This window comes from Bacteroides difficilis, from assembly GCF_048319815.1.
Lineage (GTDB): Bacteria > Bacteroidota > Bacteroidia > Bacteroidales > Bacteroidaceae > Bacteroides > Bacteroides zhangwenhongii.
Genome location: NZ_CP182814.1, coordinates 749,730 through 807,400, shown reverse-complemented (window position 1 = coordinate 807,400; position 57,671 = coordinate 749,730). Strand labels below are relative to the sequence as shown.

51 protein-coding genes and 1 pseudogene (2 of these 52 cut by a window edge) are annotated in these 57,671 nt (G+C 40.7%); 43 read left to right on the top strand and 9 right to left on the bottom strand.

The window, feature by feature from the left end; all coding sequences use genetic code 11:
• The 12 genes and pseudogenes from ACNOGP_RS03155 to ACNOGP_RS03100 form a co-directional block, all read left to right on the top strand.
• Window positions 1-69 carry the final stretch of an NAD(P)/FAD-dependent oxidoreductase gene (locus ACNOGP_RS03155; RefSeq protein WP_186966350.1) on the top strand. It extends 1,500 nt beyond the left edge of the window, so the window shows 69 of its 1,569 coding nt (coding positions 1,501-1,569); its start codon lies off the left edge, out of view; it ends in the stop codon at window positions 67-69.
• The gene (locus ACNOGP_RS03150; protein WP_195474691.1) at window positions 53-1,309 is read left to right on the top strand and encodes a hypothetical protein; all 1,257 of its coding nucleotides are present in this window, start codon (window positions 53-55) and stop codon (window positions 1,307-1,309) included. The genes ACNOGP_RS03155 and ACNOGP_RS03150 overlap by 17 nt, the downstream gene beginning before the upstream one ends.
• Window positions 1,303-1,737 carry a GtrA family protein gene (locus ACNOGP_RS03145; protein WP_186966352.1) on the top strand — a complete coding sequence of 145 codons (435 nt, stop codon included), beginning with the start codon at window positions 1,303-1,305 and terminating at the stop codon, window positions 1,735-1,737. Before ACNOGP_RS03150 ends, ACNOGP_RS03145 begins: the two co-directional genes overlap by 7 nt.
• Window positions 1,734-3,155, top strand: coding sequence for a hypothetical protein (locus tag ACNOGP_RS03140; protein ID WP_186966353.1), 1,422 nt, complete (start codon window positions 1,734-1,736; stop codon window positions 3,153-3,155). Before ACNOGP_RS03145 ends, ACNOGP_RS03140 begins: the two co-directional genes overlap by 4 nt.
• The gene (locus ACNOGP_RS03135) at window positions 3,155-3,556 is read left to right on the top strand and encodes a GtrA family protein (protein WP_418214044.1); all 402 of its coding nucleotides are present in this window, start codon (window positions 3,155-3,157) and stop codon (window positions 3,554-3,556) included. Before ACNOGP_RS03140 ends, ACNOGP_RS03135 begins: the two co-directional genes overlap by 1 nt.
• Window positions 3,557-3,670: 114 nt before the next feature.
• Window positions 3,671-4,657: a glycosyltransferase family 2 protein gene (locus ACNOGP_RS03130; protein WP_222619144.1), complete on the top strand. Its 987-nt coding sequence runs from the start codon at window positions 3,671-3,673 to the stop codon at window positions 4,655-4,657.
• 402 nt (window positions 4,658-5,059) lie between these two features.
• Window positions 5,060-6,862, top strand: a complete 1,803-nt coding sequence (locus ACNOGP_RS03125) for a thiamine pyrophosphate-binding protein (RefSeq protein WP_418214043.1) — start codon at window positions 5,060-5,062, stop codon at window positions 6,860-6,862.
• Window positions 6,863-6,881: 19 nt separating this feature from the next.
• Window positions 6,882-7,844 (top strand): glycosyltransferase family 2 protein, encoded by a 963-nt coding sequence (locus ACNOGP_RS03120; RefSeq protein ID WP_418214042.1) that lies wholly within the window; start codon window positions 6,882-6,884, stop codon window positions 7,842-7,844.
• Between the two features lie 23 nt (window positions 7,845-7,867).
• A complete protein-coding gene (locus tag ACNOGP_RS03115; protein ID WP_186966356.1) occupies window positions 7,868-8,572 on the top strand; it encodes a glycosyltransferase family 32 protein in 705 nt (234 codons plus the stop codon).
• 121 nt (window positions 8,573-8,693) lie between these two features.
• Window positions 8,694-10,529 (top strand): ABC transporter ATP-binding protein, encoded by a 1,836-nt coding sequence (locus ACNOGP_RS03110; protein ID WP_195474693.1) that lies wholly within the window; start codon window positions 8,694-8,696, stop codon window positions 10,527-10,529.
• Window positions 10,530-10,713: 184 nt separating this feature from the next.
• Window positions 10,714-12,072: a transposase gene (locus ACNOGP_RS03105; RefSeq protein ID WP_418214041.1), complete on the top strand. Its 1,359-nt coding sequence runs from the start codon at window positions 10,714-10,716 to the stop codon at window positions 12,070-12,072.
• A gap of 637 nt (window positions 12,073-12,709) precedes the next feature.
• Window positions 12,710-13,881, top strand: a pseudogene (locus ACNOGP_RS03100) (ATP-binding protein).
• A 71-nt stretch (window positions 13,882-13,952) separates the two neighbouring features.
• Here the strand turns inward: ACNOGP_RS03100 and ACNOGP_RS03095 are convergent.
• Together ACNOGP_RS03095 and ACNOGP_RS03090 are read right to left on the bottom strand one after the other, a co-directional pair.
• Window positions 13,953-14,939, bottom strand: coding sequence for an IS30 family transposase (locus ACNOGP_RS03095; protein ID WP_418214039.1), 987 nt, complete (start codon window positions 14,937-14,939; stop codon window positions 13,953-13,955).
• A 184-nt stretch (window positions 14,940-15,123) separates the two neighbouring features.
• On the bottom strand, window positions 15,124-15,735 hold the full coding sequence (locus tag ACNOGP_RS03090; protein WP_418214040.1) for an HU family DNA-binding protein: 612 nt from the start codon (window positions 15,733-15,735) through the stop codon (window positions 15,124-15,126).
• A gap of 623 nt (window positions 15,736-16,358) precedes the next feature.
• Here ACNOGP_RS03090 and ACNOGP_RS03085 point away from each other — a divergent pair.
• The 5 genes from ACNOGP_RS03085 to ACNOGP_RS03065 all read left to right on the top strand — a co-directional run bounded on the left by ACNOGP_RS03085 (window position 16,359) and on the right by ACNOGP_RS03065 (window position 21,170).
• On the top strand, window positions 16,359-17,345 hold the full coding sequence (locus tag ACNOGP_RS03085; protein ID WP_418214039.1) for an IS30 family transposase: 987 nt from the start codon (window positions 16,359-16,361) through the stop codon (window positions 17,343-17,345).
• Window positions 17,346-17,477: 132 nt separating this feature from the next.
• Entirely contained in the window at window positions 17,478-17,831 is a 354-nt protein-coding gene (locus ACNOGP_RS03080) for a helix-turn-helix domain-containing protein (protein ID WP_195474695.1), read from the top strand.
• A complete protein-coding gene (locus ACNOGP_RS03075) occupies window positions 17,818-18,552 on the top strand; it encodes an ImmA/IrrE family metallo-endopeptidase (protein ID WP_195533845.1) in 735 nt (244 codons plus the stop codon). Before ACNOGP_RS03080 ends, ACNOGP_RS03075 begins: the two co-directional genes overlap by 14 nt.
• Entirely contained in the window at window positions 18,515-19,039 is a 525-nt protein-coding gene (locus tag ACNOGP_RS03070) for a hypothetical protein (protein WP_195533846.1), read from the top strand. Before ACNOGP_RS03075 ends, ACNOGP_RS03070 begins: the two co-directional genes overlap by 38 nt.
• Window positions 19,040-19,088: 49 nt before the next feature.
• Window positions 19,089-21,170, top strand: coding sequence for a BT4734/BF3469 family protein (locus ACNOGP_RS03065; RefSeq protein ID WP_270540844.1), 2,082 nt, complete (start codon window positions 19,089-19,091; stop codon window positions 21,168-21,170).
• Window positions 21,171-21,347: 177 nt separating this feature from the next.
• Here the strand turns inward: ACNOGP_RS03065 and ACNOGP_RS03060 are convergent, their stop codons facing one another.
• Window positions 21,348-22,967 (bottom strand): toll/interleukin-1 receptor domain-containing protein, encoded by a 1,620-nt coding sequence (locus ACNOGP_RS03060; protein WP_418214038.1) that lies wholly within the window; start codon window positions 22,965-22,967, stop codon window positions 21,348-21,350.
• 12 nt (window positions 22,968-22,979) lie between these two features.
• Entirely contained in the window at window positions 22,980-23,492 is a 513-nt protein-coding gene (locus ACNOGP_RS03055) for an acyltransferase (protein ID WP_195533849.1), read from the bottom strand.
• A 164-nt stretch (window positions 23,493-23,656) separates the two neighbouring features.
• Between ACNOGP_RS03055 and ACNOGP_RS03050 the strand changes: the two genes are divergently transcribed.
• The 8 genes from ACNOGP_RS03050 to ACNOGP_RS03015 all read left to right on the top strand — a co-directional run bounded on the left by ACNOGP_RS03050 (window position 23,657) and on the right by ACNOGP_RS03015 (window position 32,284).
• Window positions 23,657-23,944, top strand: coding sequence for a RyR domain-containing protein (locus tag ACNOGP_RS03050; RefSeq protein ID WP_195533850.1), 288 nt, complete (start codon window positions 23,657-23,659; stop codon window positions 23,942-23,944).
• A 21-nt stretch (window positions 23,945-23,965) separates the two neighbouring features.
• Window positions 23,966-26,281: a hypothetical protein gene (locus ACNOGP_RS03045; protein WP_418214037.1), complete on the top strand. Its 2,316-nt coding sequence runs from the start codon at window positions 23,966-23,968 to the stop codon at window positions 26,279-26,281.
• Window positions 26,282-26,402: 121 nt separating this feature from the next.
• Entirely contained in the window at window positions 26,403-27,482 is a 1,080-nt protein-coding gene (locus tag ACNOGP_RS03040) for an AAA family ATPase (RefSeq protein WP_143865184.1), read from the top strand.
• Window positions 27,479-28,087, top strand: coding sequence for a DUF3226 domain-containing protein (locus ACNOGP_RS03035; RefSeq protein WP_418214036.1), 609 nt, complete (start codon window positions 27,479-27,481; stop codon window positions 28,085-28,087). Before ACNOGP_RS03040 ends, ACNOGP_RS03035 begins: the two co-directional genes overlap by 4 nt.
• 18 nt (window positions 28,088-28,105) lie before the next feature.
• Complete coding sequence (locus ACNOGP_RS03030) at window positions 28,106-28,897, top strand: polysaccharide deacetylase family protein (protein ID WP_418214035.1); 792 nt, start codon at window positions 28,106-28,108, stop codon at window positions 28,895-28,897.
• Window positions 28,898-28,905: 8 nt separating this feature from the next.
• Window positions 28,906-29,868, top strand: coding sequence for a glycosyltransferase family 2 protein (locus ACNOGP_RS03025; RefSeq protein ID WP_418214034.1), 963 nt, complete (start codon window positions 28,906-28,908; stop codon window positions 29,866-29,868).
• Window positions 29,846-30,268: a GtrA family protein gene (locus tag ACNOGP_RS03020; protein ID WP_418214033.1), complete on the top strand. Its 423-nt coding sequence runs from the start codon at window positions 29,846-29,848 to the stop codon at window positions 30,266-30,268. Before ACNOGP_RS03025 ends, ACNOGP_RS03020 begins: the two co-directional genes overlap by 23 nt.
• Before the next feature lie 42 nt (window positions 30,269-30,310).
• The gene (locus ACNOGP_RS03015) at window positions 30,311-32,284 is read left to right on the top strand and encodes an LTA synthase family protein (protein ID WP_418214032.1); all 1,974 of its coding nucleotides are present in this window, start codon (window positions 30,311-30,313) and stop codon (window positions 32,282-32,284) included.
• Here ACNOGP_RS03015 and ACNOGP_RS03010 read toward each other — a convergent pair.
• The gene (locus tag ACNOGP_RS03010) at window positions 32,274-34,004 is read right to left on the bottom strand and encodes an ArnT family glycosyltransferase (protein WP_418214031.1); all 1,731 of its coding nucleotides are present in this window, start codon (window positions 34,002-34,004) and stop codon (window positions 32,274-32,276) included. The genes ACNOGP_RS03015 and ACNOGP_RS03010 overlap by 11 nt on opposite strands.
• A 29-nt stretch (window positions 34,005-34,033) precedes the next feature.
• Window positions 34,034-34,663 (bottom strand): viroplasmin family protein, encoded by a 630-nt coding sequence (locus ACNOGP_RS03005; protein WP_186966369.1) that lies wholly within the window; start codon window positions 34,661-34,663, stop codon window positions 34,034-34,036.
• 124 nt (window positions 34,664-34,787) lie between these two features.
• Between ACNOGP_RS03005 and ACNOGP_RS03000 the strand changes: the two genes are divergently transcribed.
• From ACNOGP_RS03000 to ACNOGP_RS02970, 7 genes are all read left to right on the top strand, one after another.
• Complete coding sequence (locus ACNOGP_RS03000; protein ID WP_418214030.1) at window positions 34,788-35,390, top strand: nitroreductase family protein; 603 nt, start codon at window positions 34,788-34,790, stop codon at window positions 35,388-35,390.
• A 40-nt stretch (window positions 35,391-35,430) separates the two neighbouring features.
• Entirely contained in the window at window positions 35,431-35,958 is a 528-nt protein-coding gene (locus tag ACNOGP_RS02995) for a shikimate kinase (RefSeq protein ID WP_007756430.1), read from the top strand.
• 99 nt (window positions 35,959-36,057) lie between these two features.
• A complete protein-coding gene (speA, locus tag ACNOGP_RS02990; RefSeq protein WP_418214029.1) occupies window positions 36,058-37,950 on the top strand; it encodes a biosynthetic arginine decarboxylase in 1,893 nt (630 codons plus the stop codon).
• A 2-nt stretch (window positions 37,951-37,952) separates the two neighbouring features.
• Window positions 37,953-38,726 (top strand): acetylglutamate kinase, encoded by a 774-nt coding sequence (argB, locus tag ACNOGP_RS02985; protein ID WP_017142741.1) that lies wholly within the window; start codon window positions 37,953-37,955, stop codon window positions 38,724-38,726.
• A 61-nt stretch (window positions 38,727-38,787) separates the two neighbouring features.
• Window positions 38,788-39,297, top strand: a complete 510-nt coding sequence (locus tag ACNOGP_RS02980) for an RNA polymerase sigma factor (RefSeq protein ID WP_143865175.1) — start codon at window positions 38,788-38,790, stop codon at window positions 39,295-39,297.
• A complete protein-coding gene (locus ACNOGP_RS02975) occupies window positions 39,287-39,766 on the top strand; it encodes a hypothetical protein (protein WP_143865174.1) in 480 nt (159 codons plus the stop codon). Before ACNOGP_RS02980 ends, ACNOGP_RS02975 begins: the two co-directional genes overlap by 11 nt.
• 191 nt (window positions 39,767-39,957) lie before the next feature.
• A complete protein-coding gene (locus tag ACNOGP_RS02970) occupies window positions 39,958-40,662 on the top strand; it encodes a SprT family zinc-dependent metalloprotease (RefSeq protein WP_195474710.1) in 705 nt (234 codons plus the stop codon).
• A 9-nt stretch (window positions 40,663-40,671) separates the two neighbouring features.
• On the opposite strand, the gene ACNOGP_RS02965 is transcribed toward ACNOGP_RS02970, so the two are convergent.
• Window positions 40,672-41,067, bottom strand: a complete 396-nt coding sequence (locus ACNOGP_RS02965; RefSeq protein ID WP_186966373.1) for a hypothetical protein — start codon at window positions 41,065-41,067, stop codon at window positions 40,672-40,674.
• Window positions 41,068-41,239: 172 nt separating this feature from the next.
• Here ACNOGP_RS02965 and rimP point away from each other — a divergent pair, with 172 nt between their 5' ends.
• The 8 genes from rimP to ACNOGP_RS02925 all read left to right on the top strand — a co-directional run bounded on the left by rimP (window position 41,240) and on the right by ACNOGP_RS02925 (window position 51,577).
• Entirely contained in the window at window positions 41,240-41,707 is a 468-nt protein-coding gene (gene rimP, locus ACNOGP_RS02960) for a ribosome assembly cofactor RimP (RefSeq protein ID WP_007763224.1), read from the top strand.
• A 2-nt stretch (window positions 41,708-41,709) separates the two neighbouring features.
• The gene (gene nusA, locus ACNOGP_RS02955; RefSeq protein ID WP_007756462.1) at window positions 41,710-42,975 is read left to right on the top strand and encodes a transcription termination factor NusA; all 1,266 of its coding nucleotides are present in this window, start codon (window positions 41,710-41,712) and stop codon (window positions 42,973-42,975) included.
• A gap of 94 nt (window positions 42,976-43,069) precedes the next feature.
• A complete protein-coding gene (gene infB, locus ACNOGP_RS02950) occupies window positions 43,070-46,198 on the top strand; it encodes a translation initiation factor IF-2 (RefSeq protein WP_418214028.1) in 3,129 nt (1,042 codons plus the stop codon).
• Window positions 46,199-46,276: 78 nt separating this feature from the next.
• A complete protein-coding gene (locus ACNOGP_RS02945) occupies window positions 46,277-46,807 on the top strand; it encodes a CvpA family protein (protein ID WP_007763228.1) in 531 nt (176 codons plus the stop codon).
• Complete coding sequence (gene sufB / locus ACNOGP_RS02940) at window positions 46,785-48,239, top strand: Fe-S cluster assembly protein SufB (protein ID WP_007763231.1); 1,455 nt, start codon at window positions 46,785-46,787, stop codon at window positions 48,237-48,239. The genes ACNOGP_RS02945 and sufB overlap by 23 nt, the downstream gene beginning before the upstream one ends.
• A gap of 19 nt (window positions 48,240-48,258) precedes the next feature.
• Window positions 48,259-49,011: a Fe-S cluster assembly ATPase SufC gene (gene sufC / locus ACNOGP_RS02935; RefSeq protein ID WP_007756466.1), complete on the top strand. Its 753-nt coding sequence runs from the start codon at window positions 48,259-48,261 to the stop codon at window positions 49,009-49,011.
• 2 nt (window positions 49,012-49,013) lie between these two features.
• Window positions 49,014-50,357, top strand: coding sequence for a Fe-S cluster assembly protein SufD (gene sufD, locus ACNOGP_RS02930; RefSeq protein ID WP_418214729.1), 1,344 nt, complete (start codon window positions 49,014-49,016; stop codon window positions 50,355-50,357).
• A gap of 8 nt (window positions 50,358-50,365) precedes the next feature.
• The gene (locus ACNOGP_RS02925) at window positions 50,366-51,577 is read left to right on the top strand and encodes a cysteine desulfurase (RefSeq protein ID WP_007763236.1); all 1,212 of its coding nucleotides are present in this window, start codon (window positions 50,366-50,368) and stop codon (window positions 51,575-51,577) included.
• Between the two features lie 161 nt (window positions 51,578-51,738).
• Here the strand turns inward: ACNOGP_RS02925 and ACNOGP_RS02920 are convergent, their stop codons facing one another.
• Complete coding sequence (locus tag ACNOGP_RS02920) at window positions 51,739-51,885, bottom strand: hypothetical protein (RefSeq protein ID WP_255508020.1); 147 nt, start codon at window positions 51,883-51,885, stop codon at window positions 51,739-51,741.
• A 39-nt stretch (window positions 51,886-51,924) separates the two neighbouring features.
• Here ACNOGP_RS02920 and ACNOGP_RS02915 point away from each other — a divergent pair, with 39 nt between their 5' ends.
• From ACNOGP_RS02915 to ACNOGP_RS02905, 3 genes are all read left to right on the top strand, one after another.
• Complete coding sequence (locus ACNOGP_RS02915; RefSeq protein ID WP_418214027.1) at window positions 51,925-54,129, top strand: sodium-translocating pyrophosphatase; 2,205 nt, start codon at window positions 51,925-51,927, stop codon at window positions 54,127-54,129.
• Between the two features lie 88 nt (window positions 54,130-54,217).
• The gene (locus tag ACNOGP_RS02910; RefSeq protein ID WP_418214026.1) at window positions 54,218-54,820 is read left to right on the top strand and encodes a ribonuclease HII; all 603 of its coding nucleotides are present in this window, start codon (window positions 54,218-54,220) and stop codon (window positions 54,818-54,820) included.
• 182 nt (window positions 54,821-55,002) lie between these two features.
• The gene (locus ACNOGP_RS02905) at window positions 55,003-56,556 is read left to right on the top strand and encodes a DUF5723 family protein (RefSeq protein WP_418214025.1); all 1,554 of its coding nucleotides are present in this window, start codon (window positions 55,003-55,005) and stop codon (window positions 56,554-56,556) included.
• 187 nt (window positions 56,557-56,743) lie between these two features.
• On the opposite strand, the gene ACNOGP_RS02900 is transcribed toward ACNOGP_RS02905, so the two are convergent.
• Window positions 56,744-57,671 carry the 3' portion of a magnesium transporter CorA family protein gene (locus ACNOGP_RS02900; RefSeq protein WP_007763262.1) on the bottom strand. It continues 2 nt past the right edge of the window, so 928 of the gene's 930 nt are visible here — the last part of the coding sequence; its start codon straddles the right edge of the window (only 1 of its three bases is visible, at window position 57,671); its stop codon occupies window positions 56,744-56,746.

The window sequence follows — 57,671 nt, the reverse complement described above, 5'->3', positions numbered from 1 at the left end:
AATAAAACATCTAAAGAGAACGTGTGGGCTGTAAATACGGAAGAAGAGTATCATGAAACTAAAAAATAGGATTAAACCCATATTTCTATTATATGCTTTGATTGCAGCATTATTGGGGTTGCTTGCAGGACCACCCAATTGGATTCAATGGGATACGGAAAGTTATGTTAAAGCTGGTCATGTATTGCTTAATGGAACATTAGATGTGTTTAGAACACCAGTGTATCCCTTTCTGATTTCTTTCTTTAGAATATTTTTAGGAGAGTGGTTTAGCACAGGCATCATTACATTACAAGTTTTGATGTTTATACTAAGTGTTTATTGCTTTTCTTTATTGTGCTCTTATTTCCTAAAAAATCATTTAGTATATAACATTACAGTTGCTCTATATGCATTTCATCCAACGATGCTGATGTGGCAGAAACTAATACTAACAGAGTCATTATCTATTTCTGTTATGGTGATTTTTATTTATCTGTTAGTTAAATACATTCATGATAATAATTATTCTTCTATAATATTATCTCAGTTGTTTCTGATATTTTTATTATTCCTTCGTCCGGCTTTTGTCTATCTTATACCATTAAATTTAATTTTTTGGGGATATTGGATGGCGAAAAAAAACTTTATTCGTTCGTTGGTAGGAATGTTAGGAGCATTAGTTGTTGCTGCCTTTTTCGGGTATTATTGTTATTCGTTTGAGAAGCAATATGGTATATGGGGAACTAGTAACGTTAGTGATGTTAATCAATATTGGATTCTAAGTGAAGCTGGTTTGATTGACTTGAATGCGATTCCTAATGAACAAATGAAAATAGATGTGGAGCGATTTCAAAAAGTGATATTATATCGCTCTGATCATATTATACTATTTAATATTCTACAACGGCGCTATGGATTATCAGCATGTCATGATATGGTTGTAAATTCTATTAAAAATAATTTAGGCGCATATATAAAATCTCGAATTAAAAGTTTTTGGACGGAAGGTACTGCTTCTGTGGGATGTTGGGAAGAACATAGGGATCTGCTGACGCGATTGGGCCTTTTTACTTCTTTGAATTTTTTCCAATATATCACATTCCTAATTATTTATATAGTTATGTTTTTTTGTTATTTGCGGAAAAATAGAATGTGGTTTATTTCAGTGTATTTATTATTAATTGCAGGTGGTGGTATGTTTGTTGCAATAGCTGGTGCCCCTAATTTTTGGGGACGTTTGGCAGTAACATGTATACCTGTCTCATTTTTGCTTTTTGGGCAGGAATTGGATTTTATATATACAAAATTAAAAAACAAAGAATGTTAAGTAACTTTTTCAATAAACTATTGATTGCACCGACTAATAATATTTTTTATCAGTTTGTGCGTTATACCTTTGTTGGTGGATTGGCCTTTATCGTTGATTTTGGACTGTTATATGTATTAACAGAATATCTAAACCTTTATTATGTTGTTTCAGCTACCTTGTCGTTTATTGCAGGTCTTCTAGTTAATTATTTTATAAGTATAACGTGGGTATTTGCGAAAGCTGGGGCAAGTAAGCATATAGTTGAGTTTATTTATTTTGCTTCGATTGGAATTATTGGATTATTATTGAATGCATTGATTTTATGGTTCATAACAGAATCGTTTGATATCTATTATATGTATTCTAAATTAATCGCTGCGGTTATAGTTTATTTGTGGAATTTCTTGGCACGAAAATATTTTTTATTCTCGAAAAATAGAATATGATACATTTTGATACTAAATATATAAAAATACTAGGTTTAATTTATCTCTGCTTGCCTGTTTTGATTTTCTTTATAGGTTGGCTACATTGGTATATTTCTATTCCTGCTATACTTTTATTAAGTTTCTGTTTGTTCACAGCAACTAGACAGAATGAAAGTTTTATTTTGAGTGTATCCTTAAATAAACTTCTTTTTATTCTTACTATAATATTTTGTTGGGTATTTTTGTCTGGAATAGGAAGATATGTTTGGCAAAATGATGATCATTTATGGCGGAACGCTATTTTTAATGATTTATTATATCGTGAGTGGCCAGTATATAACGGTGAATATGGATTGTGCTATTATATTGGCTTTTGGTTACCTTCAGCATTAATCGGTAAATTATTTCATTCAATGTTGTTGGGGAATATGCTCCAATTATTTTGGACATGGATAGGAATGAGTGTCTTTTATTTATTAGTTAGTGAGTATTTGGGGAAGATTAGGATAGGGGTACTTTTTATTATGATATTTTTTAGTGGAATAGATATCATAGGATATGGCGTTGAATATTTGAAGGGACATTCATGGAGTGATTTTGGAGAGTTTCTTACTTTGTTTCCACATATAGAGTGGTCTCATGGTAGTGCATTTCAAGCTTCTTCAGTAACTACCTTATTATTTTGGGTATTTAATCAAGCAGTTCCTTTTTTTGTTGGAATGATGTTGGTTTTGCAGAATAAAAATAGCAGATATACTTTGTTTATTTATTCATTATTGCTACTATTTTCTCCTTTTCCTTTTGTCGGTTTTGCTCCAATAATAGGATATTATTATATAAAGGAGATTTATGATATTGGCATTAAATCTTTCTTTAAACAGCATTTGTGTATAGAGAATTTGACAGCACTATTTATTATATTAGTGGTTGGCTTGTATTATGTTTCCAACATTGCTACGGGAGAATCTGGTTTTAGAACACCAACAAGCAGATATTTATTTTTTTTGTTAACCCAATATGGAATCTATCTAATATTTGTCTTTAAGGATAATAAGAAAGATCCGATATTAATAATAATGTGTATAACAGCAGCAATCTTCCCCTTAATACGTTTAGGAGAAGCTTCTGATTTTTGTATGCGTACGAATATTCCTTTTATTATGTATATGATGATCCTTTTTGCTAGATTTTTATATGATTCAAGTGTATGTAGGCAGTTTAAAATTATGGCTTTGCTTGTTTTTCTATTGGGAGCTATTACTCCATTTTTTGAGATTGCACGTACTGTTCGTGGCACATATGAAGAATATAAATATGGGATAGATGGTGAACAAAAAGTGACAGACAGGGATTCTATTTTTGATGATGGACTTATTGGTACCAATTTTGTGGGAAATAAAGAAAGTTTTTTTTATCGCTATTTAGTTAGAGACTGATGCAGATATGGAATAGTTTTAAAGGTTATTTTTTGAGCAGAATGTTCATTCGCTTTTTATTAGTAGGAGCATTGAATACTGCTTTTGGGTTGGGGCTTTATTGTTTTTTTGTCTATATTGGACTCTCTTACAAGATAGCAGTGTTGTTAAGTACAGTCTTAGGTGTTCTATTTAATTTTAAAACAATAGGTTCTTTAGTTTTCAAGAATAAAAATAATCATTTGATTTTACGTTTCATAGTATCCTATATAATTGTATATACTATTAACATCGGGATTATAAAAGTGTTTCTGTATATTAATTGGATTAATGAGTATTGGGCTGGGATATTAGCTACCCCAATTATGGGATTAATATCTTTTGTCTTACAGAAAAAGTTTGTGTTTATTTGCAGACGTTAAACTTAACTGATGACATAATGGGAAGCTTGATAAAAAAGATGTGAGCTGTAACAGGTTTATTTGAAACATTTTGGATAATTCGTTAATTCTCTCTACTTTTGTTGGTTTCAATCTATGTTGAAAGAACTTGAACTCAATAAATGTAACCTAACCTATTTGATTATGGAGGTAAAGAAAAAAATAAGTATTGTAACTCCTTGTTATAATGAAGAAGATAATGTCCGGGAGTTATACAATCAAGTTAAACACCAATTTGATGTTTTGACTAATTATACGTATGAACACATCTTTATAGATAATGCGTCTACAGATCGTACAATTGCTATTTTGCGAGAGTTAGCACGAGAAGATAAGAACGTAAAATTGATATTAAATATTAAAAATTTCGGACATATACGCTCTCCCTATTATGGGTTATTGCAAGCTACCGGAGATGCAGCAATATTAATGGTTGCTGATCTACAGGATCCTCCTTCTTTAATTCCGGTTTTTATAAAGAAGTGGGAAGAAGGGAATAAGATTGTGTTGGGAGTGAAGAATAAAAGTAAGGAGAATCCAGTAATGTTTGGATTAAGAAAGGTATATTATCGTTTAATGGCAAAATCTTCCTCAACAGGCCATATTAGTAATTTTACGGGTTTTGGTTTGTATGATAATTCTTTTCTGGATACTTTAAGGAGCATAGATGATCCATATCCTTATTTCAGGGGGATGGTTGCTGAATTGGGGACGGACTATTGTATAGTTAATTATACTCAGCCGCTTCGTTATAAGGGAAGAACCAAAAATAATTTTTATACTCTATATGATATGGCTATGTTGGGCTTTGTGAATCATTCAAAGCTACCTCTTCGTATGGCTAGTTTTGTTGGATTTATAGTGGCCTTACTTAGTTTATTAGCTGGGATTGTTTACTTGATATATAAATTAGTCTATTGGGATAGTTTTAGTCTAGGGATGGCCCCCTTGATTATTGGACTTTTCTTTTTTTCTTCAATACAATTATTATTTGTAGGAATAATAGGAGAATATATTGGTGCTATTTATACTCAGGTGCGAAAACGTCCTTTGGTGATAGAACGTGAAAGAGTAAACTTTTGATTCCTCACTGGATGGATTCTTCGAGAGTAATGAATTGAAACATTGAATTATCTTATGGAGTAGAAATAGAAAAGTCATCAGGCATATAAAAAAACTTAGTAGAATTTCTTTTTCTTAATTTTATGATTAATTTTGTAGAAATATAAGGTTGCTCTTGTTGAAAAATAATAGGAGATGTTTTATTGTAAAGCTATTGGAGCTATTTTATATCTATATATTAAATGTGGTAGGTTAAATAGGTCGTAAATATAGGTGCTTTGGTGTATCTGATACGGATTGCCATAAGGTCGGTTTTGCAGGTGATAGGATTGTTTTTTAATACATTAATATATGTAGGTCGGAAACAGTTTTTGTAAAATGATATGAAATTCGATTTTAGTAGCTAATTTAAAATGATGAGCTGTGGTAAAAGTTAGTGATTTTATTTTTGAACATCTGTACAAACGGTATGGGATAGATCAAGTGTTTTTGGTAACAGGTGGTGGTGCTATGCATCTTAATGACTCAATAGGACGCAATAAGCATATTAAATATGTTTGTAATCACCATGAACAGGCTTCAGCGATTGCGGCTGAAGGATATTATCGTTCGGGTGGAAAACTTTGTGTGACAAATGTGACTACTGGTCCTGGAGGGACAAATGCTTTAACAGGTGTTTTGGGGCAATGGTGTGACTCTATCCCGGGATTGTATATTTCAGGACAAGTAAAGCAAAGTACAACAATAAGTGCATGCCCGGATTTAAATCTTCGTCAGTTAGGTGATCAAGAGGTGAATATTGTGGATATAGTGAAACCTATTACGAAAATGGCTGTAATGGTGACTAATCCGTTAGATATAAAATATTATCTTGATAAATCCATTTATTTAGCACTGAATGGTCGTCCTGGTCCCGTGTGGTTGGATATTCCTCTTGATGTTCAAGGGGCTGTTATTGATGAAAGTCAGCTACGTGAATTCTCTCCTGAAGAGTTGGAAGAGAAAAAAACTCAAATAAAAAGAGAAGAGGTAGAGTTGTTAACCACGAAATTGCAGGAGGCGAAAAGTCCTGTTATTTATGTTGGTAATGGAGTACGTTTAGCCGGAAGAGTGGAACAATTCTTGTCTATTGCAGAGTCTTTGGGAGTGCCTGTTGTTACGGCTATTAGTGGTTCGGACATTATTTGGCACGATCATCCTTTATGTTTTGGAAAGCCGGGAATATGTGGTGATCGTATTGGGAATATTATGGTTCAGAATTCAGACCTATTAGTTGTCGTCGGAACTCGATTAAGTATTAGGCAGATTAGCTACGCCTATGATTTACTCGCTCCTAAGGCTTATAAAGTGATGGTTGATATTGATGCCAATGAGCTGAAAAAACCGACACTTTCTATTGATTTGCCGATTCATGCTGATATACGTGATTTTTTAGATGTTCTTCAACAAGAGGTGAAAGGAAGAAAAATTCCGTCTTTTGGCGATTGGATACAGTGGGGGCGTACTATTGAGAAGGAGTTGCCTACTTTGTTGGATGACAATCCCTCTATTCCAGGGTATATTAGTTCATACGTATTTGCTGGTGAGCTATTCAAACAGTTATCCAAAGGAGATGTAGTAGTGACAGGAAATGGAACAGCTTATACTTCTACCTATCAGGCAATGAAAGTAAATCAAGGTGTGCGTGTTTTTGCAAATCAAGGATGTGCTGCTATGGGGTATGATTTGCCTGCTGCTATTGGTGCTGCAATGGCTAATGATAAAGGTCGTACGATCTTGGTTACAGGAGACGGTAGCATTCAGATGAATATTCAAGAATTACAGACATTGTTGACCTATCGTATACCATTAAAGATATTTGTACTTGAAAATCAAGGCTATTTGGCGATAAAGACTACCCAACAATCTTTCTTCCAAGGACATTATACGGGGAGTGACCCCGCTAGTGGTGTTATATGTCCGGATATGGAAAAAATAGCTAAGGCTTACGGTATTCCTTTTATTAGGCTAAGTCAAGAAGGGGATTCTTTGAAAACATCAATAGAGACTGTTCTTCAGTATGAAGGAGCATATATTTGTGAGATAAAGATGTATCCTCTTCAGACCCTTTATCCTAAGTCTGCTTCTTTTATGGATGAAAATGGAAAAATGTCTTCTGCGCCTTTAGAGAAAATGGCTCCTTTTATGCCAGAAGACTTGCAGAAGAAATGTATATATCGCCATTAATGATAATATGGATAATAGCATGATATTACTTTCTCTTTGTATCCCTACTTATAATCGGGTGGAAACTTTGATGGTAATGTTGGATCATGTTATATGTGATCCAGATTTTGATGAAGAAGTAGAAATTGTTATATCAGATAATTGTTCTACTGATGATACGGAAATGGAGGTAAGGAAAATTACCTCTAAACACCATAATGTAAAATATTATCGTAATTCGGAGAATCTAAAAGATCAAAATTTCTATTTGGCTCTTTCTAGAGGTGAAGGAGCCTATTTGAAATTATTGAATGATTATATTACATTCAGAATAGGTGCATTAAAGATGATGAAGGATTATGTTCGCAGATACCTGAATTCGGATATCAACTTGTTTTTCTATTCTAATCTTCGTAGTCCTTATCGTAGCTTTAAGGAGGTTCAATTTGAGAATGTAGACTCTTTCGCACATGATATCAATAATAAAATTACTTGGATTGCTAATTTTGGGGTATGGAAAAAAAATTTTAGGGAGCTTGGCAATTCTGATAAACTGTGGAGAACGCAATTGGCGCAAATGGATTGGACTTTGCATGAGGTTTCATTGCGGAAAACCATTGTTGTGAACTATCATGGATATAGAGCTCTTACTGTACCCAATAAGAAGATGTCTTATGCTTTTTTTGTTCCTCATGTGATTAATTATTACGATATTTATAAAACATATATGGACCGAGGATTGATATCTCAGGGAACGGTTGATTATGACAAATATCGGGTTCTATCACATTTTGTAGGTAGTAGAATTATTCAATATCTTTACTTGGAAAAAGAGGTCTCTTTTGACTTGGTTACAGTGAAAAAAATATTGGATGAATATTTTGGCAATATTCCATATTATCGATATCTGAAATTGAAGGGTTGTTTTTTAAAAACGATGCAGAAGCTCGGTGTATTGACCGCTGTGAAGTTTATCCGTCGACTTTTCTCTCGGAAATCATAGAACATATTTTATTTAGATATTTTATGATACCTAAGATTATTCATTTGTGTTGGTTTAGTAATGATCCATTCCCGATAGAAATTAAGATCTGTCAAGAGAGTTGGAAGCGTATACTCCCTGATTATGAAATCAGGCATTGGACGTATGCGGATGCTCAGGCTATTAATTGTCAATATATTAATGAAGCTTTAGCAGTGAAGAAGTGGGCTTTTGCTGCAGATGCGGTTCGTTTTTATGCTCTATATATGGAAGGTGGAGTTTATATGGATAGTGATATATTGATAAAGAAACGTTTTGATCAATTTATTCCAGAATCCGGTTTTACTACTTTTCATGAGCATATGGGAGCGTTGCTGCAGTTGCAGGCTGCTTTTTTGATTGGAGAGAAAGGTAATGCTTATTGTAAAAATGTTTTTGAGTATTATAATAGTCGTCCTTTTATTAAGTCTGACGGTTCGTTTGATATGGAAATTTCTCCTTGTGTGATGATGAAGATTGCTCGGCAAATCGGATATAAACAACAGGATATTGAACAGCATTTATTAGATGATGTTATTATCTATCCTGGTTATTTTGTTACTCCTCGTAAGAAAATAAAGAAGCATCCGGATGCATTTGCACAACATCAAATTTATGGAAGCTGGAGAAAAAAGAAGTTAGGGCGGAAAATTGAACTTGCAATGAAGAGTTTTGGGTTATGGGTCCGCTTCTCTTTGCTTGGGAAATAAATGTGTGGAATGCTTTTGATGGGATGTCTTCCAACTAAATCGCGTTAATAATTGGCTGAAACTAATGACTGTTAATTAGTTTTGTTGTATCTTTACGCCCGAACTTATTTAAAGATAAATAATGAAGGAATTTCTACAGTTGATGCAACGTTTTGCATTGCCTTATAAAAAGTTTATCGGCTGGGCTGTCCTGCTGAATATATTGTCTGCTATATTCAATATCTTTTCGTTTACCTTTCTTATCCCGATTCTGAATATCCTATTTAAAACTGGGGAAAATGAGAAAGTGTATTACTATATGGAATGGGGGAGTGCTGGCGTAAAAGATGTTGTAGTAAATAACTTTTACTATTATATATCTCAAATGATTGCAGAGAATGGTCCTGTTACTACTCTTTTTTTCTTGGGGCTCTTCTTGATGCTCATGACAATGCTCAAAACCAGTTGCTATTTTGCTTCTTCGGCAGTGATGATTCCTTTGCGTACCGGAGTTGTACGTGATATTCGCATTATGGTATATAAAAAAGTAATGCATTTGCCGATGTCTTTTTTCTCAGAAGAGAGGAAAGGTGATATCATTGCGCGTATGAGTGGGGATGTCAGTGAAGTGGAGAACTCGATAACTAGTTCGCTAGATATGTTGATAAAGAATCCTATTTTAATTCTGTTTTATTTTACTACTTTGATTGTTACCAGTTGGCAGTTGACTCTTTTTACGATTCTTGTATTGCCGGGCATGGGCTGGCTGATGGGTAAGATTGGTCGTAAATTGAAACGGCAATCGTTGGAGGCACAGGGCAAGTGGAGTGATACAATGTCCCAATTAGAGGAAACTCTTGGAGGACTGCGCATTATCAAGGCTTTTATTGCAGAAGATAAGATGATCGGTCGTTTTTCAAAATGTAGCAATGAATTGCGTGATGCGACAAATAAAGTAGCAATACGTCAGGCTTTGGCACATCCGATGAGCGAATTTTTGGGTACTATTTTGATTGTGGCTGTACTGTGGTTCGGTGGTGCATTAATCCTTGGACAAAATTCTTCAATAGATGCCCCGACGTTTATCTTTTATATGGTTATCTTATACAGTGTAATTAATCCGTTAAAGGATTTTGCAAAAGCCGGATATAGTATACCGAAAGGTTTGGCTTCTATGGAACGTGTGGATAAGATTCTGAAAGCGGAAAATAAAATTAAAGAAATATCAAATCCTAAACCATTGAAAGGCTTGTTTGACGAAATTGTATTTAAGGATATATCTTTCAGCTATGATGGTAAACGGGAGGTACTGAAGCATGTAAATCTAACCGTTCCTAAGGGGAAAACCATAGCTTTAGTTGGACAATCTGGTTCTGGAAAATCGACTCTGGTGGACTTGTTGCCACGCTACCATGATGTACAAGAAGGAGATATTACAATTGATGGTACAAGTATTAAGGATGTGAGAATTGCGGATTTACGCACTTTAATTGGAAATGTTAATCAAGAAGCCATCTTATTTAACGATACATTCTTCAATAATATAGCTTTTGGCGTGGAGAATGCTACAATGGAGCAAGTGATAGAAGCTGCTAAAATTGCTAATGCGCATGACTTTATAATGGAAAAGCCGGAAGGATATAATACGAATATTGGAGATCGTGGAGGAAAATTGTCCGGTGGTCAGCGCCAACGTGTTAGTATTGCTCGTGCAATATTGAAGAACCCTCCAATCCTTATTCTTGATGAGGCTACGTCTGCGTTGGATACCGAATCGGAACGTTTGGTACAGGAGGCATTGGAGCGTTTGATGAAAACGCGTACGACAATAGCTATTGCTCATCGACTTTCTACTATTAAAAATGCAGATGAGATCTGTGTATTGTATGAGGGGGAGATTGTAGAACGCGGTAAGCATGAAGAGCTAATCGAAATGAATGGCTATTATAAGCGTCTACATGATATGCAACAGTTATAAGACTTTGCATCTTGTCGTAATTATTGGATGAAATTAGGAATATCCCTAATTCGGGATATTCCTAAAATAATAAAATTAAAGGCAACTACTTCATTGCGAATTAGTTGCCTTTTTTGTATCTTTAAGCACTCCCCCCAAAAAACGGTTTGACGGCCAAAACGGGGGTAATTAACAATAAAAACACATGGTAAAGATACAAAAAATTTCAGAAATCGAACCTAGTTTAGGTTTTACCGAGTTCGATATACTAAAAAAATATCGTCAAAGTTTTGCAACGAGTGAATTAGGTCGGCTCCATTCTCTGTTTCCTTTCTCGGCACTGGCCCGCCAAATGCATTTGAAGTCTTCCGCTTTGGGGCGTAAAAGTTATTTTTCTCCTGAAGGTAAAATAGCCTTGATGGTCTTGAAGTCCTATACCAACTTCTCCGATTCACAACTGATCGAACATTTAAACGGTAATATTCATTACCAGATATTCTGTGGTGTTCAGATTGATCCTCTTCATCCACTGACCAATTCAAAAATCGTCAGTGCAATCCGTCAGGAACTGGCGGCCCATCTTGATATTGAGTCCCTCCAGCTTATTCTGGCTGAGCACTGGAAACCTTACCTTGAAAACCTTCATGTCTGTATGACCGATGCCACCTGTTATGAAAGTCATCTGCGCTTTCCTACCGATGTCAAACTTTTATGGGAAGGTATTGTATGGCTTCACCGTCATCTGTGCAAACATTGCCGTACATTGCACATACAACGTCCCCGTAACAAGTATCTTGATGTAAGCCGCGCCTACCTTGCTTATAGCAAACTTCGTAAACGCAGGAAATCACAGACCCGTATGATTAAACGCAGGTTACTTCAGTTGTTGGAAAAGTTACTTGAGCAGCTGAAGCTGCTTCATTCCTCCTACAGGGACAGGCTTACACTATCCTCCGATTACCAAAGACGTTTCTCGGTCATACAGAGGGTCCTTGAGCAAGGAAAGTATTTATTTGCAGGTAAAAAAGTGTCCGACCGTATTGTGAGTATCGACCGTCATTACCTTCGTCCCATTATCAGAGGCAAGGAAACCAAATCCGTTGAATTCGGCGCCAAAGTCAACAATATACAGATAGATGGGATCTCCTTCATAGAACATATCTCCTTTAAGGCTTTCAACGAAGGAATACGTTTGAAGGACTGTATTCGTCTGCAACAACAACTGACCGGGGTTAGAGTGAAGGCGCTTGCAGCGGATTCAATCTATGCTAATAATGCCAACCGGAAATTTTGTACAAGATATCACATCAGTACTTCCTTTAAGCGTAAGGGCAGAGCTGCCAAAGACGAGCCGCTTCGTAAGATCTTACGGTCGGAACTCGGCCGTGAAAGAGCCACCCGCCTGGAAGGAAGCTTTGGAACACAGAAACAACATTACTCACTGGCCAGGATAAAAGCCAGAAACAGGAGAACGGAAATGCTTTGGATTTTCTTTGGAATACATACGGCCAATGCGGTATGTATGATAGAAAAGGTTGAAAAGAAAATAAGAAAGGCAGCATAATCTGACTAAAATGAGAGGTAAACAGGAGAGGTTTTAACTTCCCCTAAAAAAGACATGTACATAATGCAAGGTTGGAAGAGAAAACATAAGAATATGTAAATAATATTCCATAAAAAAGGATGAAGGAATGGGGAGTTGACAGAAAAAATTAAGAGAAAAGCTCACGTAAGGTAAAACTTTTCTCTTGATTTATGAGAAAGAGGAACATTTACTGAATATCCCTAATTCTAACGAATCAATTAGACATTTCTTTGCCTGCAAATAACTCTTTTTGGCGGACGAATAACTGTAAAACGTCCTCTGGGACGTGCAGACCACGGAAAAATGTTTTTCCATGATATCCCTAATTAGTAGTTCTCCATTCGTGTCTTCTGCAAGCATTTCTACACGATTAAACTTATATCTTCATACTAACAAATGCAGGGCTTTAAATGTTGATATGCAAACTATTTGGCTTTTTATATTATTCTCTGCATCCTATATAGAACAATTCATTAAATGTTATCATTTAGTTCTGTAAAAAATGTTGTAAATATGGGGCAAATTGCTGAATAAAAACTGTAGTTTTTCTAAAAAGTGCTAGTTTTATTCAGCAATTTACTCTATATTTGTCTGTATAACCCCAAAACAAGAAATGATGGATACGCTTTATAGGTCATACCGGATGTTGCTTGACAACATATCCACTGATTTTATCCGTTATCTCCATGATGAGATAGAGTGGAGTAGTAGGCTTATTGCTATTTTAGGTCCACGCGGTGTTGGTAAAATAACTATGCTTTTGCAACATATCAAGCTGTATGATAATATTGACGAGACCTTGTTTGTGACAGCTGATGATTTGTATTTTGCGGAACATAAACTGTTTGATCTGGCAATGGACTTCTATCAGCATGGGGGAAAAAACTCTATATTGACGAAATACATAAGTATGCTGGTTGGGCTCGGGAGATAAAGAATATATATGATCTGATTCCAAAACTGCAAGTCGTGTATAGTGGTTCCTCTATATTGGATTTGGAAGTCGGAGAGGCTGATTTGAGTCGTAGAAAGTTGGAATATCGTATGGTAGGATTGTCTTTCCGCGAATACCTTGCCATTTCGTATGGTTATCATTTACCAGTTTATTCTTTGGAAGATATACTGAAACATAAAGTAGATTTTCCTTATGCCGAGGTGCGTCCTATTTTATTGTTTAAGGAGTATTTACAGCATGGTTATTACCCTTTCTTTCAAGAAAAGGGATATTTGCTCCGTTTGCAAAGTATCATTAAGCAGACTTTGGAAAATGATATACCGACTTTTGCGAATATGAATATAGCGACAGCATTAAAGTTGAAAAGACTGTTATATATCATAGCGAAAAGTGTTCCGTTTAAACCAAATTTTACCAAGTTGGCGACTTTGCTTGATATGAATAGAAATACGGTTTCCGATTTGATGTGTTATCTGGAAAAGGCTGGAATAATTAATCAGCTTCGGGCAGAGACGGAAGGTGTCAGACTTTTAGGCAAAGTGGACAAGGTGTATCTGAATAATACGAATTTGGCTTATGCACTTTCTGACAATACACCGGATATTGGTAACGTGCGCGAAACGTTTTTCTTTTCTGCTCTGCGAGTTGTTTGTCCGGTAACTACATCGAATGTTTCTGATTTTACGGTAGGTGGTTATACTTTTGAAGTAGGTGGAAAGAATAAATTGCAGAAGCAGGTGCATGATGTGGAGAATGCGTATGTTGTGAAAGATGATATTGAGTACGGAATGCGTAATGTGGTTCCTCTCTGGGCATTTGGTTTTTTATATTGAGATGGTATATGTATGTTTGTACGATGTGGACTTATGCTGAATTCAATTTGTAAATGCGACACCTCCTTATTTTATAAGTTCAATTTTTTCTTGAGCTGCTTAATCTTTCTAAAATTTTGTGCCTCTTTGGGTGATAAAAATCCCAATCTTTTTCTTGGTCTTTGATTAATTTCTAATGTAATTTCCTCTATATATTGGTGTGTAATATATTCGAACGAAATGCCTTTCGGTATATATTGCCTGACTAATCCATTTAGGTTTTCATTTGCTCCTCTTTCCCATGGGTGATGTGGTTTTGCAAAGTAAAAATCTATCCCTAATTCTTTCGCAATATATTGGTGGTCTGCAAATTCTGATCCATTGTCTGAAGTAATTGTATGTATTCGCCCTTTATATGGTCTCAATAGTTGCACGGTTGCTGCCGCCACATATTTAGCTTCCTTACTTGGCAACTTGTATGTCCATAGCCACCCAGTTTTTCTTTCATTTATTGTAAGAATAGCCCCTTTATTATTCTTTCCAATAATAGTATCCATTTCCAAATCTCCCCATCTCTTTTTTTTCTCCACAATAGCAGGTCTTTCCGAAATATCCTTGCGATTGGGAATACATCCTCTACTATTATGTGCGGAACCTCTCTTTCCATGCTTCCGCCCCTTTCTTCTAAGTGACCGATATAAATCCCCGCCTTTTCGTTTATCGTCCCATATCCACTGATAAAGCCTCTCCACGGAAACCATCGGGAAGCCTAGCCCCTTACATCTTCCTACTATTTGTTCCGGGCTATAATTCAGCTGGACAAGCATGGCTGTGGCTCTGGCCTTGACACACTCTGTGAATTTCTGTGGACGAATACGTTGCTCTTTACGACGTTCGTAACGATACTGTGCATAGTCAGCATCATAAGAGTCCGTGGAATTCCATTTATTGCGACATAACTCACGATAAAGGGTACTACGATGAATACCCAGCAAATGGGCTATTTCATCTTTTTTAATTCCTGCTTGCAGATACGCTTGTAATTTGTATCTTTGTCCTTCGGTTAATTGTTTCATCATGCGACTGATTTGGTAGGAGATTGAGGGAGCAAGATAGAAACTTTATTCCAAGGGAGAAGCAAGATGAAGATTTTTTTCATCCGCTTCTCTCTAAAAATATTTTTCTAAACTATATTCTCACTCAACTGTCGCATTTATAACTTGAACTTAGGCTTTTCTCCTGCATCTCTCATAGATTTCCGATTTATCTCTCATAATATCCTGTAGTCGGAACGTAGATGGGCTGTGTCGGTTTTCCGATATTTTTCAACTTGCCTTCCGCTTTCAACCGGCGGAGTTGCCGTGCCGCCATGCTTTGGGTGAATTCACAAAGCGATTGCATTCTGGAGCGTGTCAGGGCGACATTGGTTACAAAATATTCCGTCAATTTATTATCTATTTCTTCTTGGGAAAGGGAAGCGGAGTGTGGTTTGTATTTTGAGCGTCGCACATGAGTAGCTATACATGCACTTCTTAGATCTCTGTCGGCTTGGAAGCGGATGGACTTAAATTTTACTTTATCAGCACGGGTGCTGAGCGAATGTACCGGTTCGGTTGTTTGCAAAGTGATTTGAAAATAACCGATTCCGTCCAAATGTACTCTTTCTCCTTCGCGGAGATGATTTCCCATGCATCTGCTCAATTCCATCAACATAGCTTCTACTTCTGATTTTCCGAAAGTAGTTGCCTGATGAATTTCTATTGCCAACCTTTGAGAAGTGACGTGTTGAAAATTAACCACTCTTGGGTGGTAACTTGGTTCTTCCCCTTCTTTTTCCGGTTGAGGATTCTTGTAAAACTCGAATTGTATTGCCATTTCTGTTTTGATTTAATGGTGATTTATATGTCAGGCTACTTATGTTGTTGGCATATCTTGCCTTTGTTTTCGGATAATTTACCGGCATTATAATCGTTCCACTCTAGTAAATGGTTCTGTGCACTACTGTGAACGGTACTGTTCACTAGAATAGACGGATCTGAACACTGGAGTGGAACGGTTGCAATGCTTCATCAAAGATACGACATTTGGAGCTGGAAAACAAGAGATTAGACAGTCGTTTTCATATAAAATACTGTAAGTTGTTTTGTGGAATACAGCTTGTTGGGAGAAGGAGGAAAAGGAAGTATGAGAGATACGGACGGAAAACATGAGAGATGCAGGAGAAAAGTATGAGAGATACTTTGAATTTCTGCATCTCTCATAATATAACCGTCTAGTAATTAATAGTTTATATTGATTTATGAGAGATATGAGAGATGAATACCAAATATTTCAGAAGGAGGGGTTCCTAAGTTCAAGTTATAAATGCGACAGTTGAGTGAGAATATAGTTTAGAAAAATATTTTTAGAGAGAAGCGGATGAAAAAAATCTTCATCTTGCTTCTCCCTTGGAATAAAGTTTCTATCTTGCTCCCTCAATCTCCTACCAAATCAGTCGCATGATGAAACAATTAACCGAAGGACAAAGATACAAATTACAAGCGTATCTGCAAGCAGGAATTAAAAAAGATGAAATAGCCCATTTGCTGGGTATTCATCGTAGTACCCTTTATCGTGAGTTATGTCGCAATAAATGGAATTCCACGGACTCTTATGATGCTGACTATGCACAGTATCGTTACGAACGTCGTAAAGAGCAACGTATTCGTCCACAGAAATTCACAGAGTGTGTCAAGGCCAGAGCCACAGCCATGCTTGTCCAGCTGAATTATAGCCCGGAACAAATAGTAGGAAGATGTAAGGGGCTAGGCTTCCCGATGGTTTCCGTGGAGAGGCTTTATCAGTGGATATGGGACGATAAACGAAAAGGCGGGGATTTATATCGGTCACTTAGAAGAAAGGGGCGGAAGCATGGAAAGAGAGGTTCCGCACATAATAGTAGAGGATGTATTCCCAATCGCAAGGATATTTCGGAAAGACCTGCTATTGTGGAGAAAAAAAAGAGATGGGGAGATTTGGAAATGGATACTATTATTGGAAAGAATAATAAAGGGGCTATTCTTACAATAAATGAAAGAAAAACTGGGTGGCTATGGACATACAAGTTGCCAAGTAAGGAAGCTAAATATGTGGCGGCAGCAACCGTGCAACTATTGAGACCATATAAAGGGCGAATACATACAATTACTTCAGACAATGGATCAGAATTTGCAGACCACCAATATATTGCGAAAGAATTAGGGATAGATTTTTACTTTGCAAAACCACATCACCCATGGGAAAGAGGAGCAAATGAAAACCTAAATGGATTAGTCAGGCAATATATACCGAAAGGCATTTCGTTCGAATATATTACACACCAATATATAGAGGAAATTACATTAGAAATTAATCAAAGACCAAGAAAAAGATTGGGATTTTTATCACCCAAAGAGGCACAAAATTTTAGAAAGATTAAGCAGCTCAAGAAAAAATTGAACTTATAAAATAAGGAGGTGTAGCATTTACAAATTGAATTCAGCGTTTAAATAACTATAAATGAGCAAACCTTTTGTGGCAATATTTGTATATATAATAAATTATAGGTAATTTTGCCACAGAAATTGAAGGAGACACTCATGAAAACGATTAATCAAATTATTGGAGAAAATCTAAAGAAAATTAGAGAGTTGTCCGGTTTTACGCAAGAGCAGATAGCCAAATCTATTGGGATAGAGCGTTCTACGTATAGTAATTATGAAGGAGGAACAAGAGAAGTTCCGTACGATATTTTAGAACGGCTTTCAAATCTGTTTGGCTGTGAACCTTTTATTCTGTTTGAAGATAATATTCAAACTGATAATGAAATTATGGCTACTGCTTTTAGACTTTCCGATTTAGAAGATAGTGATTTGAAAGAAATAGCTAATTTTAAGGATATTGTGAAATCATATCTCAAAATGGAACGAATAGCCCAAGATGAAGCTGAATAAATTTATAATAGAAAGACAAGTATCAGAGTTTCGTACAGATAATGGGCTTAGTTTATCCGAACCTATTACATTGAAAAGTCTGCTCCTAAAATTGAACGTGCTTACAATTTTCAGACCTTTGTCTGAGAATTTTTCAGGTATGTGTCTAAAGGATAATTCCGGACACCGTTTCATGTTAATCAACTCTCGTCAACCGCGAGGAAGACAGCATTTTACGATTGCCCACGAATTGTATCACTTATTTATAGAAGAAAAACCGACACCACATAAATGCAATCCGGGATACAGTAAAAATAAAGTAGAGCAGAATGCGGATATGTTTGCCTCCTCCCTATTAATGCCGGAAGCCGGAATTTGCCAGTTAATACCTGAAACGGAATTAAATACTAGAAATATTTCCATAGCAACGATTTTAAAACTTGAACACTATTTTTCTGTTTCTCGTTCGGCTCTGCTATATCGATTATTAAATATTGGGCTCATCTCGGAAAATACACGTTCTCAACTTGCTGAAATAGGAGTAAAATACTCAGCAAAATGTTTTGGATATGATACAGCCTTATACGAAGCCGCAAATGAGGGGTTAGTTATCGGTGACTTTGGAGAGAAGGCACGTAATTTATTCGATAAAGGAAAAATTTCAGAAAGCCATTATATGGAACTACTCAGTAAGATTAGTATCAATGAGACACAAAAAAACGAAAATAGTACTCGATGCTGATGTGATTATCCATTTTATAGAAGCGGGTAACTTTTCACTATTGCCTGATATATTCCCCGAATATGAATATATAATATTGGACGTGGTTTATAATGAAGTTTCAAAGAACTCTAAAACAAGAGATTTTATAGATAATTATCTCTGCTACTTTTCCAAATTAAGAAAAGAAAAATTTTCTCCTAAAGGAGAATCTATGAAAGAGTATTTCTTGTTACAACGTAGACTGGGGCAAGGTGAAAGCGCGTGTATGATTTATTGCAGAGATAATCAGGATGTATTAGGAAGTAGTAATTTAAGAGACATAAAAGAATATTGTTCTCAAAATAATATCACGTATCTGACAACCCTTGATTTTCTGTATTACGCTTATTGCAGAAAAAGAATGACACAACAAGAATGCACTGAATTTATGCAAGCGGTAAATGATGCAGGAAGTAAGCTTCCTGTCATTGATATAACTCAATATATATGTACTGTGCAAATCTAATTGTAAACAACAGCCCTACACCACACATGCAGGACAAATAAATAAAATAATGAGAATAACACAAGTGAGAGACGATGGCAAGGTGAATACACTGCGTACGTTGAGAATTGAGCAGCTCGTGGAGCTGATGAAAGTGGAAACCAAAGCACAGCCCGTCTCAAAAATGAGAGAAGTCCTGCCCTATATGCTTCCCGGTGATAAAAACGACTATGTTCAGAAAGTGCCGAAACTGCTTCCTGCTGCCGCATTTGTCCGTAGAAACGGGGTGATGGTTATGGCGGAATACAATGGAATTGTAATGATTCAGGTGAATAATCTGTCGGGGCCTATGGAGGCCGATGAAGTGAAGAAGTGGGTGAAGGAACTCCCGCAAACGTATCTGGCATTTGTCGGTTCTTCCGGGAAGTCTGTCAAGATCTGGGTACGTTTTACTTATCCTGACGATCTTTTGCCGGTCACCCGCGAACAAGCGGAATTGTTTCATGCGCACGCTTATCGGTTGGCGGTGAAGTTCTACCAACCTCAACTTCCTTTTCATATTGAACTGAAAGAACCTTCGTTGGAACAGTATTGTCGCCTGACTTTCGATCCGGAGCTGTATTTCAATCCCGAATCAATGCCGATTTACATGAAGCAGCCCGCATCTATGCCCGGCGAGACGACTTATCGTGAACAGGTACAGACGGAGACTTCCCCTTTACAACGGCTTGCGCCCGGATATGAAAGTCATGAAGCGCTTTCCGTTCTGTTCGAAGCGGCTTTTGCGCGGGCGCTGGAGGAACAGGAGGAATTTCAGCCGGACGGAGATATACATTCGTTGCTGGTTGCCCTTGCGGGACATTGTTTCCGTGCAGGTATTCCCGAAGAGGATACGGTACGGTGGTCGCGCGCTCATTATCACTTGCCGAAGGATGATTTTCTGATTCGGGAGACGGTGAAGAATGTCTATCGTTCCGGACGTGGGTTTGCCGATAAGAGCAGTCTGCTTCCCGAACAGATATTCGTTATGCAGATGGATGAGTTTATGAAACGCCGCTATGAGTTTCGTTTCAACCAGTTGACTACACAGGTGGAATGTCGGGAGCGGAATACCTTTAATTTCTATTTTCATCCGGTGGACAAACGGCAGATGGCAAGCATTACGATGAATGCGCAGTACGAGGGGCTTAAGCTTTGGGACAAGGATGTGGTGCGTTATCTGAATTCCGATCATGTTCCTGTGTATCAACCAGCTGAAGAATTTCTTTATGACCTTCCCCATTGGGATGGGAAGGATCATATTGGGGATCTGGCAAAACGGGTGCCTTGCGACAATCCTCATTGGCCGCATTTGTTTCGCCGTTGGTTTCTCAGCATGGTAGCGCATTGGCGTGGAATGATGAGGAAGAATTATGCGAATAGCACTTCGCCGATATTGGTTGGCCCGCAGGCATACAGGAAATCTACGTTCTGCCGTTTGATTTTGCCACCGTGTCTGCAGGCTTATTATACGGATAGCATTGATTTCAGCCGGAAGCGGGATGCGGAACTGTATCTGAATCGTTTCCTGTTGATTAATATGGATGAATTCGACCAGATCAGCATTACTCAACAGCCTTTCCTAAAGCATATTCTTCAAAAACCGGTTGTGAATACAAGGCGTCCCAATGCTTCGGCGGTGGAGGAACTTCGGCGCTATGCTTCTTTTATCGGTACGAGTAATCATAAGGACTTGTTGACGGACACTTCCGGCAGCCGCCGCTATATCGCTGTCGAGGTGACGGGAGTGATAGATGTCGTCCGTCCTATTGATTACGAACAGCTTTACGCGCAAGCGATGGCGGCATTATATAAGAATGAACGGTATTGGTTTGACGAGCGGGATGAGGCCATCATGACGGAAGCCAATCAGGAATTTGAGCAGTCGCCCGCTATTGAACAGTTGTTTCAGGTGTATTATCGGGCGGCAGGAAAGGAGGAAGAAGGCGAATGGTTGCTTGCTGCGGATATATTGCAACGTATACAGAAAGCCGCCAAAATGAAATTCTCCTTCGGACAAGCCACCCATTTCGGGCGTATCCTGCGACGGTTGGGAGTAGAGTCGTTCAGGAAAACACATGGGGTTTATTATCATGTAGTGGCTTTGGAGTGATATAATTGCTTAATATATGTATTTTTGTTTTGCGCACAAAACGTTTTTGTGACAAATTTGTTTTGCGCTCAAAACAAATCTTGTATAAGTATTTGGGTTTTGATGTTAGATAAAACGTACCGAAAGTTTGTTGCTTAACTTTCGGTACGTTTATGTTAATATATTGCATTTGTTTTATTAATAAAGCTTATGTTCTTCTTTTTGTAGAAGCAGGTGTTTAGCTAATGTTAAAGCTTCGGGAGTGATAAACTTTCCATGTAGCTCTTTAATAATATCTTCTTCCGTGAATGGTATATAATCTATTCTCTCACGTTCGATTTTATCTTTTGCACTATCAGTATATACTCTGAGTTGGTCGTTAATAGTTTGAGAAGGATCTGTCTCGATTATAGCATATGAAAACAGCTCTATTTCTAGTCTGTCACATTCTATAAGACCAATTTCAAAGATTCCTTTTTTGAAATTGGTCGCTATCTTATTCTGTAAACGCAATTCCTCATTTAATGCTCTGCTAAAAAGGATTTCGGGGTCTAATTGCATATTACTTTTTGAATCCCGTACAGGGTTACCATCTTTATCCAAACGGAGGTCTTTTAATAAGTGGACGGTTTCGTCATAGCTGAAATGCCACATATTTTTAGCTTGAATGAGATTGGAACGTTTTACCCATTGTAAGTATTCTTCATGCCCATGTTTGACGATAATAAATCCTCCTAATCCTAAGGAGCATAGAAAAGGAGCGAAATTACTAATATTGCTTAGTTTGATATTAAATTGCGCTTTTTTCTTTTTTAGCAAGTGATATAGCTCACCGGTAAATTTGAATGTATAGTAGTCGGACTGATATAGATCAATGTCTAATGTACTTTTCTCGTCTCCGGGAGTTCTGGACGGGCGGATATTATAGACTCCTACCATAGGTCCATTAAACATTAAAGTGTTAATCTTAAGGTCTTTCTCGATAATAGCTACCGCTTGTTCACGTGCTTGATCTATAATCTTTTCTGCCTCCTGTTGTGAAAGATTGCACTGTTCACAAATGAAGCCAACCATTTGCATATAGATTTCTTCGTTTTCGATCTCGTAGCCTTTATTGTACTGAGCCAGTTGTTGTCTCCACTTGTCGCTCTTATCAAGAAAGCTTTTTATACGATGGGCGGACTCGGGAGTCGGATTGACGTAAAATGATTTTCTCAGCACATTGAAATGTATGTCTTCGTTATCATATACATCTGTATTGCATTCTAATGGAGTGAATGAGCCAAAAGGAGTTAATGGCTTCTTTAAACAAATTTGAATACCTATGCGGGCTAAGATAATGTCAACGGCAAGTTTTCCGTCATCTTGTTCGGGGAAATCATCAATGAGCGATTGGAGATCTCTAAATCGCTCATTGCCTTCAATATATTCGGAAAGTGCAGGGATGCGTGATAGCTGTTGAGAGTTACAAAGCCATTGTATCTCATTTAAGCGTTCGGAGAAATCACGATGGTTATTATAATTTAATTCTGTGCAATCTGGAAAGTACGGAAAACAGAGAATTTGCTTCTTGAGGGAGAAAGCATATTCCAGCTCTTGCTTTACATAGTTTGATTTTATGGATTCTTTTGTGTAAATGAGAAGAAAAGCGGACGAGTCCCGAATGTTCTGTTTTATTTCTTCACCAAAATCTTCACTGGGCTTTTTATATAGATTCTCTATATCAATCCAAGTGGTAATGCCGTTTGTCTCAAAATCTTTCAGGAATGCGTGTACGATATCGAAATTTTTCGAATAGCTGATAAAAATGTCTTTCATGATGATTATATGTTATAGGTTGATACTCCTTTGGGGAATGGCAGGATTACCGTAAGCTAACATGAAGTCTGCTATTGATTTGGTTACCACAGAGCCTGCGCCTACCATTGCCGCACGACCGATTGTGATACCGCAAACAATGGTGGCGCCGGAACCGATAGAAGCTCCGTAAGAGATAAGGGTATCGCTTCGTGTCCAATCTTTGCCGGTTTTTAATGTGCCGTCCGGATTGATGGAACGAGGATATTTATCGTTTGTAAATGATACATTTGTGCCAATGAATACACCGTCTTCGAGAGTGACTCCTTCATAAATACTATTGTTGTTTTGTATTTTTACATTGTTACCTATTCTAACATTATGATCGACGAATACATTACGGTGAATTCGGCAGTTTTTGCCGATTTTACAACCGGACGCCAAGTGGGACATAGCTTCTATTATTGTATTGTCACCAATTTCGATTTGATCCTCCAAAATAGCTGTTGGATCGATTTTTACATTTATTCCTATTTTCTGACTCATGACTTTTTGTTTTATAATTTGGCTAATATCCGTTTTTTTGTTCAGATATACAAGAATATTAAGGATTTTTTTTTGTGGGATGAGATAATGGAGATGTTTGTTGGATATTTCTATTTTTATTATTATCTTGCATAATTAATTTTAAAACTAAAATAAAGAGTTGTATGGAGAAATATATTCCAAGTCCTTTGAATACTGAGGGTATTGTTTTGTCAGAAGAGCTATTGGAGTTGACAGAGTTTATGGCGCGTAATGTACATGAGGTCTGGGCTGCTACACGTATGGCACAGGGTTGGGTGTACGGCAAGGAACGTAATGATACTTTAAAGGAACACCCCTGTTTGGTTCCTTATGAGGAATTGCCGGAGTCTGAGAAAAAGTATGATCGTGACACGGCTATTGAAACCTTGAAACTGATAAAAAGCTTGAATTATGAAATCCATAAGGTTTGATGTATGATAAGTTGATTTACTATGAAAAAAAACACTCATTTAAGTCTGTTTGTCTGGGCGACAGGCTTTGTCATATTGGGATTTGCTTTCGGAATTCCGATACTTTGGCTTTTGGCATTTATTGGTTTTATTGGAACTGCAATTTGTTATAATTATTATACGATACACCAGCGTCGCTATTCTTCGTGGATAGAACTGATAGATCGTGTGATTTCAAGCGGAATTTATACGCAAATTTGGGCTTTTATAGCTTTAATGGCGGCTATTTTATTCGTTTTTATCGTTATTGTTTTTGTTTTCGATATACACCTGTATTCTGATGATACTTTTGGGCTTTGGGAGAAGATACGGGGAGTCGTTTTGCTTTTTCTGGATCCGGGATTTTTCTCTGTTGAAAATTCGACTGGAATACAAATCTTTGCAATGCTTATTTCGTTTATAGGTATGGTGTTGCTAGGTGGAGTATTTATCTCGACTGTTTCCAATATAGTTGAGCGCCGGGTAGATTCTTTAAGAAATGGTTTGGTTGTCTATGACCATTTTGATGAGCATTATGTGATTATCGGTTATAGTGAGATTGCCGTTATATTAATATTGGATATTTTCAAACATTATGGTTGGGATTGCGGAGTGGTGGTAAATAAAGAAATGAAGATTGACGGCAAACTGCTTGATAAACTGCCAAAAGTGTTGATACTTACTAATCAGGATGTTCATGTGGTGCGAGCTCAGATTTGGGCGCATTTACCAAAGAAGATAGAGGAACGTGTTGTCCTGTATGCTGGTAATATTGATTCTTATGAGCATATTCATAATTTGAATATTCAAAGGGCGAAAGAGGTTTATGTATTGGGGGAACAGAATGAATATGGAAGAGACACGAAGAATTTGGAATGTGTACATCTAATTTCCGAAATAAGAGGTTGCGGACGGGAGCCTCTTCAGGTAAATGTCCAATTTGACAGAATTTCTTCTTATTCCATTATACAACGGCTCAATTTACCTAAAGAATATATTCAGGATAAGAATGGGAATCCGAATATTTATTTTCGGCCTTTTAACTTTTTTGAGAATTGGGGACGTATTTTGTGGGGGTTCTATGAATTTAAACGGAAAAGATATGATTCTCTTGATTTTGAACCGCTAGTGAATGATAAGTATGTGCATTTGGTAATTGTTGGTTTTAATAGAATGGGGCGAGCTTTGTTGTTAGAGGCTTTACGGGTATGTCATTATCCCAACTTTATGGAAGCTGATGAGGAGGCAGGTGTTATTGCACAAAATAAAACCCGCATTACAATAGTGGACAAATCGATGGATGAACTTCTGCCTCTTTTTAAAGCGCAGTACCCTTATTTGTCTCAAATAGAGGATATTGATATTGAATTTTTAAATAACAAAGTGGAAGATGAGCTTGTCTGCGAACGATTAAAGGAGGCGGCGATGGAGGAGAGGGCACTTTTGACGGTTGCTATTTGTTTGCGAGACCCGGATTTAAGCCTTGCGGTTGGTTTGAGCTTACCGGAAGCCGTATATTATTCAGTTGAAGAACGTAAGGATGAGCAGGGAAATGTAATTGTGAATGATATGGGAAAGGTAGAGTATAGAATAAAAAGCGGTAATTCGAGAGTCTTGATCAGGCAGGAATTGCGTTCGGGAATAGGAGGTATATTGGATAAAGAAGATGGAAAATATATCCATGTAAGGACTTTTGGACAATGTATGGAAGGTGTTAGCGATGAACTGTTGGATGATACTATGGCGATGTATGTGAACGCTTATTTCTCTGTAAAATACTGTGACTTTGATGGTTTGTGTTGCAAAAAAGAGAAAGATGCACTTGATTCAATTTTGTTGGATTATTGGAGTCGGGTTCTATCTTCGACGCTAGAAGGTAAACCTAATCCGAAGGATTTTGTAGGATGGTTATTTGTCGATCGGGAATTTATGGATAATATAGCGTTTCGATTATGGATATACCAACCGGAGCATTTTAGATTCTCTAATCGTTACCAGGTAGATATGTATGGTACGTATTTGAAGTATCTTTCTCCTGAATTGAAAGATATGTATCCTCTGCAAGCGTTGGCTCAGATGGAACATTTAAGGTGGTGTGCGGAAAGAAGTATTGTGGGATATAAGTCTGCTACTGATGTTAATTTGAAAGATGATAATTACAGGTTACATCGATTAATAATGCCTTTTAATAAGTTGGGAATTGATAGGCGTTTTGAAAAGGAAAAAGAAAAGGATGAAGATGTGATAGGTAATTTAGAAAAATTGATTAAGTTGCTGGCTCCTGCGGATTATGTAGGAAGAAACCTTTTTGCTGGCTAATGTTAATGATTAGGGACTTAAATTTGAAATTTCTATCTTTGCTGCATTATTAAAATAATATATAAAAGCATCAAGATATAACAGATTTATTGTAACTTTACCCGCTAAATAACAGAATAATATGGTTTTTAATGAGGTTGAAATAAATAATTTTAGAGGAATAAAACATCTTGTTCTTTCTGATTTAAGGCAAATAAATTTGCTGGTAGGTAAAAATAATTGCGGTAAATCGACAGTGCTTGATGGTATATTTTTATTGTCTGGATTTTCAAATCCTCTTCTTAACTTAAGAATCAATCAATTTAGAGATTATAATAGGTTCAATGAAGAAGATCTTGCTTTGAACTTTTATAATATGATTTCTGACAATCATATTCAAATATCTGGTAATATGATGGATGGAACTATTAGAGAATTGAAAATCACTCCTATCGTTTCCGAATCTCAAATCGTTATATCTAAAGAGGATATTTCTACTCAGGCTCTTTCAAATAAAGAAGCTAATATAAGTACCGGCTTGACAATGAATTTTAGCTATACCAAAGCTGATAATGAAAAGAAAAGTGATAGCGCGGCAATTATCATTACCTCGAAAGGAGTTGATGGCAATATAAAAGTAAGGTCCTCTAAGGAATACAAAGAGACGCTATCCGGGGTATATATTAATTCTAAATTTGCATTCAATATTGCCGTTGATAACTTGACACGTATAATAGAAGAAAAACAGGAGCAAGTAATAGTGGAAATATTGCAACATATAGAACCTAGAATAAAGTCTATTGCAGTGTTAAAATCAGGCGTTAATGTTGACATAGGGTTGAATAGATTGGTTCCTATTAATATGTTAGGGGATGGAATAAGGAAATTATTAGCGATAATAACATCTCTCTATGAATGTAAGAAAGGACTTGTTCTTATCGATGAAATAGATAATGGGATGCATTTTTCTTCTTTATCTTCTTTATGGAAAGCTATTATAAAAACTGCGAACTTATTGGATGTTCAGGTTTTTGCAACTACACATAATATTGAATCTTTGCAGTCTTTAAATAAAGTATTATCTGATAGTGAATGTATTGAATCTCAAAATGATATAATGTGTTATTCATTGAGGCATATGCCAACAGACGAATTGAAAGCTTATCAATATCCCTATGAAAAGTTTCAGTATGTTATTAATCAAGAAATTGAAATACGATGATTAGAATTTTTGTAGAGGGGAGAGATTCAGAGTTTTTAGACAAGTACCTCCTTTCCCTTTTTGGGGAAAACAAAGGAATGTGGGAAATTATTCAAGCTGGAGGGTATAGCAAGCTGCACTTATTAGATCAGCAATTTAAAGAAAATACAGAACGAGGGGGGGGTAATTTGATAATCTTTGATGCGGATTCTGCTGACAATGGGGGAGGATATATTGTCAGGAAAAGCTATCTTCAAGAGAGATTGGAAGAACTATCTATATCTGCTGAATTATTTTTATTTCCAAATGACAAAGAAGATGGCGATTTTGAATTATTATTAGAACATATTGTTAATGAAGAGCATACATGCCTTCTAAAATGCTTTGAGGGTTATGAAAAGTGTGTTGCTGGACATGTAGATAACGAAGGTAATCCTCAATATATTACTCCAAATAGAAAAGCCAAAATATATGCTTATTTAGAGTCTATAAAGAAATCAAAAAAAGAACTTGAACGTTTTAAGAACAAAAAAGAGTTTTTTTTCGATAATCCTAAGTATTGGAATTTAGAGGCTGAGTATTTGCTTCCTCTAAAACAATTTTTATTGAATGTTATTCAAATCTGATTAGAAAGCTAATTGACAATGATATTATTAAGTTTTGACACAGAGGAGTTTGATGTACCCCGTGAACATGGAGTGGACTTTCCGCTGGATAAGGCAATGGAAGTATCGGTTTATGGTACGAACAAGATACTGGACTGTCTGAAAAAGAATGGGGTGCGGGCTACTTTTTTCTGTACAAGCAACTTTGCGGAGAATGCTCCGGAGGTGATGCGCCGTATTATGGATGAAGGGCATGAAGTGGCGGCTCATGGGTGTGACCATTGGCAACCTCAGGTTTCGGATGTCAGTCGTTCCAAAGAAATACTCGAACGGTTGACGGGGAGGAAGATAGAGGGGTATCGCCAGCCGCGTATGTTTCCGGTGTCCGATGAAGAGATAGAGCGGATGGGATATCTGTATAATTCTTCATTGAATCCGGCGTTTATTCCCGGCAGATATATGCATCTTTCCGAGCCGCGTACTTGCTTTATGACGGGTAAGGTTCTTCAAATTCCTGCGTCGGTGACTCCGTGGATACGTTTTCCGCTATTCTGGTTGTCTTGCCATAATCTTCCGGTGAAGTTGTACCAATGGATGGCAAACAGGGTGCTGAAGCACGACGGCTATTTTGTGACCTATTTCCACCCGTGGGAGTTTTATTCATTGAATGAACATCCCGAATTTAAAATGCCGTTTATTATCCGTAATCATTCCGGCAAAGGGATGGAAGAACGGCTGGATCTGTTGATCCGTAACTTCAAGGAGAAGAAAGCCAATTTCCTGACGTACTCGGAATTTGCGAAAATGAAACGGACAGAACTAACTAAATAGAACGAGAAATGATTAAATTGGCAATTGTGTCTCCCTGCTATAATGAGGAAGAAGTGTTGGAACAGTCAGCCGCCCGTTTGACAGCCTTGTTTGATGAGCTGGTTGGGAAGGAAAAGATCAGTGCGGACAGTTTCGTGCTTTTTGTAAATGATGGTAGCAAGGACCGTACGTGGAACATTATCAAGAAGCTGCATAAGGAAAATCCTTACGTGAAAGGAATGAATCTGGCCCGGAACGTAGGTCATCAGAGCGCTATCATGGCAGGGATGATGACTGCCAAAGATTGGAGTGACGCCGTTGTTACCATTGATGCGGATTTGCAGGATGACTTGAATGCGATAGAGGAAATGATTGATGCTTATACAGCCGGTTACGATGTGGTGTACGGAGTGAAGGTCTCCCGCCAGGCCGACCCGTTGTTGAAACGTCTCTCCGCTACGGCTTTCTACAAACTGCAGCGCAGGATGGGAGTGGAATCCATTTATAACCATGCCGATTTCCGCTTTCTGAGCCGAAGGGTGCTGGAACAGTTGTCACATTATCAAGAGCGTAATCTATACTTGCGCGGCATTATTCCTCTGTTGGGCTTTCCTTCTACTACGGTGGACGACGTGATTCAGGAACGCACAGCCGGAAGCTCTAAATATACTCTGCGGAAAATGCTGGGACTGGCTCTCGACGGAATAACCTCATTCTCGGTGAAGCCGATTTATGGCATTGTCTATTTGGGTATTATCTTTGTCTTTATCAGCATTCTGATCGGTTTTTATGTCCTCTATTCGTTGATTGCGGGAACGGCGGAACATGGCTGGGCCTCTCTGATGTTGTCCGTATGGTTTGTAGGCGGTGTCGTCCTGATGTCAATCGGTGCGGTAGGGCTGTACATCGGAAAGATATATAAAGAGGTGAAACATCGTCCGCTTTATAATGTAGAAGAGGTGTTATGCGATGAGGATAAACAAAGTCATTAAAGAGACATGGGAACAACACCCGGACTGGCAGGAGAAATTCTGGCAGTTTATGCGTTTTGGCATCGTCGGTACGATATCTTCGGCGATTCACTATGGCGTATATTGTCTGGTGCTGTTGGCAGCCAATCCGACGCTTTCTTTTACGGCAGGTTATGCAGTCGGATTTGTCTGTAACTATTTTCTAACTACATTCTTTACATTCCGTTCCAAACCCTCATCCCGCAACGCCGTCGGGTTTGGTTTTAGTCATTTACTCAATTATCTGCTTGAGGTAGGTTTGCTGAACCTTTTCCTGTGGATCGGATTCGGTGAGTTTCTCGCTCCTATATTGGTGCTTATCGTAGTCGTTCCCATCAATTTCCTGATTCTTCACTTCGTATATACTTATAAAAATAAATAGTAGGGCTGCTTTCAGAACTATTCATAAAAAGAAAAAGCTATTATGAAACGTTTTCTAAATCTTATTGTATATATACTTTCCGTACATCTTTCCGCACTGATAATCACCGGATTGTTCAGAGGGGTATTGTTCATTTCTTCTCACCATCAACTGACTGCCGAAGCACTGTCTGATAAAAGTCTGTCATTGATAGCATTTATACATGGGGTATGGTTCGATAACGTGATAGGTTGTTACATATTACTGCTTCCGCTGACGGTAGCTGTAGCCTGTGGGCTTTGCAACTGTTACGGGAAGGCTTTATTCCGTTTCTTCACTATCTTCTTCGGTGTCTTTTATGGGTTGGTGTATCTGATCAGTGCGGCCGATATTCCTTATTTCGCCTACTTTTTCAAGCATATCAATTCTTCCATTTTCGAATGGTTCGGTTATGCGGGTACTACTGCGGGGATGATATTGGGAGAGACTTCCTATTATTTATCCATTGCCTTATTCCTGCTCTTTCTGATTGGCTTTATTGTGTGGATTGCCTTTCTTGGCCGGTATTTCCGTCACCGTTGCCTGTCTGCTCCCGGTTCATTCCCTTGCTTGGAACGAAGTGTTGCGGGTTTGGTAGGGCTTGGCTTGATCGGGCTTTGTGTATTTGGCATTAGGGGACGTACAGGCTATAATCCGATCAAGGTAAGTGCCGCTTATTTCTGTCAGGATGCCTTTTTGAATCAGTTGGGAGTCAGTCCGACCTTTAATTTGTTGACGAGCGTGCTGGACGACCGACGGCCGGAAAACAGATATCTGCATCTGATGGATGAACAGGAAGCGTTGGAAAAAGTAAAAGCTTTGTTAGCACGGCCGGGTGAACCGGATGTCTCTCCGTTGGCGGTTTATCGGCATAATTCCCAGGATAGTGTATCGCAACGCCGTCCCAATGTGGTATTGATTATGATGGAGTCGATGTCGTCCAATTTTATGAAACGTTTCGGGCAGTCACAGAATCTGACTCCTTTTTTGGATAGCCTGTATGCCTGTTCCCTTAGTTTCCCCAACTTTTATTCGGCGGGGATTCACACCAATCATGGTTTGTACGCTACTTTATATTCTTTTCCTGCCATGATGAAACGGAACTTGATGAAAGGTTCGGTGATTCCCCATTATTCGGGATTGCCTACGGTATTGAAGGAGAATGGATATCATAATCTGTTTTTTATGACACATGAAGGGCAGTACGATAATATGAATGCCTTTTTCAGGACGAACGGTTTTGATGAGGTCTTTGCTCAGGAAGATTATCCGTCTGAGAAGGTTGTGAATAGTTTTGGAGTACAGGATGATTTCTTATACGACTATGCTATTCCGGTTTTGAATCGGACGGCAGACGAAGGGCAACCGTTTTTCGCTACCTTATTGTCAATCAGCAATCATCCGCCTTATGTAATACCTCCTTATTTCCATCCCCGAACGGACAAACCGGAAACTCAGATTGTGGAATATGCGGACTGGGCCTTGCGTAAATTTTTCGAAGAAGCGCGCAAGCAGTCGTGGTTTGAGAATACGATATTCGTGTTGGAGGGAGATCATGGCAAATTGGTTGGGGATGCGGAGTGTGAGCTTCCGCAATCGTATAATCATATCCCGTTGATGATTTATTCCAACGGTATAACTCCTGCGGAACATACGGCTTTTGGCGGACAAATAGACATACAGCCTACGGTATTGGGACTGTTGGGTATTGATTATTTGCAGAATAATTTCGGAGTGGACCTGTTGAAAGAAGAACGTCCGTGTATGTTTTATACAGCCGATAATATGATTGTAGGCCGTAATGCGACTCAGTTGTATATGTACAATTATGAGACGAATCAGGAATTTGCCTATCATACCGATAATGGAAAGCTGGTTCACGTTCCGATGGATGATAGTTTTCTGCCCTTGAAAGAATATAGTTTTTCCATGCTCCAGTCAGCGGAATATCTGGTGAAGCATGGAAAAACAGTGAATTCATCCGAGACTACTTTTTGATGAATTTGTATATCTCGGCAGTTTGGCGAAGAACGGGTTTGGGTGATTGATAGACTCGTTCGAATTGGTAGCCTTCCTTTTCGAACTCGGGAAGATTCCGTTCTGCATCCTGCATTCCTATTAGCAAGAATCCTTCCGAAGGACGGTCTTTGTAGAAGTTTCCGATCCGGTTTCCCAGATAGAAGTTGATCTCAAAATAGTGTACAGGGTCACCTATGGAACGTACACCGGCTTCGATAAATTCGTAAAGCGTGCCTGCACTTGCCGGTACTACTCGGTCTATCTCCGCAGCAACGGATTTTACCGATTTTGAATTGAGAATAGGTGGCTGGTAAGCTCCGTCCAGTGCGATATACATTCCCATAGTCAGGGCAACGATGGCATAGAGGAATCGGTTGCTGAGTGTATATTTGCGTTGATAGAACCACCAGCAGATGCCAAGCAACGTAGGAATGGCAATTAATATGAAAGAGCCGATTCCGTTAATGTTCTGTATGGCACGCAGGAAATTGATGTTGTTCTGCGCATGACGGCCTTGAAAGATTGTTTCCGGGATAAGACCGCATTTCACGGCAATGAAACAGGCAAATAATAGTAAACTCAGTACGGCGAGGATACTACCATATACTTTTATCACTTTAGAGCGTTTCTTCACCAGATAGAATAAATATTTGGCCAGGAAGTATGCGATGAAAGGATAAATAGGCATTAGGTATACGCTACGTTTACTTTGCGGTATGCAATAGAATATGAATGTGGCAACTATGCTGGTAAGAGCGAACAAATCCACCGGATCCATATTCTTGATCCATGCGGTAAAGCGTTTCCACCAGGCAACCGGCTGGATACTGAATTTATGATAGGTGAGACTGAAAAGAGAAAGCACTGCCAATAACGTCCAAGGTACATAACCGGCAAACAGGGTTACGAAGTTGTAATGCCAGGGATTCACGCAGGAGTCGTAACTCATTGTGTTGGTCATACGTCCGAAGTTCTCTTCCATGACTAATGCAAGGAATTCTTCTCCCCCTTGTTGGTAAGCGGCTATGTACCAACAGAACGGCAAGATGAGTGAAAGGATGGCCCATGCGGAAAGGAGAAGGAAAGCCCTGAAGAAGTTTACTCCTCTGAGCAGAAGGAATACACCTGTAACCAGACAGGGAATGATAGTACCTACCGGACCTTTGGTCAACGTTCCCAAACTCATAAGAAGGATGGCTAGCCAGGGAATACCTTTAAGCCCTTTCTCGTACCATCTGTAAAAACAATATAACGCACAGACGGTGAGGGCTGTCAGCACCATATCCACCCGGCAGTTGGCTCCGGCACGATGCAACTCGAAGTTGGTCAAGGTGATGAATGCGGTGAGCAGCGCCACTTCCGTTCCTTTTCTTTTGGCGAAGAAAAGAAAACCGAAAAGAGTCATGGAGATTAGCGCGATGGCCGATGGCAAACGGGAAGTCATCTCCGTAACCTGACCGCCGTTCAATGTTGAAACGGCTGCAATAGTCCAATGGAAGAAAGGTGGTTTGTAGGGTATCTCTCCTCCATTATTTCTCGGCAAAACCCAGTTGTCGCTTTCCAACATAGAATAGGATACAATCGATTCGCGGGGCTCGCCTTTGGTGTGATATTCCGGCAGCCCGAGAAAAGGAAGGATCGTTACTACGCAAATGACTAATAGTAGCCAGAAAGCTTTGTTAGAAGTCAATGTTTTCATATTTACTTGTTTTGAATTTTATATCATGTTTATTTTCTTCCGAAGTCCGCCGGGATTTCTCCCCATTCTTTCGTTTCCCATTTGAGGATACGGGTAGTGTAGGTATTCGTGTTCAGCCACTTTTCCGCCCGTTCTATCAATTGGAATAGTGCTTCTGTTTCCTCATTTCGGGGGAGTTTGGTCTTGCACTTCTTTTGTCGTACCCAACTGATGGCATTGACACTGTCGCTATAAATGGGCATATCGAATCCTTTCTGTTTCAATAGCGCCAGTCCGTGCACGATAGCCAGAAATTCTCCGATATTATTCGTTCCTTTCATCGGACCGAAATGGAAGATCTCTTGTCGGCTGGCTATGTGTACGCCGCGATATTCCATAGGACCGGGATTTCCACTGCAAGCCGCGTCTACCGCCAGACTATTGTCTATCACGGAAGGAGGCAACAGATCGGAGGATATCTTTTCATTTTTCTTTTTTGCGTTTTTTCCTATATAAGCGTATGGTGAGGCTGAGAGTGCGCGTTCGGCTTCTTCACGGGTGTCGAAAGATTTATATTTGGCGCCTTCATACCCTTTGATTTGGAGCTGGCAATCCGTCCAGGAGGTATAAACTCCGGGAGTGACGCCTTCCCATACTACGTAGAATTTCTGTTTAGCCATAAAAGATAATGGTTTATTCGGCTGCGAAGGTACGAATATATTCTCTAACTGAACAAGTTAGTAGAGTTACTTGTTATAAAAAAAAGAGAGTTTAAGAAATATCATATATAAGAAAGGAAATATTATGGAAAGATCTTTTAGTGAAGCATTAAAACATCGTCGGACTTACTATTCAATTACTAATCAGTCACCTATATCCGATCAGGAAATCGAGTGTATCGTGAGTACGGTTGTTCGTCATGTGCCTTCGGCATTTAATTCCCAGTCCACACGCGTGGTGTTACTGCTGGGTGAGTCTCACAAGAAATTGTGGAAAATCGTGAAAGACGCTTTGAAGAAGATTGTGCCGGCAGACGCCTTTGTGAAAACAGAGGAGAAGATAGACCACTCATTTGCTTGTGGATATGGAACTGTGTTGTTCTTTGAAGATCAGAAAGTAGTCAAAGGGCTTCAGGAAGCTTTCCCCTCCTATCAGGAAAACTTTCCGGAATGGTCGCTGCAAACTTCCGCCATGCACCAACTGGCTATGTGGACAATGCTGGAAGATGTGGGCTTCGGAGCGTCATTGCAACATTATAACCCGTTGATTGACGAGGAAGTGCGTCGGACATGGAACTTGCCGGAGCATTGGCACTTGATTGCCGAAATGCCGTTCGGGCTTCCTGCCGAAAAACCGGGAGAAAAAGAATTCCAACCGCTCGAAGAAAGAGTGAAAATCTTTAAATAATGAAATAAATGACTAATTTTGCAGGTAAAATTAGTCATTTATGATTCGTATCTTCCTTACCGGCTATATGGGCGCCGGAAAAACGACATTGGGCAAGGCTTTTGCCCGCAAGATGAATATACCGTTCATTGATCTGGATTGGTATATCGAAGAGCGTTTCCACAAAACGGTGGGAGAGTTATTCACAGAACGGGGTGAGGCCGGATTCAGGGAGCTGGAGAGGAATATGCTTCATGAGGTAGCCGAGTTCGAAAATGTGGTAATCTCTACGGGTGGGGGAGCGCCTTGTTTTTTTGATAATATGGAGTTTATGAATCGGGCAGGTAAGACGGTTTTTCTGGATGTGCATCCCGATGTGCTGTTCAGACGCTTGCGTGTGGCCAAGCAGCAGCGTCCCATCCTTCAGGGAAAAGAAGATGACGAGTTGAAGACTTTTATCATACAGGCACTTGAAAAACGCGCGCCTTTTTATCATCAGGCACATTATATCTTTAATGCGGACGAATTGGAAGACCGATGGCAGATTGAAACATCGGTGCAACGTTTGCAACAACTTCTCGGATTATAACATAATTGAACGAATTAATAGGCAATTAATTGGCAAGATGTAGATAAATCTGTATTTTTGCCCTCCAATTATTTACTAAAAACACTGAATTACAGAAAAATGAGAAAGTGGCGTATTGAAGATTCTGAGGAACTCTACAACATCACGGGTTGGGGGACCTCGTACTTTGGTATTAATGACAAAGGACATGTCGTTGTTACACCGCGTAGAGACGGAGTGACTGTCGATCTGAAAGAATTGGTTGACGAGTTGCAGTTGCGGGATGTGGCAGCCCCTATGCTGGTACGTTTTCCGGATATTCTGGACAACCGTATTGAAAAGATGTCGTCTTGTTTCAAACAGGCGGCTGAGGAATACGGGTATAAAGCACAGAACTTTATTATCTATCCGATCAAGGTCAACCAGATGCGCCCTGTAGTGGAGGAAATTATCAGTCACGGAAAGAAGTTCAATCTTGGACTGGAAGCTGGTTCCAAGCCTGAGCTCCATGCGGTGATTGCCGTCAATACGGATTCCGACTCATTGATTGTCTGCAATGGTTATAAAGACGAAAGTTATATAGAGCTGGCTTTGCTTGCCCAAAAAATGGGTAAACGTATCTTCCTTGTTGTGGAGAAGATGAACGAGCTTAAGCTGATAGCGAAGATGGCAAAACAGCTGAATGTGGAACCCAACATCGGTATCCGTATCAAACTCGCTTCTTCCGGTAGCGGAAAGTGGGAAGAGTCGGGAGGAGATGCCAGCAAGTTCGGCTTGACTTCCAGTGAGTTGCTCGAAGCACTCGATTTTCTGGAAAGTAAGGGAATGAAGGATTGTCTGAAGTTGATTCATTTCCATATCGGAAGTCAGGTGACGAAGATCCGCCGCATCAAGACCGCCTTGCGCGAGGCTTCACAGTTCTATGTGCAACTTCATTCGATGGGATTCAAGGTCGAGTTTGTCGATATCGGCGGCGGATTGGGAGTCGATTATGACGGAACACGTTCATCCAGCAGTGAGGGGAGTGTCAATTATTCGATCCAGGAATATGTGAACGACTCGATTTCCACTTTGGTGGACGTGAGTGACAAGAACGGTATCCCGCATCCGAACATCATAACAGAGAGTGGCCGTGCCTTGACGGCGCATCATTCGGTACTTATCTTTGAGGTGCTCGAAACGGCTACCTTGCCCGAATGGGACGATGAAGAGGAGATTGCTCCGGATGCACATGAACTGGTGCAGGATTTGTATGCCATTTGGGATACACTGAACCAGAATAAGATGTTGGAGGCTTGGCATGATGCGCAGCAGATCAGGGAAGAGGCGTTGGATTTGTTTAGTCATGGAATCGTGGACTTGAAGACCCGTGCGCAGATCGAGCGTCTGTATTGGTCGATCACTCGTGAGATCAATCAGATTGCCGGTGGTTTGAAACATGCGCCTGATGAATTCCGGGGATTGTCTAAGTTGTTGGCGGATAAATACTTCTGTAACTTCTCATTGTTCCAGTCATTGCCGGACTCTTGGGCGATTGACCAGATATTCCCGATTATGCCTATACAGCGGTTGGATGAAAAGCCCGAACGTTCGGCTACTTTGCAGGATATAACCTGTGATTCGGACGGTAAGATTGCCAACTTTATTTCTACGCGTAATGTAGCTCATTATCTGCCTGTACATGCTTTGAAGAAAACGGAGCCTTATTATGTCGCTGTTTTCCTGGTGGGGGCTTATCAGGAGATTTTGGGAGATATGCATAACTTATTCGGTGACACGAATGCCGTACACGTTTCGGTGAATGAGAAGGGATACAGTATCGAACAGATTATTGATGGAGAAACGGTAGCGGAAGTATTGGACTATGTGCAATACAGTCCGAAGAAATTGGTACGTACACTCGAAACTTGGGTGACGAAATCGGTGAAAGAGGGTAAGATCTCTTTGGAAGAGGGAAAAGAATTTCTTTCCAACTACCGTTCGGGACTTTATGGATATACGTATTTGGAATAATAATGAGAGAAAAACTAACAGTAATTAAGGTGGGTGGCAAAATCGTAGAAGAGGAAGCCACCCTTCGTCAGTTGTTAAATGACTTTGCTGCCATTGAAGGACACAAAGTGCTGGTTCACGGCGGCGGTCGTTCGGCTACAAAGATTGCCGCACAACTGGGTATTGAAAGTAAAATGGTGAATGGTCGCCGTATTACTGATGCGGAGACATTGAAAGTGGTAACTATGGTGTATGGCGGTTTGGTCAATAAGAGTATTGTTGCCGGACTGCAGGCACGTGGAGTGAATGCACTCGGATTGACCGGGGCGGATATGAATGTGATCCGGTCGGTGAAACGTCCGGTCAAGGATGTAGATTACGGATTTGTTGGGGATGTGGAAAAGGTGGATGCAACTTTACTGTCGGACTTGATACACAAAGGAGTTGTTCCGGTGATGGCTCCGTTGACACATGACGGACAGGGAAATATGCTGAATACCAATGCGGATACGATTGCTGGAGAGACGGCTAAGGCTTTGTCGGCACTGTTTGATGTGACGTTGGTATATTGTTTCGAAAAGAAAGGAGTGCTGCGCGACGAGAACGATGACGATAGTGTGATTCCGCAGATTACCCGTGCCGAATTCGAACAATACGTAGCCGACGGCGTTATTCAAGGCGGTATGATTCCGAAGTTGGAGAACTCTTTTGAAGCAATAAATGCGGGAGTGTCGGAAGTGATAATCACCTTAGCGTCAGCGATTAACGACAATGGAGGAACAAGAATAAAAAAATAATTCAAAAAAAAGTAGTGGGCGCCTGTAACTTTTCGTATCCTAGCCCGTCATTATTATAGAGATGCAAGAAATCAGCTTCCGAAACGATATTTTGCCGTTGAAAGATAAACTCTTTCGATTGGCTCTCAGAATTACTCTGGATAGAGCCGAAGCCGAGGATGTCGTTCAGGATACCATGATAAGAGTGTGGAACAAGCGTGATGAGTGGTCGCAATTCGAATCGGTCGAAGCCTATTGCCTGATTGTGGCAAAGAATCTGGCGATAGACCGGAGTCAGAAGAAAGAAGCTCAGAATGTGGAACTCACTCCGGAAATGGAGGAGGAGCCTGATGCCAATAGTCCGTATGACCGGATGGTTCATGATGAAAAAATGAGGATCATTAACAGACTGGTCGACGAACTTCCCGAAAAACAGCGGCTTATCATGCAACTGAGGGACATTGAAGGTGAAAGCTATAAAAAAATTGCAGCCCTTCTGAATCTGACCGAGGAACAGGTAAAAGTAAATCTGTTCAGAGCCAGACAAAAGGTGAAACAAAGGTATTTAGAAATTGACGAATATGGATTATAAAGATATAGAACAGCTCTTGGAGCGATATTGGCAATGCGAGACTTCCGTTGAGGAGGAAGCGGCATTGCGTGACTTCTTCTTAAAAGAAGAGGTTCCGGCTCATCTGCTCCGTTATAAGAACTTGTTCGTTTATCAACAGGTTCAGCAAGAGGTAGGGCTGGGCGAAGACTTTGACGCGCGTATTCTGGCAGAGGTAGAACCGGTGGTGGTAAAAGCAAAACGCTTGACGCTGGTCGGTCGCTTCGTTCCTCTGTTCAAGGCGGCTGCCGTAATTGCAATTATCCTGTCGTTGGGGAATGTGGCGCAACATTCTTTTTCCGGAGATGACGGAAGTGTATTGGCAGCAGATACCATTGGTAAACAGGTAACCGCACCGTCGGTCGCAATCTCGAATGACGTGAAAGCGGATCAGGCACTCGTTGACAGTTTGGCGAGGATTGATCATAAGGCGCACGTTATGAATGAATAGACATTTTCATTTGCTTTAAACATATAATATAGTTAGTGTGCTTAATTAAAACAACAACGAAGGCGAAACTGTGAAGTTTTCAATTCTCTCAATTTTTTAGATTAAAACTAACTAAATAAATGGGCTACCGCGTGATGCAGTAGCCCTTTTATGTATCACCTTACTTTTTTTATTAATTTTGTGTCTCAATTATGATGAAGGAAACAATTATAGAAGATAGTGAATTGGGATGTTTGATCGTGCGTGTCAATCCGCGTGCGCGAAGTCTGGTGTTCCGCACAAAGAGAGAAGCTGTCTATGTCTCGGTTCCTCCGGGCACTACGTTGAAAGAAGTAAAGCAGGCGATCGAAAATCTTCGTGGAAGACTTCTGGCTTCCCGTCAAAAGATGGGTCGGGCGTTGATTGATTTGAATTATAAGATTGAAGCTGAGTTTTTCAAACTGTCTCTGGTATCCGGAGAGAAAGACCGCTTTCTGGCAAATTCACGATTGGGCTTTATGCAAATCGTTTGTCCGCCTGATGCGGACTTTGCGGACGAAAATCTGCAGGATTGGCTGCGTAAGGTGATTGAAGAGTCAATGAGGAGGAATGCGAAAAGTATCCTTCCGCCACGTTTGGAACGCTTGGCCAGGCAACATGGTCTGTCTTACACAAGCGTGAAAATAAATTCCAGCCAAGGCAGATGGGGGAGCTGCTCGGGGCGGAAAGCTATTAATTTGTCCTATTATCTGGTGTTACTACCCTCTCATCTGATAGACTACGTACTTCTGCATGAACTGTGCCATACCCGCGAGATGAATCACGGCGAACGTTTCTGGGCGCTCCTGAATCAATTTACGGAAGGCAAGGCATTGGCGCTTCGAGGAGAACTGAAGAAATATCGTACAGAAATATAAGGCTTAATCCTATCGTGCCAGTTGCTTGATGCCATCCGCCTCTTTCTCAAACCGGTAAGTTCCTCCCTTCTCGCTAAGGTCAAAAGTGGATACCAGTTCCGTTTGATTGTCTACAATCAGTAATGCGCTCTGTTCGGCAAAACGACCGACTTCGACCGTGTACGGCTCTTCGGGCATGGTTCGGTTGGAAATCAGACTGTCGTTGACAAATAAGGAAATGGAATCTCCGGCAAATCCTTTGACCAGGCTGATGGTATAGGTTTCGATGAAATGTCGTTCTTCCTGCTTTTCCCGTTGCAGACGCATACTCATATAAATAAAAATAACAACGACAAAGATGACGGCAAAAGCCAGGATTCCGTTGCCTACCATGAACTGTTTATTGGTGTTTAGACGATGTGCCATAGTGCTTATTTTTTTAATTGCGGTGTAAAGATACAAAGATAAGGCTGTTAATTCATACTTTTTTTCTTTAATGTTTTGTAGTCGAACAGATTATTTATATCTTTGCAACCGAAAACGGATGAAAGGTGGAGGGGCGATTAAGCTCCTTTTTTTGTTCTTATATAGTTAATAAATGATAGAAAAGAAAACTGTTTGTCAGATTGTAGAAGAGTGGCTGGAAGGAAAAGACTACTTTCTAGTAGAAGTGACCGTGAGCCCGGATGACAAGATCGTGGTTGAGATAGACCATGCGGAAGGTGTTTGGATTGAAGATTGTGTGGAGCTTAGCCGCTACATAGAGTCGAAACTGAACCGTGAAGAGGAGGATTATGAACTGGAAGTGGGTTCGGCCGGTATCGGACAGCCCTTTAAGGTGCTGCAACAGTATTACATCCACATCGGACAGGAAGTGGAAGTGATGACTAAGGGTGGACAGAAACTGACCGGTGTTCTGAAAGATGCGGATGAAGAGAAATTTACAGTGTCTGTACAGAAGAAAGTGAAAATGGAAGGTGCTAAGCGTCCGAAACTGGTGGAAGAGGACGAAACCTTCACTTACGAGCAAATAAAATATACTAAATACTTAATTAGCTTTAAATAGTTATGGCCAAAAAAGAAGAAACAATCAGCTTGATTGATACATTTTCGGAATTTAAGGAACTGAAAAATATCGATAGAACGACGATGGTTAGCGTACTGGAAGAGTCGTTTCGTAGTGTTATCGCGAAAATGTTTGGCACCGATGAGAATTACGACGTGATCGTGAACCCGGACAAGGGGGACTTCGAGATATGGCGTAACCGTGAAGTTGTGGCCGATGAAGACCTGACGAACCCGAATATGCAGATCTCATTGAGTGAAGCGCAGAAAATCGATGCTTCCTATGAGGTGGGTGAAGAGGTGACTGACGAAGTGATCTTTGCCAAATTCGGTCGTCGTGCTATCCTGAATCTCCGCCAAACATTGGCTTCCAAGATTCTGGAATTGGAAAAAGACAGTATTTATAATAAATATATAGATAAGGTAGGTACAATCATCAATGCAGAAGTTTATCAAATCTGGAAAAAGGAAATGTTGCTTCTGGACGATGAAGGAAACGAGTTGCTGTTGCCGAAGACGGAGCAAATCCCAAGCGATTTCTATCGTAAAGGTGAAACGGCCCGTGCGGTGGTTGCCCGCGTGGACAACAAGAATAATAATCCTAAGATTATCTTGTCACGTACTTCTCCCGTTTTCCTGCAACGTCTGTTCGAGATGGAAGTACCCGAAATTAATGATGGTTTGATTACCATTAAGAAGATTGCCCGTATTCCCGGCGAACGTGCCAAGATTGCGGTGGAATCATACGATGACAGAATCGACCCCGTAGGAGCCTGCGTAGGTGTAAAGGGTAGTCGTATTCATGGCATTGTTCGTGAATTGCGCAATGAGAATATTGATGTAATCAATTATACATCGAACATTTCATTGTTTATACAGCGTGCTTTGAGCCCGGCTAAGATTTCTTCTATCCGTCTGAACGAGGAGGAGAAAAAAGCGGAGGTATTCCTCAAACCGGAAGAAGTTTCGTTGGCTATCGGTAAAGGCGGTTTGAATATCAAACTGGCCAGTATGTTAACTGAGTACACTATCGACGTGTTCCGTGAGTTGGATGAGAGTGTAGCTGATGAGGATATCTATCTCGATGAATTCAGAGACGAAATCGACGGATGGGTGATCGACGCTATCAAAGCTATCGGCATCGATACGGCGAAGGCTGTGTTGAATGCTCCTCGTGAGATGTTGATTGAAAAGACGGACTTGGAAGAAGAGACGGTGGACGAGGTAATACGCATTTTGAAATCGGAGTTTGAAGAAAGTGAGAATTGAGAGTTGAGAGTGAATGTGGATTTTCTTCCACTCTCCACTCTCAATTCTCCACTCTCCACTTCTTAAAGCTCCATTTATTCATTAAATTTAAAATATGACGATAAGGTTAAACAAAGTTACAAGAGATTTGAACGTAGGAATCGCGACGGTAGTTGAGTTCCTGCAAAAGAAGGGGTATACCGTTGAGGCTAATCCTAATACAAAAATTAGCGAGGAGCAATACGCTATACTCGTAAAAGAGTTTAGTACAGATAAGAACCTTAGACTTGAGTCGGAGCGTTTCATTCAGGAACGTCAGAATAAGGATCGTAATAAGGCGTCGGTATCGATTGAAGGCTTTGAAAAGCAGCCGGAAAAACCGAAGTCGGAAGATGTGATCAAAACAGTCGTACCGGAGGATGCACGCCCGAAGTTTAAACCTGTCGGGAAAATTGACTTGGATAAATTGAACGGTCGTAGAACTGAGAAAGTTGAGAAAGAACCGGAACAGAAGAAAGAAACTGTTGAAGAACGTCCAGTAGCTCAACCGGAAGTGAAGAAGGAACCTGAGGTGAAGGTAGAAGAGGTGGTAGCGCCTGTTCAGGCGGAACCTGTGGCTAAACAAGTTGAACCGGTCAAACAGGCAGAACCGGTGAAGCAACCGGAGGCTGTAAAACCGGAACCGGTGAAAGAGCCGGAACCTCTAGTGGAAAAGCAACCGGCAGAAGTTGAAAAAGTAGTGGAGAAAGTGATTAAAGAAGAGCCGAAGGTAGAAGTTGCACCTGTGAAGGCGGAAGAACATAACAGCATGGAACAACCTGTGAAAGCAGTATCGGCGGAAGTAGCTCCGGAGACAACGGTAGAGGTAGAGAAAGAAACTTCTAAAGAAGAAGAGATATTCAAGATCCGTCAACCGGAATTGGGTGCGAAAATCAATGTAATCGGTCAGATTGACTTGGCTGCATTGAACCAGTCTACCCGTCCTAAGAAAAAATCGAAGGAAGAGAAACGCCGCGAACGTGAAGAGAAAGAGAAAATCCGTCAGGATCAGAAGAAGTTGATGAAAGAAGCTATCATCAAAGAGATTCGCAAGGATGACTCGAAACTGCAGAAGGGTGGAGTGAAAGATAATGTTGACGCAGCCGGAAACAAGAAAAAACGGAATCGTATCAACAAGGAGAAGGTGGACGTGAACAACGTGGCTACTTCGGGTTTTGCTGCTCCGAGACCGAATGTGCAAGGCAAAGGCGGTAGCAATGGTAGCGGCAACAACCAGGGTGGCAATAATAACCGTAAAAATAATAATAAGGATCGCTTCAAGAAACCGGTTATCAAACAGGAGGTAAGCGAGGAAGATGTAGCAAAGCAGGTAAAAGAAACTCTTGCTCGTCTGACAACCAAAGGTAAGAATAAGACTTCCAAATATCGTAAAGAGAAACGCGAGATGGCTTCCAACCGTATGCAGGAATTGGAAGATCAGGAAATGGCGGACAGCAAGGTATTGAAGCTGACCGAATTCGTTACGGCTAATGAACTGGCAACGATGATGGATGTTTCTGTCAACCAGGTAATCGCCACTTGTATGAGTATCGGTATCATGGTTTCCATCAATCAGCGTCTGGATGCTGAAACAATTAATCTGGTGGCTGAAGAATTCGGATTCAAGACCGAATATGTAAGTGCGGAAGTTGCTCAGGCTATAGTGGAAGAGGAAGACGCTCCGGAAGATCTGGAACCACGCGCTCCGATTGTTACGGTGATGGGACATGTTGACCACGGTAAGACTTCATTGCTTGACTATATCCGTAAGGCGAATGTGATTGCCGGTGAGGCCGGAGGTATCACACAGCATATCGGTGCATATAATGTGAAGTTGGAGGACGGACGCCGTATCACATTCCTCGATACTCCGGGCCATGAGGCGTTTACCGCTATGCGTGCCCGTGGTGCGAAAGTTACGGATATCGCCATTATTATTGTAGCTGCCGATGATAACGTCATGCCGCAAACGAAGGAAGCAATCAACCATGCGATGGCGGCAGGTGTGCCTATTGTCTTTGCTATTAATAAGGTTGATAAGCCGACGGCAAATCCGGATAAGATCAAGGAAGAACTGGCTGCCATGAACTATCTCGTTGAAGAATGGGGTGGCAAATATCAGTCACAAGATATCTCTGCCAAGAAAGGTATAGGTGTGGAAGATTTGTTGGAAAAGGTATTGCTGGAAGCGGAAATGCTTGATCTGAAAGCAAATCCGAACCGTAATGCTACGGGTTCCATCATCGAATCTTCATTGGATAAGGGACGTGGATATGTAGCTACTGTGTTGGTATCTAACGGTACTTTGAAAGTGGGAGACATCGTATTGGCAGGAACAAGCTACGGACGTGTGAAGGCTATGTTCAACGAACGTAATCAGCGTATCAAGGAAGCAGGACCTGCCGAACCGGCATTGATTCTGGGATTGAATGGCGCTCCTGCTGCAGGTGACACATTCCACGTGGTAGAAAGCGATCAGGAAGCTCGTGAAATTACCAACAAACGTGAGCAGTTGGCTCGCGAACAGGGCTTGCGTACGCAGAAAATCCTTACATTGGATGAGCTGGGTCGTCGTATCGCTTTGGGTAACTTCCAGGAATTGAACATCATTGTGAAGGGTGACGTGGACGGTTCTGTCGAAGCATTGAGCGACTCCTTGATTAAGTTGTCTACCGAACAGATCCAGGTTAATGTAATCCATAAGGGTGTGGGAGCAATTTCCGAGTCGGATGTTTCTCTGGCTGCCGCTTCAGATGCGATTATCGTCGGATTCCAGGTACGTCCTTCGGGTGCTGCCGCTAAAATGGCGGAACAGGAAGGTGTCGATATCCGCAAATACTCTGTCATCTATGATGCAATCGAGGAGGTGAAAGCCGCTATGGAAGGTATGTTGGCACCGGAACTGAAAGAACAGGTGACAGCTACGATCGAAGTGCGTGAAGTATTCAACATCACGAAGGTGGGACTTGTAGCCGGTGCGATGGTGAAGACCGGAAAGGTGAAACGCAGCGATAAGGCTCGTTTGATCCGCGATGGTATCGTTATCTTTACCGGAAACATCAACGCTTTGAAACGCTTCAAGGACGATGTGAAGGAAGTGGGTACAAACTTCGAGTGTGGTATCAGTCTGGTGAATTGCAATGACATGAAGGTGGGCGATATGATCGAGACATTCGAGGAAATAGAAGTGAAACAGACATTATAAACTGTACTGTATCGAGAATAAACGGAGGCACAGAGTGAATTATAACTCCGTGCCTCTTTTTTCTTTATAGAAAGGAATATGACAACGATTGATATAATAATCCTTATAGTAGTGGGTGCAGGGGCGATTGTAGGCTTTATAAAGGGCTTTATCCGTCAGTTGGCCTCTATCTTGGGATTGATAGTCGGTTTGCTGGCGGCAAAGGCTTTGTATGCTTCTTTGGCGGAGAAGCTCTGTCCGGCAGTGACAGATTCGATGACCGTTGCGCAGGTATTGGCTTTCATAATGATTTGGATTGCCGTTCCGTTGATTTTTGTGCTGATTGCCTCCTTGTTGACAAAAGCGATGAAAGCCATTTCGCTGAACTGGTTGAACCGTTGGCTGGGAAGCGGGTTGGGAGCGCTTAAATTTTTGTTATTGACAAGTGTGGTGATTGGAGCGATAGAGTTTGTGGATGGCGATAATAAGTTAATTAGTGCAACAAAAAAGGAAGAATCCTTGTTATATTATCCGATGGAGACGTTTGCGGGAATTTTTTTCCCTGCTGCAAAGAATATGACTCAACAATATATATTAGAGAATAAAGATGCAACAAGAAGAACCCAATAAATATGTAAAGGAACTGACGCAGGAGAAGTATAAATATGGCTTCACCACGGAAGTGCATACCGATATCATTGAGCGTGGACTCAATGAGGATGTGATTCGTTTGATTTCATCGAAAAAGAACGAACCGGAATGGTTGCTGGAGTTCCGGCTGAAAGCGTACCGCCATTGGCTGACGCTGGAAATGCCTACATGGGCACATCTCCGTATTCCGGAGATTGATTATCAGGCTATTTCATACTATGCTGACCCGACGAAGAAGAAAGAGGGACCGAAAAGTATGGAAGAAGTAGATCCTGAACTTATAAAAACGTTTAATAAACTGGGAATTCCTCTGGAAGAACAGATGGCTCTTAGCGGGATGGCGGTGGATGCGGTAATGGATTCCGTATCCGTAAAGACGACATTCAAGGAAACACTGATGGAAAAGGGAATTATTTTCTGCTCGTTCAGTGAGGCAGTGCGCGAACATCCGGATTTGGTAAAGAAATATATGGGGTCGGTAGTGGGTTACCGTGACAATTTCTTTGCCGCATTGAATTCGGCAGTGTTCTCGGACGGCTCATTCGTCTATATACCGAAGGGAGTACGTTGTCCGATGGAACTTTCCACCTATTTCCGTATCAATGCCCGCAACACGGGACAGTTTGAACGCACATTGATAGTAGCGGATGATGATTCGTATGTTTCCTATCTGGAAGGATGTACGGCTCCGATGCGGGATGAGAACCAGTTGCACGCCGCTATTGTAGAAATTGTTGTACACGACCGTGCGGAGGTGAAATACAGTACCGTTCAGAACTGGTATCCGGGAGATTCCGAAGGTAAGGGCGGTGTATATAACTTTGTGACGAAGCGTGGTAACTGCAAAGGGGTGGACAGCAAACTCTCTTGGACGCAGGTGGAGACCGGTTCGGCAATTACCTGGAAATATCCTTCCTGTATTCTGACTGGTGATAATTCGACGGCCGAGTTTTATTCCGTAGCTGTGACAAACAATTTTCAGCAGGCGGACACCGGTACGAAGATGATTCATTTAGGGAAGAATACCCGTAGTACGATTGTAAGTAAAGGTATCTCTGCCGGACATAGCGAGAACTCCTATCGCGGGTTGGTGCGTGTGGCGGAAAAAGCGGATAACGCCCGTAACTATAGTCAGTGTGACTCGCTGTTGCTGGGGGATAAATGCGGTGCGCATACGTTCCCGTATATGGACATTCACAATGAGACGGCGGTAGTGGAGCATGAAGCTACGACGAGCAAGATCAGTGAAGATCAGATTTTCTATTGCAATCAGCGTGGTATCCCGACAGAAGACGCTATCGGGCTGATTGTGAACGGATATGCAAAAGAAGTATTGAATAAGCTTCCGATGGAATTTGCGGTAGAAGCACAGAAGTTGCTTACTATTTCATTGGAAGGAAGCGTAGGATAAATGAATTTTAATCAAGATTATGTTAGAGATAAAAGACCTGCATGCCAGCATTAATGGCAAAGAGATATTGAAAGGCATTAACCTGACGGTAAAGCCGGGCGAAGTACACGCGATTATGGGACCGAACGGTTCCGGTAAAAGTACGCTTTCCTCCGTATTGGTGGGTAATCCTGCTTTTGAGGTAACGAAAGGTTCGGTTACTTTTTATGGAAAGAATCTGTTGGAACTGAGTCCGGAAGACCGTAGCCATGAGGGTATTTTCCTTAGTTTCCAGTATCCGGTAGAGATTCCGGGTGTGAGCATGGTAAACTTTATGCGTGCTGCTGTGAATGAACAACGCAAATATAAAGGTCTGCCTGCACTGACCGCCAGTGAATTCTTGAAACTGATGCGTGAGAAACGTGCGGTTGTTGAACTGGACAATAAGCTCGCTAACCGTTCGGTGAACGAAGGTTTCTCCGGTGGAGAGAAGAAACGGAACGAGATTTTCCAGATGGCAATGCTGGAACCGCGTTTGAGCATTCTCGATGAAACGGATTCCGGATTGGATATCGATGCGCTCCGTATTGTGGCCGAAGGGGTAAATAAACTGAAGACTCCCGAAACCAGTACGATTGTCATCACCCACTACCAACGTCTGCTCGATTATATCAAACCGGATATTGTGCATGTGCTTTACAAAGGTCGTATTGTGAAAACTGCCGGACCGGAACTTGCTCTGGAATTGGAGGATAAAGGTTATGACTGGATTAAGAAAGAAGTAGGAGAATGACGATGAATGCTGAACAACAATACATAGATCTCTTCTCACAGACGGAAGCCATGATCTGCAAACATAGCGCTGAGGTGTTAAATGCCCCTCGTGCTGCTGCTTTTGCCGATTTTGAGCGAATCGGATTTCCGACCCGTAAGATGGAGAAGTACAAATATACGGATGTAAGCAAGTATTTTGAACCGGATTTCGGTCTGAATCTGAACCGTCTTGCTATTCCGGTCAATCCGTATGAGGTGTTTAAGTGCGATGTTCCGAACATGAGCACAGCTCTTTATTTTGTGGTCAATGATGCATTCTATAATAAGGTACTCCCTAAAACCCATTTACCGGAGGGCGTTATTTTCGGTAGTCTGAAAGAGGTGGCCGAACAGTATCCCGAGTTGGTGAAGAAGTATTATGGTAAGTTGGCGGATACCTCCAAAGATGGTGTGACAGCTTTTAATACGACTTTTTCACAGGATGGAGTTATCTTCTATGTACCGAAGAATGTGGTTGTGGAAAAACCTATTCAGTTGGTGAACATCCTGCGTGCGGATGTCAACTTTATGGTCAACCGACGTGTGCTGATTATTCTGGAAGACGGTGCACAGGCACGTTTATTGCTTTGCGACCATGCAATGGATAACGTGAATTTCCTGGCAACGCAGGTGATTGAGGTTTTTGCCGGAGAGAATGTGGTATTCGATATGTATGAGTTGGAAGAGACACATACCAGCACGGTGCGTTTCAGCAACCTGTATGTGAAGCAGGAAGCGAACAGCAATGTACTTCTGAATGGCATGACGTTGCATAACGGTACAACCCGTAATACAACCGAAGTGTTGTTGGCAGGCGAGGGAGCTGAAATAAATCTTTGCGGCATGGCTATCGCTGATAAGAACCAGCATGTGGATAACAACACGAGTATTGACCATGCAGTGCCCAACTGTACGAGTAATGAGCTGTTTAAATACGTGCTCGATGATCAATCGGTAGGTGCTTTTGCCGGATTGGTACTGGTGCGTCCTGATGCGCAGCATACAAGTTCCCAACAAACCAACCGTAATCTTTGCGCCACCCGTGATGCGCGGATGTATACACAGCCCCAGTTGGAGATTTATGCGGACGACGTGAAGTGTTCGCACGGAGCGACAGTGGGGCAGCTTGATGAAAATGCGTTGTTCTATATGCGTGCACGTGGAATTGCGGAGAAAGAAGCACGGTTGCTGTTGATGTTTGCATTTGTCAATGAAGTGATTGATACGATTCGTCTGGATGCGTTGAAGGACCGCCTTCATCTGTTGGTGGAAAAACGCTTCCGTGGTGAGTTGAACAGATGTCAGGGATGTGCAATCTGTAAATGAACATAAAAATGGATATTCAAAAGATACGTGAGGATTTTCCGATCCTGAGCCGTACGGTTTATGGTAAGCCTTTGGTTTATTTCGACAACGGTGCGACGACGCAGAAGCCTCGTCTGGTGGTCGATTCGTTGGTAGATGAATATTACTCCGTGAATGCAAATGTGCATCGCGGCGTACATTATCTCTCTCAACAGGCTACGGAACTGCATGAAGCTTCCCGTGAGACGGTGCGTCAGTTTATTAATGCCCGTACTACTAACGAAGTGATTTTCACTCGGGGAACAACGGAAAGCATTAATCTGCTTGTCTCCAGTTTCGGTGATGAATTTATGGAAGAAGGAGATGAAGTTATCCTTTCGGTGATGGAACATCACAGCAATATCGTTCCCTGGCAGTTGTTGGCAGCCCGCAAAGGTATTGCCATCAAAGTAATCCCGATGAACGATAAAGGTGAGCTATTGTTGGATGAATATGAGAAACTCTTCTCCGAACGTACTAAAATTGTCAGTGTAGTTCAGGTTTCCAATGTCTTGGGCACTGTGAATCCGGTCAAGGAGATGATTGCGACAGCACATGCCCACGGTGTGCCTTTTCTGGTAGATGCTGCCCAGTCCATTCCTCACATGAAGGTGGACGTGCAGGATTTGGGAGCCGATTTTCTAGTGTTCTCTGCCCATAAGATATACGGACCGACAGGAGTTGGCGTGCTGTATGGAAAAGAAGAGTGGTTGGACCGTCTGCCGCCTTATCAAGGAGGGGGAGAGATGATTCAACATGTCTCTTTCGAGAAAACGACGTTCAATGAACTTCCTTTCAAATTTGAAGCCGGCACACCGGATTATATCGGTACGACCGGATTGGCGAAAGCCCTTGATTATGTGAACGGTATCGGCATGGAACGGATTGCGGATCACGAACATGAACTGACTACTTACGCTTTGCAACGATTGAAGGAAATTCCCGATATGCGTATATTCGGTGAAGCTTCGGACAGGGGGGCTGTAATTTCTTTCCTGGTAGGTAATATTCATCACTTTGACTTAGGGACATTATTAGACCGTTTGGGTATCGCTGTCCGCACAGGACATCATTGTGCACAACCTTTGATGCAGCGACTTGGTATTGAAGGTACCGTCAGAGCTTCGTTTGCTATGTACAATACGAAAGCTGAAGTAGATGCATTGGTGGCAGGAATCGAACGTGTCAGCCGTATGTTTTAGTCCATAAAAACAAAGTAGTCTCATATATTAAATCGCTGTTCCTTGAAGGAATGGCGATTTTTTTATTCTTTAACTAAAAAAAGTTCCCTCCGAGTGCAGTTATTTGGAGTTTGATGCGTCTAATATATAAAACGAATATTTGGAGGGTCGTGAGACTATGCTTATATTATAAATTCTCTCTCTTTAACATTAATGGCAGCTATATCGTAAAATACATGCGGTATAGCTGCAACTTTTTCATGGATAGTGCTATTCATCCCTTTTTGATTTTCTTTCTTTTTTACTTGCTTTTTTCGATTGATTTCCATACTTTTAGCGATTGTAAACCCTTTAATAATTTTGGATCTATGGATGACATTCTTTTCTGGCTGGTTCCGGTCGCTTCCGTGTTGGCCCTCTGTTTTGCTTATTACTTTCATAAGCAAATGATGAAAGAGAGTGAGGGTACACCTCAAATGATAAAGATAGCTGCTGCTGTGCGCAAGGGAGCTATGTCTTATTTGAAACAACAGTACAAAATAGTAGGTTGCGTATTCTTGGTATTGGTGATTTTGTTTTCGATTATGGCATACGGCTTCCACGTACAAAACGCATGGGTTCCCATTGCTTTCCTGACAGGTGGTTTCTTCTCCGGTCTTTCCGGTTTTCTTGGAATGAAAACGGCTACTTACGCTTCGGCACGTACCGCTAATGCAGCTCGCAATTCACTGAATGCGGGGTTAAGAATCGCTTTCCGGAGTGGTGCGGTGATGGGACTCGTGGTTGTCGGTCTCGGTTTACTTGATATTTCCTTTTGGTATCTGTTGCTGAATGCGGTGATTCCTGCTGATGCACTGACACCTACTCATAAACTCTGTGTGATTACCACTACCATGCTTACTTTTGGGATGGGAGCTTCGACGCAGGCGCTTTTTGCCCGTGTGGGCGGAGGTATCTATACGAAGGCTGCCGATGTCGGGGCTGACCTGGTAGGTAAGGTAGAAGCCGGAATTCCGGAGGATGATCCTCGTAATCCGGCTACTATTGCCGATAATGTCGGTGACAATGTCGGTGACGTGGCAGGTATGGGAGCTGATTTATACGAATCCTATTGCGGCTCTATTCTGGCAACGGCTGCGCTGGGTGCTGCCGCCTTTATCCATTCGGCGGATACGGCAATGCAGTTTAAGGCAGTGATTGCGCCTATGCTGATTGCAGCTGTCGGAATCATTCTTTCTATTATAGGTATATTCGCTGTCCGTACTAAGGAGAATGCAACGATGAAAGATTTGCTTGGCTCATTGGCGTTTGGGACAAATCTTAGTTCGGTACTTATTGTTGTTGCCACTTTCTTGATACTATGGCTTTTGCAGTTGGATAATTGGATTTTGATTTCCTGTGCCGTAGTAGTCGGCTTGCTGGTCGGTATTGTCATCGGACGCTCTACGGAATATTACACCTCCCAATCCTATCGTCCTACACAAAAGTTGAGCGAGAGCGGTAAGACGGGACCGGCAACTGTCATTATTTCCGGTATAGGGTTGGGTATGCTTTCTACAGCAATTCCTGTAATTGCTGTGGTAGTTGGTATCATTGCTTCCTATCTGCTGGCTTCCGGTGGTGATTTCACTAATGTCGGAATGGGATTGTACGGAATCGGTATTGCGGCTGTCGGCATGCTTTCTACGTTGGGCATTACGTTGGCGACCGATGCTTACGGTCCGATTGCGGATAATGCAGGTGGTAATGCCGAGATGTCCGGGCTGGGTGCTGAAGTCCGTAAGCGTACTGATGCGCTCGACTCGTTGGGAAATACGACTGCGGCTACCGGTAAAGGTTTTGCGATAGGTTCTGCGGCACTGACCGGCTTGGCTTTGCTGGCTTCTTATATTGAAGAAATACGAATCGGCTTGACACGTCTTGGAAGCGTGGAGCTTACTTTCCCGGATGGTGGAACTGTCAGTGTGGCAAATGCCACATTTGTAGATTTCATGAATTATTATGAAGTAAACCTGATGAACCCGAAAGTTCTTTCAGGTATGTTCCTTGGCTCGATGATGGCTTTCCTGTTCTGTGGACTGACAATGAATGCTGTTGGGCGTGCGGCGGGACACATGGTAGATGAGGTGCGTCGGCAGTTCCGTGAGATTAAAGGTATTCTGACAGGAGAGGCGGAGCCGGATTACGAACGTTGTGTTGCCATCTCTACGAAAGGCGCTCAACGGGAAATGGTTGTTCCCTCCTTGATTGCCATTATCGCTCCTATCTTTACCGGGCTCATCTTTGGCGTTCCCGGTGTGCTTGGGTTGTTGATTGGCGGTTTAAGTAGTGGCTTTGTATTGGCTATTTTTATGGCTAATGCCGGAGGAGCATGGGATAACGCAAAGAAATATGTGGAAGAAGGTAACTTTGGTGGAAAGGGAAGTGAGGTTCACAAGGCGACGGTAGTAGGTGACACGGTGGGTGACCCCTTTAAGGATACGTCCGGTCCGAGCTTGAATATTTTGATAAAGCTTATGAGTATGGTAGCTATTGTGATGGCAGGGCTTACTGTTGCTTGGAGTTTATTCTAAAAAGTGAGAAATAAGGAAGAAAAAGGAGGCGAAATACGGTCTCCTTTTTTATTTCGTTTAATTTTGCAGCTAAATAAAAACGATAAAGATGTTATTACCTTATTTAAACAAGAATCTGATTGAAGCAGGATGCGATGAGGCCGGTCGTGGCTGCCTGGCGGGAGCGGTATATGCTGCTGCGGTTATTCTTCCGGGAGATTTTAAGAATGAGTTGTTGAATGATTCCAAACAACTGACGGAAAAACAGCGTTATGCATTGCGTGAGGTCATACAACGAGAAGCGGTGGCTTGGGCGGTTGGTGTTGTCTCACCGGAAGAAATTGATGAGATAAATATTTTGCGCGCTTCTTTTCTGGCCATGCATCGTGCTGTTGATCAGTTGGCTGTTCGTCCCCAACATTTGCTAATCGATGGAAACCGTTTTAATAAATATCCCGGCATTCCTCATACAACGATTGTGAAAGGGGATGGGAAGTATCTTTCAATAGCGGCCGCATCTATATTGGCAAAGACATACAGAGATGATTATATGAATCGTCTTCATGAGGAGTTCCCTTATTATGATTGGGATCACAATAAAGGTTACCCGACTAAAAAGCACCGTGCGGCTATTGCCGAGCGGGGAACAACTCCTTACCATCGAATGACCTTCAATTTGTTGGGAGATGGACAACTGACTTTAGGTTTTTAAATCACTTTGGGCTTCTTCTATTCTCATCCGTTCTACATTTTTTTGCAGAATAGACACGTTTTTGTTATGTATAACCGCAAAAATGTTCTGTTTAGGCTGAAAAACTGTTGGTTAATGCTTTTATTTGTTACTGAAATACTATATATTTGCAAACAATAACAAGAATTAAAAAGTATAAAATCATGGCAACGAACAAGCTACTTTCTTTTATGAAGCTCATTGGGATGACCTTCATTATGACAATTATTACTCTTCCTGCGAATGCGCAGTTCTTACGTACTTCTTATTTTATGGAAGGTACACACTATCGTCAACAGTTGAATCCCGCTTTGACACCGACTAAAGGATTTATTAATCTTCCGGTGATAGGTGCTGTCAATGCAACCGTTGGTTCTACTTCATTAGGTTATCAGGATATTATTGATATTATAGACGACGGTGGTGATTTTTATACCAAACCTGATTTCATGAACCGTTTGAAAGATAATAATACGCTGAATGTGAATTTCAGTACTGAAATCCTTTCTGCTGGATGGTATAAAGGGAAGAACTTTTGGTCATTCAATATTGGTCTTCGTACAGATATTGGTGCTAATTTGACCAAATCAATGTTTACGTTCCTAAATCAGATGGAGACAATAGAAGACAATTGGAGAAATAGTAACTATGATATTAGTGGTCAGCAATTGAATATCAATGCTTATACAGAAATAGGTTTAGGACTTTCCCGCCAGATTAATAGTCGTTTGACTGTTGGTGCTAGAGTAAAGGCTTTATTAGGTATTGGTAATATGGAATTGAAGCTTAATAGAATAGCAATGAGTGCTAATCTACCTACTGACCAACAAATAAATGAATGGTCTAATGATAGCTATTGGAGTGGCTCTTCTGGGGAGATTGAAACAAAAGCTAAAGACTTGAAAGCAAAGTTTGATAACTATCATGCAAACCTCGCTGTTGGTGCCGAGCTTAAGAGTTCTTTCAAAGGTTTAGAATTAAAAGAAGAAGAGGGTAAAGACTATGTAACTGATTTTGACTTTGATAGTGGGAATTTAGGTATAGCTGGTTATGGTTTTGGTATTGATTTAGGTGCATCTTATAAAATTTTGGATAATTTGACTGTATCTGCTTCTATTCTTGATTTAGGTTTTATTTCTTGGTCTAAATCAAGTACAAAGATTGCATCTGCTAATCCGGATCCAATCAATATTAAAGGAAGTACTTATGCAGATATGATTAATATAACTGACCCACAAAATATCGCTAATAGTGTTAAAGGTGCATTGAATCAGCTACAGAGTGATACTGAAAATTATATGGATCTTGTGACGCAAGGTGATGTACTTAACTATGATATGTTGCAACTCGAAGTAGGTGAAGCTAAAGAATCTCGTAAATCTCGTCTCGCTTCTACTTTAGTATTAGGTGCAGAATACGGTTTCTTCAATAATAAATTGGCTGTTGGTGTATTGTCAACAACTCGTTTTGTACAACCGGATGCCCTTACTGAATTGACATTCTCAGCGAACTATCGTCCGAAGAGCTGGTTTAACGTGGCACTTAGTTATTCAGCTATTCAGTCAGCAGGTAAGTCTTTCGGACTTGGTTTGAAATTGGGACCGATCTTTCTTGGAACCGACTATATGTTCTTAGGAAAGAACTCAAACTCAGTTAATGGATTTATCGGAGTTTCTATTCCATTGAATAAAAGAAAAGCTTGCTGTAAACAAGGATAAAAAATAATTTCTCTCTCTAAACATTCTCTTTTAATTAATTTCTCTAGAAGAAAAAACGTATAATATGCAGCTTGTCGCTTATAATCTGTTTAAAGTGATATAAGACGACAAGCTGTTTTTATTTTGCAGGTTTGGACAACTTCAATTATGTGGAGTAGCATTCCATACAATAGGTCCTGAGTTGGATTTAGAACCATTTGATCTTCCTGAATATCACGAACGCTAATGTTGACAATCCGATGGAGAAGAGCACAATCAACGAGAAAGCGAAAGGTACTTCTTCTAGGTGGATATCCACATTCATACCATAGAAGCTGGCAATCAATGTCGGGAGCATTAATACAATGGATAAACTGGTCATGCGTTTCATGATTGTATTCACATTGTTCGAGATGATGGAAGCGAAAGCGTCCATTGTGCCTGTAAGGATATCACTGTAAATATTGACGGTATTGAGTGCCTGTTTCAATTCAATAATAACATCCTCTACCAATTCCTTGTCCAGGTAATCCGTGTCTTGGAAAATAGTTTTCAGTTTGCCGATCATCACTTCATTGCCCCGTATAGAAGTATTGAAATAAACCAGTGTTTTCTGCAATCGCATCAAGCGAAGCAGGTCCTCATTACGGATACTGCGTTCCAATTCCTTTTCCGCAGCACTGATGTCCAGATTTATCTGTTTCAGATATTTCAGAAACCATACGGCAGAAGAATAGATAAGCCGTAAAATCAAATCCAACTTATTGCGGACGATGATACCTTTCCGGCGAGTATGCTCGATAAAGTCCGGCAGCAAATCAGTGTTGTAATAACAGACGGATACAATGATTTCATTATTGGTGATAATGCCGATGGGGACAGTGCCGAAAGGCAGATTCTCGTTTTGCTTGTTCTGCACTGGAATACGTAAAATGGTGAGCAGCCAATTCCCCTCCGTGTCTGTACGCGGACGTTCGTCGGTATCGGCTATGTCGTCAAGAAATGATTCGGGAACATTTAGTGTTTTAGTCAGAAATTCAAAGTCATCATTGTTCGGGCATACTACGTTGACCCAGCTATTCGGCAGCCATTGTGCTTTTTCCACAAAGCCGGCCTCACAATAAAGATACGTTCTC

Bases quoted from the DNA above. Each gene is read 5' to 3' on its own strand.
- ACNOGP_RS03060 (WP_418214038.1), bottom strand. From the start codon at position 22,967: ATGAAAGACATTTTTATCAGCTATTCGAAAAATTTCGATATCGTACAC.
- ACNOGP_RS02905 (WP_418214025.1), top strand. From the start codon at position 55,003: ATGGCAACGAACAAGCTACTTTCTTTTATGAAGCTCATTGGGATGACC.
- rimP (WP_007763224.1), top strand. From the start codon at position 41,240: ATGATAGAAAAGAAAACTGTTTGTCAGATTGTAGAAGAGTGGCTGGAA.
- ACNOGP_RS02910 (WP_418214026.1), top strand. From the start codon at position 54,218: ATGTTATTACCTTATTTAAACAAGAATCTGATTGAAGCAGGATGCGAT.
- ACNOGP_RS03015 (WP_418214032.1), top strand. From the start codon at position 30,311: ATGAAACGTTTTCTAAATCTTATTGTATATATACTTTCCGTACATCTT.
- ACNOGP_RS03050 (WP_195533850.1), top strand. From the start codon at position 23,657: ATGGAGAAATATATTCCAAGTCCTTTGAATACTGAGGGTATTGTTTTG.
- nusA (WP_007756462.1), top strand. From the start codon at position 41,710: ATGGCCAAAAAAGAAGAAACAATCAGCTTGATTGATACATTTTCGGAA.
- ACNOGP_RS02970 (WP_195474710.1), top strand. From the start codon at position 39,958: ATGATGAAGGAAACAATTATAGAAGATAGTGAATTGGGATGTTTGATC.
- sufD (WP_418214729.1), top strand. From the start codon at position 49,014: ATGAATGCTGAACAACAATACATAGATCTCTTCTCACAGACGGAAGCC.
- ACNOGP_RS03065 (WP_270540844.1), top strand. From the start codon at position 19,089: ATGAGAATAACACAAGTGAGAGACGATGGCAAGGTGAATACACTGCGT.
- argB (WP_017142741.1), top strand. From the start codon at position 37,953: ATGAGAGAAAAACTAACAGTAATTAAGGTGGGTGGCAAAATCGTAGAA.
- ACNOGP_RS03080 (WP_195474695.1), top strand. From the start codon at position 17,478: ATGAAAACGATTAATCAAATTATTGGAGAAAATCTAAAGAAAATTAGA.
- ACNOGP_RS03085 (WP_418214039.1), top strand. From the start codon at position 16,359: ATGATGAAACAATTAACCGAAGGACAAAGATACAAATTACAAGCGTAT.
- ACNOGP_RS03140 (WP_186966353.1), top strand. From the start codon at position 1,734: ATGATACATTTTGATACTAAATATATAAAAATACTAGGTTTAATTTAT.
- ACNOGP_RS03095 (WP_418214039.1), bottom strand. From the start codon at position 14,939: ATGATGAAACAATTAACCGAAGGACAAAGATACAAATTACAAGCGTAT.
- ACNOGP_RS02915 (WP_418214027.1), top strand. From the start codon at position 51,925: ATGGATGACATTCTTTTCTGGCTGGTTCCGGTCGCTTCCGTGTTGGCC.
- ACNOGP_RS03005 (WP_186966369.1), bottom strand. From the start codon at position 34,663: ATGGCTAAACAGAAATTCTACGTAGTATGGGAAGGCGTCACTCCCGGA.
- ACNOGP_RS02920 (WP_255508020.1), bottom strand. From the start codon at position 51,885: ATGGAAATCAATCGAAAAAAGCAAGTAAAAAAGAAAGAAAATCAAAAA.
- ACNOGP_RS03150 (WP_195474691.1), top strand. From the start codon at position 53: ATGAAACTAAAAAATAGGATTAAACCCATATTTCTATTATATGCTTTG.
- ACNOGP_RS03000 (WP_418214030.1), top strand. From the start codon at position 34,788: ATGGAAAGATCTTTTAGTGAAGCATTAAAACATCGTCGGACTTACTAT.
- ACNOGP_RS03025 (WP_418214034.1), top strand. From the start codon at position 28,906: ATGATTAAATTGGCAATTGTGTCTCCCTGCTATAATGAGGAAGAAGTG.
- ACNOGP_RS03030 (WP_418214035.1), top strand. From the start codon at position 28,106: ATGATATTATTAAGTTTTGACACAGAGGAGTTTGATGTACCCCGTGAA.
- ACNOGP_RS03055 (WP_195533849.1), bottom strand. From the start codon at position 23,492: ATGAGTCAGAAAATAGGAATAAATGTAAAAATCGATCCAACAGCTATT.
- ACNOGP_RS03090 (WP_418214040.1), bottom strand. From the start codon at position 15,735: ATGGCAATACAATTCGAGTTTTACAAGAATCCTCAACCGGAAAAAGAA.
- ACNOGP_RS02995 (WP_007756430.1), top strand. From the start codon at position 35,431: ATGATTCGTATCTTCCTTACCGGCTATATGGGCGCCGGAAAAACGACA.
- ACNOGP_RS03120 (WP_418214042.1), top strand. From the start codon at position 6,882: ATGATATTACTTTCTCTTTGTATCCCTACTTATAATCGGGTGGAAACT.
- ACNOGP_RS03070 (WP_195533846.1), top strand. From the start codon at position 18,515: ATGAGACACAAAAAAACGAAAATAGTACTCGATGCTGATGTGATTATC.
- ACNOGP_RS03040 (WP_143865184.1), top strand. From the start codon at position 26,403: ATGGTTTTTAATGAGGTTGAAATAAATAATTTTAGAGGAATAAAACAT.
- ACNOGP_RS02965 (WP_186966373.1), bottom strand. From the start codon at position 41,067: ATGGCACATCGTCTAAACACCAATAAACAGTTCATGGTAGGCAACGGA.
- sufC (WP_007756466.1), top strand. From the start codon at position 48,259: ATGTTAGAGATAAAAGACCTGCATGCCAGCATTAATGGCAAAGAGATA.
- ACNOGP_RS03110 (WP_195474693.1), top strand. From the start codon at position 8,694: ATGAAGGAATTTCTACAGTTGATGCAACGTTTTGCATTGCCTTATAAA.
- ACNOGP_RS03045 (WP_418214037.1), top strand. From the start codon at position 23,966: ATGAAAAAAAACACTCATTTAAGTCTGTTTGTCTGGGCGACAGGCTTT.
- ACNOGP_RS03145 (WP_186966352.1), top strand. From the start codon at position 1,303: ATGTTAAGTAACTTTTTCAATAAACTATTGATTGCACCGACTAATAAT.
- ACNOGP_RS02925 (WP_007763236.1), top strand. From the start codon at position 50,366: ATGGATATTCAAAAGATACGTGAGGATTTTCCGATCCTGAGCCGTACG.
- sufB (WP_007763231.1), top strand. From the start codon at position 46,785: ATGCAACAAGAAGAACCCAATAAATATGTAAAGGAACTGACGCAGGAG.
- ACNOGP_RS03115 (WP_186966356.1), top strand. From the start codon at position 7,868: ATGATACCTAAGATTATTCATTTGTGTTGGTTTAGTAATGATCCATTC.
- ACNOGP_RS02945 (WP_007763228.1), top strand. From the start codon at position 46,277: ATGACAACGATTGATATAATAATCCTTATAGTAGTGGGTGCAGGGGCG.
- speA (WP_418214029.1), top strand. From the start codon at position 36,058: ATGAGAAAGTGGCGTATTGAAGATTCTGAGGAACTCTACAACATCACG.
- ACNOGP_RS03010 (WP_418214031.1), bottom strand. From the start codon at position 34,004: ATGAAAACATTGACTTCTAACAAAGCTTTCTGGCTACTATTAGTCATT.
- ACNOGP_RS03130 (WP_222619144.1), top strand. From the start codon at position 3,671: ATGTTGAAAGAACTTGAACTCAATAAATGTAACCTAACCTATTTGATT.
- ACNOGP_RS02980 (WP_143865175.1), top strand. From the start codon at position 38,788: ATGCAAGAAATCAGCTTCCGAAACGATATTTTGCCGTTGAAAGATAAA.
- ACNOGP_RS03075 (WP_195533845.1), top strand. From the start codon at position 17,818: ATGAAGCTGAATAAATTTATAATAGAAAGACAAGTATCAGAGTTTCGT.
- infB (WP_418214028.1), top strand. From the start codon at position 43,070: ATGACGATAAGGTTAAACAAAGTTACAAGAGATTTGAACGTAGGAATC.
- ACNOGP_RS03035 (WP_418214036.1), top strand. From the start codon at position 27,479: ATGATTAGAATTTTTGTAGAGGGGAGAGATTCAGAGTTTTTAGACAAG.
- ACNOGP_RS03135 (WP_418214044.1), top strand. From the start codon at position 3,155: ATGCAGATATGGAATAGTTTTAAAGGTTATTTTTTGAGCAGAATGTTC.
- ACNOGP_RS03020 (WP_418214033.1), top strand. From the start codon at position 29,846: ATGAGGATAAACAAAGTCATTAAAGAGACATGGGAACAACACCCGGAC.
- ACNOGP_RS02975 (WP_143865174.1), top strand. From the start codon at position 39,287: ATGGATTATAAAGATATAGAACAGCTCTTGGAGCGATATTGGCAATGC.
- ACNOGP_RS03105 (WP_418214041.1), top strand. From the start codon at position 10,714: ATGGTAAAGATACAAAAAATTTCAGAAATCGAACCTAGTTTAGGTTTT.